The following is a 57671-nucleotide window of genomic DNA, read 5'->3' as shown; positions in this document are numbered from 1 at the left end:
ACACCTTTGAGCTCACCCTGATACCGGGCGGCCAGCACACACCGGAGATCCTCAGCGTGTACGACGACGTGGCGCTGTACATCGGCGAAGTCAGCAACGGCGGCATCACTAACGACCGCCAGCCGGAGCTGAGCGGCGTCGCTGAGGCTAATAGCGTGCTCAACGTCTACGACGGCAGCACGCTGATCGGCAGCGTGCAGGTCGGCGCAGACGGCAACTGGCGCTTTATCACGCCAGAGCTCAGCGACGACTCGCACAACCTCAGTGTGAGCTACGGTGCTTACGACGCTGGCCTGCCGGCGTACAGCATCGTCGTGGACGCCACGCCGCCGGGCGAGGTGGAAATCAACGCGCTCGCGCCGCTCGGCCTGACGCTCAGCGACGTGGTGGAAGCCGGTCAGCAGAGCCTGTTCATTGACGACGGCAAAACCCAGCTGCGCGTCAGCGGCCAGGCCGGCGACACCGTACAGCTCAGCGACATCCTGCCGGAAGGCGAAGCGGTCAGCGGCTGGACGCAGCAAACCGGCACCGTGACCATCGCCGGCAGCCAGTACCACGTGTTCAGCCACGGCGACGCCGAGTTGCTGGTGCAGGACGGCGTGAAAATCGAACTGGTGTAATCCTCCGATGCCGTGCGCGCAGCACGGCATTATCCTGCCTTTTTCACCTGCTTTTTCTCTGCTCGGACTTTTCTCCCTTCGGGACATGTCTCATACGGCGTGTTACGTCATCTATTACAAAATACGCGCTCTATAACAAGGCGCGGCGGCCCTCGCTGCAATAAACCGACGACCAACACAGGAATATTTTCCATGGAATTGTTCAATTACGAAGAGGTGAAATACCTCGAGCGCGACACCAACACCCCCATGTTTCATGGCTATGCAAATTCAGAAATTGGTAAGGGCGGTACCATGCTGATTACCGTCGGCAAAGAGACCTTTTCGGTTGATATCAACCCTGCCAACGGTTACTGGAGCTGGACACCTTCCACACCGCTGGAGGATGGTTACTACAACATGTCTTTCCAGTCGGTGGATAAGGCCGGCAACGTTAGTACACCCAGCCTGCGTACGCTGATTGTTGATACCACGCCACCGGCAGCACCGACGCTGCTGAACATGTATGACGATCAGGGCGACATCACCGGCAGTTTCGATTCAGGCAGAATCACCGACGACCGCCGTCCGACCCTGACCGGCATCGCGGAGAAAGGCGTGATTGTTTACCTGAAGGAAGGCGATACGGTTATCGGCAGCGCGAAGGCGGATGACAATACCGGGATGTGGAAGATCGAGCCGGAGATTGACCTTACGGACGGCCAGCATGATTTGACGCTGGTGGCGAGTGAAACCTTTGCGGATAAGGTGCGTGAGGGTGAGCCGTCGGATGAGTTCACAATTATTATTGGTAAAGACGGCGAAGTGCCGGTTGATCCAGGCGGCGTGGCGAAAATTATTGATGCCGTCGATAACGTCGGCAGCGTGACCGGATCATTGAAGAGCGATGGCATCACCGATGATACCACGCCAGAGCTGCGTGGTAGCGCGCCAGCAGGCAGTGTGGTGCGGATTCAGTACCGCAATGCTCAGGGTGAATGGGTTGATGGCGGTAATGCCGTAATGAACGGCACCAGCTGGAGCTGGACACCGAATCCGGCGCTGGGTGCCGGAAACTGGGAGTTCCGTGCCAACGCAGGCAGCGGCTGGACCGACGAATTCAAGCTGGATATCGATCTTGATCCCACCGCAAGAACCGAGATCACGCACGCTTATGATGACTTCGGCCCGTACACTGGTATGCTCGGTAACGGTGCCATCACCGACGACCGCACGCCAAACCTGCACGGCCACGCTGAATCTAACAGTGTTGTATATATTCATTATCGCAACGTGTTAGGTACATGGGATTTATTGGACAGCGTTACTGCTGGAGCAGATGGGCGGTGGCAGTACGAAACTGATCGTTTACCTGTTGGTATCTATGAGTTTCAGGCTGGCTCATCCGTGGGGAATGATATAAATGGCAAACCTTTTAAATTAAACATCATCTCAGAAAACAATACACTGCCAACCATTGACGAAGTCTATGATGATGTAGGCTTAAGCACCGGCATCTTAAAATCAGGTGATAAAACCGATGATACTAAACCACAAATTAAGGGGAGCGCTGAAGCGAATTCAGTCGTGAAACTTGAAATTAGTAACAAGGAGACTGAAGAAATCATTACAACAACTATTCTCGTGAATGATAAAGGACATTGGGATTTCACGCCTCCTAATGATTTAACAATAGGACAATGGGAAATCAAGGTAGGTTCAGATAATAGCGACAAGTGGAGCAGCAATTTTGATTTGAACATCTATGAAATATTTGAAAAGAAAACCATAACAGAAAATTTTTCAGGATTCAAAACTGGCATTTTTGACGGCCCACTCAAGATCAACGGTGCAAATATCTTATTTGATAAAAGCGTTTATACTCAAATATTAAATGATCATGGTTCCGTTCACTTAAAAGTAGGGCAAAATGGCTATAGCTATAGCGGAAAAATTACAATTGAATTTGATGGTTTGGCGAGTGACGCCTCTCTTCGCTTGCTTGGTTTGGATAACAAGACAAATATTTCCACCTATGATAATTTTGGAAACATTATTGAAACCATTCAAGTAATTCAGGCAGGATGGAAACTATTTTCGTTCAAAGCTGCCCAAAACTTCATAAGTAAAATTGTAATTGAAAGCAACAGTGATAGTTCCGGAATAAATATAGATGATATCAGTTACACCAAGGTTGATGAAAAGAACCTGATATCATCAGGTGATAACAACAGAGCTTTAATTCACGATGAGCCTGGCATTTTAATTTTAAACGAGGAGAGAACTGAGATAACAATTGAGGATATTTTAAAATATGGCATTGAAAGTTTCTTTGTTGATGATACAAAAATTCAATTGATGATTGAAGGTGTAAAAGATAAATCCGTTATGCTTAAAGATATTTTGCCGGAAAATGAACAAATAACCACCTGGACCGAGCAAACCGGCACCGTGACCATCGCCGGCAACCAGTACCACGTGTTCAGCCACGGCGATGCCGAACTGCTGGTGCAGGATGGCGTAACGGTGAATCTGGTTTAACTGCGGTTCGCCACCGCATCGTGACATGGCGGCCTGCTCCGGCCGCCACAATAAAAAAGGTCGTCATAAATGACGACCCTACAGATAAGCTGGCTGGGTTTACGCCGGTGAAACTATTTCTTCACCGTCTCCATGCCCATCAAACCAATCTTCAGATAACCCGCTTCACGCAGCTGATCCATCACCGACATCAGCGTTTCATAATCGACTGATTTGTCCGCCTGGAAGAAGATGGTGGTCTCTTTATTGCCTTCGGTTTGCGCGGTGAGCGCGTTCACCAGCGTCTCTTTGGTCACCGCATCGTTACCGATGTAAATCTGCTTATCCGCTTTGATCGACAGATAAACTGGCTTCTCCGGACGCGGCTGCGGCGCGCTGGTGGAAGCAGGCAGATTGACGCGCACATCCACCGTGGCGAGCGGCGCGGCGACCATAAAGATGATCAGCAGCACCAGCATGACGTCGATAAACGGCGTCACGTTGATTTCGTGCATTTCGCCATCGCCGACCGCATCATCGTTTAAACGCATCGCCATAATACTTATCCTACGCGCAGTTTCTGGGCCGCCGCCGGACGGTTAACTTCTTTTGCGGTATCGACGTTGCCGAGGTCCAGATCGCGGCTTTGCAGCAGCAGCACCTGCGCCGCTACGTCGCCCAGTGAGGCTTTGTAGCTGGCAATCATGCGGGCGAAGACGTTGTAGATCACCACCGCCGGAATTGCCGCCACCAGGCCAATCGCCGTCGCCAGCAGCGCTTCCGCGATGCCCGGTGCCACCACCGCGAGGTTGGTGGTCTGGGTTTTAGCGATACCGATAAAGCTGTTCATGATGCCCCACACGGTGCCGAACAGACCGATAAACGGGGCAACGGAACCGATGGTGGCGAGGAAGCCGTTACCGCGACCGGCATGGCGGCTGAAGCCCGCGACGCGACGTTCAAGGCGGAAGCTGGTGCGCTCTTTGATGCCGTCGAGGTCTTCGCTGCCGGCAGAGAGTTCCAGTTCGTTACGCGTGTCGGCGAGCAGCACAGCACTGTGGCTGTTGGCTTTGAAGTTTTCGGCAGCGCGATACGCGTCATTCAGTGAGCGCGCTTCGCCCAGCGCCAGCTGTTCACGCTTCAGGCGACGTTTCGCCCCGCTCAGCTCTGCGTATTTGCCAAAGAAAATCGCCCAGGTAACGACCGAGGCCAGCAACAGGCCGATCATCACAATTTTTACCACGATATCGGCATGCTGATACATGCCCCAAACGGAGAGGTCCGTTTGCATCAAGTCACTGGCTACCACGCTGCGTCTCCGACTTCTGTTGCACCGTTCACGATTGAAGCGCGGATCATAGCAAAAAAACCGACCGAAGTGATAGTGGTTCTCATTACTATTTACAAAGCTGTAACCCGCTGAATTGATGCGGCGCAATGTTTAGCGCGATAAATCGCGCCGCTACGGTTGGGTGCGCTTTGCGGAATGGAGCAACAGGCACGGTTGCGCGATAAATCGCGCCGCTACGGTTTAGTGCGGTTTGCGGACTGGTGCAACTGGCGCGGACGAACATCCCGCACGGGTCGTAGCGGCGCAATTTATTGCGCTTTGCTTTTCCGCCGCGTCTTTGCTTTTCCGCCGCGTCTTTGCTTTTCCGCCGCGTAATAAAAGCCGCAAACAGCCTCTTTCCGCGATTGTGCTGGCGTCACTCTGATATTCGGCAAACGGGCTCAACCCCGCGCCGCGATTCGTGGTAAGTTGGATGCTTTGTGAGACGTGTCAGGAAAGGCAGTGATGGCAACGAAAAAAATTGATACCCGGCTTGTCACCGCGGGACGCAGCAAACGTTACACTCAGGGCTCGGTTAACAGCGTCATTCAGCGCGCATCCTCACTGGTTTTTGACTCCGTCGCGGACAAACAACGCGCCACCGCCGGACGCGCCAGCGGTGAACTGTTTTATGGCCGGCGCGGCACCCTCACCCATTTTTCCTTCCAGGATGCGATGACCGAACTGGAAGGCGGCGCCGGCTGCGTGCTCTATCCGTGCGGTGCGGCCGCGGTCGCCAATGCCATCCTCGCATTTGTCACCAGCGGCGATCATATTCTGGTCAGCGGCGCGGTGTACGAACCCACCCAGGATTTCTGCACCAAAATTCTCGCGAAGCTTAACGTCACCACCACCTGGTTCGATCACTGCATCGGCAGTGAAATCGGCGAACTGGTGCAGCCGAACACCCGCGTGGTGTTCCTCGAATCACCGGCTTCCATCACCATGGAAGTGCAGGATATTCCGGCGATTGTCGCGGCGGTGCGCGCCAAAGCGCCAGATGCGGTGATCATGATTGATAATACCTGGGCGGCGGGCGTGCTGTTTAACGCGCTGGAGCATGGCATCGACATTTCGATTCAGGCCGGCACCAAATACATCATCGGCCACAGCGATGCGATGATCGGCACTGCGGTGGCCAACGAACGCTGCTGGGCGCAGCTGCGCGAAAACTCCTACCTGATGGGCCAGATGGTTGATGCGGACACCGCGTACATGGCCAGCCGCGGCCTGCGTACGCTGGCTACGCGTCTGCGTCAGCACGAAGAGAGCGGCCTGCGCGTGGCCGAGTGGCTGGCGGCGCAGCCGGAAGTGGCGCGCGTCAACCATCCGGCGCTGGCACAGTGCAAAGGCCACGAGTTCTGGCGGCGCGACTTCAGCGGCAGCAGCGGGCTGTTCTCATTCATCCTGCATGAAAAACTCACCCCGGCGCAGCTGGCAAATTATCTCGATCGCTTCCACCATTTCAGTATGGCTTACTCGTGGGGCGGCTTTGAATCGCTGATTCTGGCGAACCAGCCGGAAGAGCTGGCGGCAATTCGTCCGGCGGGCGGCGTGGATTTTGACGGCACGCTGGTGCGTCTGCATATCGGTCTCGAGCACGTTGACGATCTGCTGGATGACCTGAAAGCCGGTTTTGCCCGCCTGAAAGCGTAAAAAGATAAACCAAACTTAAACCATCCGGTGCGGCGTAGCGGAGATCAACGATTACGCCGTCCCGGACGGTTAAAATACAAGCCTTGTGACTCGATGGGATAGCTGATGGGTGTTTTACATGAGATTGTCCAGGCGCTGTGGCATCAGGATTTTGCCGCGCTGGCCAATCCGGATGTAGTGTGGATTGTCTACGGCGTGATGTTTCTGACGCTGTTCCTGGAAAACGGTTTGCTGCCTGCCTCGTTCCTGCCCGGCGACAGCCTGCTGCTGCTGGCAGGGGCGATGATCGCCAAAGGCGTGATGGATTTTGTGCCGACCATGGTGATTCTGACCACCGCCGCCAGCCTCGGCTGCTGGCTGAGCTATCTGCAGGGGCGCTGGCTTGGTAATACTAAAATCGTCAAAAGCTGGCTGATGCATTTGCCAGCACAGTACCATCAGCGCGCCTGGCACCTGTTCAACCGCCACGGCCTGATGGCACTGCTGGTTGGCCGCTTTCTGGCCTTCGTGCGCACGCTGCTGCCGACCATGGCGGGCATTTCGGGTTTGCAGAACGGGCGTTTTCAGTTCTTCAACTGGCTGAGCGGCGCGCTGTGGGTCGGGATTGTAGTGGCGATGGGCTACGGCATCAGCCAGGTGCCGTTTATCAAGCGCCACGAAGATCAGGTGATGGCGATCCTGATGGTGCTGCCTATTGTGCTGCTGTTTCTCGGCCTCGGCGGCAGCATTGTGGTGATCTGGAAAAAGCGGCGCCAGAAAGCCTGAGCCTCTGTAAAGCGCCGCCGCTTCAGGCGGCGTCAAACGGCTGCAGCGCCCCGGTCTGGCGCGCGCGGCTCGCCTCTTCTCCCGGCGTCACGCCAAAGTACCGTTTAAACTCCCGCGAAAACTGTGACGGGCTTTCATAGCCGACGCGCACGGCGGCGGCGCTGGCCTTCAGCCCATCCTGCAGCATCATTAACCGCGCCTGATGCAGCCGGTAACGCTTGAGATACTGCAGCGGCGAGGTCTGGGTCACCGCCTTAAAGTTATGGTGAAACGCCGAGACGCTCATGTTGACCTCCGCCGCCAGCATTTCCACGCTCAGGCTTTCGGCAAAGTGGTTCTCGATGCGGCGCAGCGCCCGGGCCACCTGGCTGAACTGCGTCTGGCGATTGACCAGCGACAGCAGCGCGCCGCCAATCGGCCCGGTCAGTACGTAATAGATGATTTCACGCACCAGCTGCGGGCCGAGCACGCGGGCATCACGCGGTTTATCCATCACATCCAGCAGCCGTTCCGCGGCGCACAGCATCTCCTCGCTAAGAAACGCAGAGTGAATGCCGGAGGTTTGCGGCTGCGGCTGAAACTGCTCGTCATCGCCAATGCTTAACAGCAGATCCTGCAAACTGGCCGGATCCACGGTGAGGCTCATGCCGGCCAGCGGCTGCTGCGGCGTGGCGTCAGTTTCGCACTCCACTGGCAGCGTAACCGTGAGCATCAGATATTTGGTGGCGTCGTAGCGAAACACCGTGCTGCCGAGGTAGCCGGTTTTGTGTCCCTGAAACAGGATCACGATGCCCGCCGGATACAACATCGGCGTGCGCGGCAGCGGTTCCTCAGCGTAGATCAACCGTACGTTTTCCACAGCACACAGCGGCTTTTGTGGCTCGCGCATCAGCGTGATCACGCGCTGCGCCAGCTGGCGGCAAAGGGCATCGTTCGGCATGGCACTCTCTCGGGCAGCAAAAAACGCAGTGTGCCGTATTGCTGCATAAAGCTCCAGACAGCTGGAGAATCAGGCAAGATTTTTGCAGGATTGCACCGGGCGAAAGTGCCGTTCGGTTGCCACAATGATCCTCAGGTCAGGTTTGTTGACTAGACTTAAGCAGATCGTTTCTACGGTAAGTCACTGCAACCGATAAGGAGTCACTATGGCAGAGCAACCCCGGATTAAACTGCACGACGGCAACATGATGCCGCAACTCGGCCTTGGCGTCTGGCAGGCCAGCATTGATGAAGCGCGCAACGCGGTGCTGGAAGCGCTGAAGGTCGGCTATCGCTCCATCGATACCGCCGCCGCGTATAAAAATGAAGAGGCGATTGGCCAGGCGCTGCAGGAAACCGACGTGGCGCGCGATGAGATCTTTATCACCACCAAATTGTGGAATGATGACCAGCAGAACGTTGAGCAGGCGATGGAGACCAGCCTGAAGAAGCTGCAGCTGGAGCAGGTGGATCTCTATCTGATGCACTGGCCGTGTCCGCAGAAAGACCACTACGTTGATGCGTGGAAGAAAATGGTGGAATTGCAACAGCAGGGCCTGGCGAAAAGCATCGGCGTGTGCAACTTCCATGAAGCGCACCTCAAGCGGCTGATTGATGAAACCGGCGTGTCGCCGGTGGTGAATCAGATTGAACTGCATCCGATGCTGCAACAGCGCACGCTGCATGCGTGGAATGCACTGCATCAGATTCAGACCGAGTCGTGGAGCCCGCTGGCGCAGGGCGGTGAAGGCGTGTTTGATCAGGAGATCATTCGCGAGCTGGCGAAGAAGTACAGCAAGACGCCGGCGCAGATTGTGATTCGCTGGCATCTGGACAGCGGCCTGGTGGTGATTCCGAAGTCGGTAACGCCGGCGCGCATTCAGGAGAACTTCCAGGTGTTTGATTTCCGGCTGGATAAGTCAGAAGTGAGCGAGATCGCGAAGCTGGATAAAGGCAAGCGGCTGGGACCGGATCCGGAAGAGTTTAATGGGTGACGTGGGGCTCGTAGATGAATGGTGCGGTTTGCCCCCTCACCCCGGCCCTCTCCCGCACGCGGGAGAGGGAGATGTCCGCGCGAATCTGAAGCGGTGTGCCTGTGGGTAATACGGCACAAAACGGTTCCCTCTCCCGCGCGCGGGAGAGGGTTAGGGTGAGGGAACAGCAACACTCCTCACCCGACCGGATTCACCACCATCTGCCCTGCGGTGCCGCGGTCGGCGAGCTCCAGCGTCTGGCTGTAATAGACAAACGGGAAATGTTCTGACGAACTCTGCGGGAAACTCACCAGCAGTTCGACATCGCCATCCACCCAGACCGTATCTTTCCAGCCGCGATCTTCTCCCATCGACTGCGCGCCGTTGACGCTCTTAATCAGGAACATCACGCCCTGAATATGCAGCGACTGCGGACGGTCGGCGTGAATGATCCAGCGCTCAAAGGTGCCCTGCTGAACCGTCGTATCGATGCGATTCATGTCCCACAGCACACCGTTAATGCCCGGCGTGCCATCGCCGAGGCGGAATTCGCGCGTGCGCACCGCCACGCCATCCAGAATCTGATCCGCCAGCAGGCGCATCGGCAGGTTGTCGGTCACCAGCGGCAGCAGGCCGGTCGGGCGCAGCGTCAGCACCAGCGTATTGGTCAGAATCGATGACGGCTCAAAAAGCCCGCGCAGACGATCCATAATACCTGCCGCCGTGCCTGCGGTGATCGACACTTCATCGCCCTGCGACATATCCACCAGCACTTCGCGGCGTTCGCCCGGTGCGAGCGACAGCGTTTGCACCGCTACCGGCGCGGGCAGGAAGCCCTGATCGCTGGCGATCACCGTAAACGGCCGGTTATCGCTAAAGCTGAGATCGAAACGGCGCGCATTGGCCGCATTCAGCAGGCGCAAACGTACCCAGCCGCGTGACACTTCGACATACGGGTTTTGCACGCCGTTAACCAGCAGCGTATCGCCGAGGAACCCGCCGTCCGACGGTGGGTTATAAACCGGCGTGGCAAAGTTATCGAGGCGCTTGTCCTGAATAATCAGCGGGAAATCATCGACGCCGTAATGCTTCGGCAGCGGCAGCGCTTTGCTGATGTCATCTTCGATCAGCCACATCCCCGCCAGGCCGTTATAGACGTGCGGCGCCATGCGATTCGGCGTGTTGGCGTGATACCACAGCGTGGCCGCGCCCTGACGAATCGGCAGCACCGGAGCCCAGTCTACGCCAGCGGACATCATGCGCGGCGCACCGCCCATCAGCGCGCCCGGCACCTGCAAACCGCTGACGGTCATCGCCACCGGTTCATTGAGGCGGTTGCTGTAGATCAGTTTGACATCATCGCCGCTGTAAACGCGCACCGTCGGGCCAAGGTACAGGCCGTTAATGCCCCATACCGGCACTTTGTTGCTGTTGCCGTTGAAGGACCAGTGGCTGCGCTGCAGCGTAAGGAACAGCGGCTGACCGCGGCGTGATTCAATCAGCGGCGGCACCGGCAAAGGTACATCGCCCAATGGCGCGGCGGCGCGGGCGGCGTAAGGCATAACGCTGGAAGCCAGCGCCATACCGGCAGAAAGCTGAATAAACTGACGTCTGCTGCAAGACATAAAACTTCAGACCTTTTGAGCGTGGCGTGAAGACGCCGTGTCCATGTTGTTATTTTTAATCGTGTTGTGAAGCGCCCGAAAGGCGCGGCTGTGTGTCCGGGTCAGGTCAGTGCGCATCCGGGACCCGGTGCGCATGAATGCGCATCCTGCAAACGGCGGAACCCGGTGCGCATGAATGCGCACCCTACAAACAGCGGGGCCCGTCACGCATCAAAGCGCACCCGACAGCTCGAGCCATAGCGCGCTGCGGGTGAGCCATTTTTTTGCCGGCTAGATTTTACCGTTTTTTTCGCGTTCGGCGACTTCAGCGTTCAACTCTTCCAGCTTAGCAGACATTAATTCACGGCAGTGGGTCGCCAGTTTACGTACCGACGTGGTTTCAAACTGCGTGGTATCCACTGGCGGCAGCATTTCCACGATCACTAAGCCATTGTTCCAGCGATTCAGTTTGATTTTGCCGTGGGTGTTAGAGACCACTACAGGGATGATCGGCACGCCCGCCGCCACCGCCGCATGGAAGGCGCCGGTCTTGAACGGCAGCAGACCGCGTCCGCGGCTACGCGTCCCTTCCGGGAACATCCAGAAGGAAATTTTCTTCTTTTTAAACTGCGCCACCAGCTCGCCGATGGTGCCGTGCGCTTTGGCGCGGTTATCGCGGTCAATCAGCAGGTTACCGGTCAGCCAGTAGAGCTGGCCGAAGAACGGGATCCACAGCAGGCTTTTCTTGCCCACTGTGACCGTGGTCGGCTGCACAATATTGGCGGCGGTGATCATGTCGTAGTTGTTCTGATGGTTAGCGATGTAAATCGCGTTACCGTAGCTTTCAGCGTCCACCGGTTTACGCAGTTCGACTTTGACGCCAAACACCGTCGACAGACGACCAAACATGTGACCAAAGGTCGCCACGTGGCGCGGATTACGCGGTGAAAACAGACACCAGATGCTGCCAAACACACAAACCAGAATCGAATAAATCACAACGATCAACGTGCGTAAAATTAGTAACATAGCTTCCTCAAATGTGGCAGTCCTTCGCCTTTTCAGTCTTACTCTTCGCTATTCGCGTCACTTTTTGGCCGCGCTGGCGCATTCACTTCCACGCTATCGATCCGCTGCAGTCCGCGCGATACGCTACCGCGACGGCCGCGCTCAGCACGCACTTTCTGCAGATCTTCATCACGCATGATCAGCTTACGCTTGCCGACATAGATAGTAATGGAACTGCCCGGCGGCAGAATCAGCAGCCACTGCAGCTTGTCCACGCCCGCGGCGGCATCCGCGGACGGAATCGAGATAATCTTGTTGCCCTTGCCTTTCGACATCTGCGGCAGATCGGCCACCGGGAACATCAGCATACGGCCGGCCTGAGTGATGGCCAGCAGCATGTCGTCGCCAGAGTGCACCGCCAGCGGCGTCATCACTTTGGCGTTTTCCGGCAGCGTCAGCAGCGCTTTACCGGCGCGGTTGCGCGACACCAGATCGGCAAAGGTACAGATGAAGCCGTAGCCGGCGTCGGAGGCCATCAGCAGCTTCTGATCGTCCGCTTCCATCAGCACCTGCTCAATCACCGCACCCGGCGGTGGCGTCAGCTTGCCGGTGAGCGGCTCTCCCTGCCCGCGCGCCGACGGCAGCGAGGTCGGATCCAGCGTATAGCTGCGGCCGGTGGAGTCAATAAACGCCACCGGCTGGTTGCTCTTGCCGCGCGCGGCGGCACGGTAGCTGTCGCCCGCTTTGTAGCTTAATCCTGCCGGATCGATATCGTGACCTTTGGCGCTGCGCACCCAGCCCATCTGCGACAGCACAATGGTGACCGGCTCAGCGCTCACCAGCTCGTTCTCGCTCAGCGCTTTCGCTTCTTCACGTTCGTGCAGCGGTGAACGGCGATCGTCGCCGTAGGTCTGGCTATCCGCCAGCAGTTCTTTCTTCAGCAGGTTACTCATTTTGCGATCGGAGGCGAGGATCGCCTGCAGCTGATCGCGCTCTTTTTCCAGCTCGGCCTGTTCACCGCGAATCTTCATCTCTTCCAGTTTGGCGAGATGGCGCAGTTTCAGTTCCAGAATCGCTTCGGCCTGGGTTTCGCTGATGTCAAAGCGCGACATCAGCACTGGCTTCGGCTCATCCTCGCTGCGGATGATGTGAATCACCTCATCAATATTAAGGAACGCCACCAGCAAACCTTCGAGGATATGCAGACGACGCAGCACGCGTTCCAGACGATGATTGAGACGGCGTGTCACGGTATCGCGGCGGTACACCAGCCATTCCGAGAGGATCTCCAGCAGGTTTTTCACCGCCGGACGGTTATCCAGCCCGATCATGTTGAGGTTAACGCGATAGCTCTTCTCCAGATCGGTGGTGGCAAACAGGTGGTTCATTACCTGATCGAGATCCACCCGGTTGGAGCGCGGCACAATCACCAGCCGCGTCGGGTTTTCGTGATCCGATTCATCGCGCAGATCCTCCACCATCGGCAGCTTTTTATTGCGCATCTGGCTGGCGATCTGCTCCAGCACGCGCGCGCCCGACACCTGGTGCGGCAGCGCGGTGATCACCACCTCGCCGTCCTCTTTTTTCCACACCGCACGCTGGCGGATCGAACCACGGCCGTTCTGGTAGATCTTGCGGATCTCGTCGCGCGGCGTGATGATCTCGGCTTCGGTCGGGAAGTCCGGCCCCTGCACGATCTCCAGCAGCTCATCCAGCGTGGTGTTGGGCTTGTCGATCAGGCGCACCGCGGCTTCGGCCACTTCGCGCAGGTTGTGCGGCGGAATATCGGTCGCCATACCCACGGCGATGCCGGTGGTGCCGTTGAGCAGGATGTTCGGCAGGCGCGCCGGCAGCATTTTCGGCTCCTGCAGCGTGCCGTCGAAGTTGGGGATGTAATCCACCGTGCCCTGCCCCAGTTCGCTGAGCAGCACTTCGGCATATTTCGACAGGCGCGATTCGGTGTAACGCATCGCCGCAAAGGATTTCGGATCGTCCGGCGCACCCCAGTTGCCCTGACCATCCACCAGCGGATAACGGTAGGAGAACGGCTGCGCCATCAGCACCATCGCTTCGTAGCAGGCGCTGTCGCCGTGCGGATGGTATTTACCCAGCACGTCACCCACGGTACGCGCCGATTTCTTGAATTTTGCGCTGGCGTTAAGCCCCAGCTCGGACATGGCATAAACAATGCGGCGCTGCACCGGCTTGAGACCGTCACCGATGTACGGCAGCGCACGGTCCATGATCACGTACATGGAGTAGTTCAGGTACGCGTTTTCAGTAAACTTGTGCAGGGCAAGACGCTCTGCGCCATCCTGTGTCATTTCACTCATTAAGCTGGCATCCTCACTTCGTGGCCCGCAACGGCGGGTCATCCGGCGGTCATTTGGCGAGGATAGTACCTTATTCGTGGGATTTAGTCACAGGGAAGCCGTTGAGGACGGAAAGAATCTCCCGGCTTTAAATAACGTGACGCCGGTTGGAAAAATAAAAAGGATTGGGAGCATCATCACACTTATTTAGCGCGTTATTGTGTGAGCAGACTCGCATTTAATTTCCCGTCAACGCGGTGTATTAATGCTGTCCGCCTGACGGGACAACATTTAGTATTGTTGCTGCCGCCATCCTTTCCTAAATTCATACTCCATAAGACACACCTTTTTCGCGACGGCTTGCTGGCACTGAAATAAATGCCACAAGGAAAAATCCCATTAGGTTTTACCAAAATAAAGGGTGACCGAATGCAAATACTGACTTCGCGACAACACCGGTTAGTGAAATTGCTGTTGCAACAGGCGGCGCCGCAGCCGATTGGTCAGCTGGCGTTACAGCTCGGCGTCTCCGGGAAGACCATTCAGCGCGACCTGCAGTGGCTGGAGAGCTGGCTCAGCAACTGGGCGCTGACACTGGAGAAAACCCCTGGCCGCGGCGTGCGGCTGCGGGTTGAGGATATGCAGCAGCGTTTGCAGCTGGAGCAGCAGCTGAACGGCGACGAGGCCGGCGACGCGCTCAGTCATAACAGCCGGCGGATAAAAATCGCCTCCCAGCTACTGAGCGATGCGCCGCGTGCTACGTCAATCAGCAAGCTGTCCGAGCGCTACTTTATCAGCCACGCCTCGATTGTGAACGACCTGAAAGTGATAGAAGAGTGGCTGCAGCCGCTGGGATTAACGCTGCAGCGCGGCCCGGGCGGCACGCACATAGAGGGCCATGAGCAGGCGCTGCGTCAGGCGATGGTGTCGCTGATCAACGATGTGATGCAGCAACAGGTCGCCGGTACGCCGCTGCTGCCGCGGCTCGATCCCGGCAGCCAGCAGGCGCTGGTGCACTATTTTGGCGAAGAGGATGTGGCCTTTGTGCAGACGCTGCTGCAACAGATGGAGCAGCAGCTGAGTTATCCGCTGGGCGATGCCTGGTATCTCAATCTGTGCACGCACATCCTGATCATGATGCACCGCATGGCGCAGGGCAACGCGCTGGCGCTGGACATTCTCACCACCGCGCACGATCTCGATCAATCGATTCTCACCATTGCCCGGCAGATGGTGGCGCGCATTGAGCAGCGCATCGGCTGTGCATTGCCGGCCGATGAAGTCGGTTTTATTTATCAATATATCGTCTCCTCCGGCATTGTGGTGGAAGAGCGTGGCGATCAGGTGACGCTGCATAATCAATTTTCCACTGCCGAGTCGGTTAAAATAACCTGCGAATTAATTGATCGTTTCTCGGCGTTTATTCAGCAGGACTTATCTCAGGACCGTTTATTATTTGACGGTTTACTGGTGCATATAAAGCCATTATTAAACCGGCTTAAATATCACATTCATATTCGCAATCCGCTGCTGGATGATATTAAACAGGAAATGAAAGAGATATTTTCTCTGACCCAGCAGGCAATGCAGCTGACCGCGCGCACCTTCGCCCTGTCGCCGGTGGCTGAGGATGAAATTGGTTATTTGTGCGTCCATTTCCAGGCGGCACTGGAGCGGCAGATCGCCCACAAACGCATCCTGGTGGTGTGCTCCAGCGGCGTGGGTACCTCACACCTGCTAAAGAGCCGCATATTACGCGCCTTTCCGGACTGGGAAATTGCCGGCGTGGTGTCAGCCAGCAATCAGGCGGCGTTTTGTCAGCACCACGCGGTGGATTTGGTGATTACCACCATCCATCTCGACGCCGGTGCCATTCCGGCCGTGTATGTCAGCGCCTTTTTTAATGATGACGATATCCGGCGGGTCACTGACGCCATGATTGGCAGCCAGCTGCCCAACGGCACGCCCTGCGCGTTGGCCGCACACTGATTGAATGAGGAGCAACCATGGACATTTCCCGCATTCTGACGCCGCGCCGCGTTAACCTGGCGCTCAGCGCCACCAGTAAAGAAGAGGCGATCAACGAACTCACCGATCTGCTGGTGAGCGACGGCGCCATCAGCGACCGCGCCGCGTTTATTGCCGATGTCTGGCTGCGTGAAGCGGAAGGCTCGACCGGCTTCGAAAACCATATCGCGATTCCGCACGGCAAATCGTCGGCGGTAAAACAAACCACGCTCGCCATTGGCCGCACCCAGCAGGACATTCCGTGGGAAACGCTGGATGGCAGCCAGGTGCGCTGCATCATCCTGTTCGCCGTGCGGCTGGAAGATCAGAACACCACCCATATTCGCCTGTTGTCGCAGGTGGCCAGCGCGCTGGCCGATGATGAGGTGATAGCCCGACTGCTGGCGGAGAATGACCCCGGCAATATCATTCGGCTGTTTAGTCAGTACGCCGAAACCGACCTCTGTTAACACCCAACACCTTGAGGTGCCACATGAATATCGTCTGTGTAGCGGCCTGCACCGCAGGCATCGCGCATACCTACATTGCGCGCGAAAAACTGATTAAGGGGGCTCACGCGCTGGGCCACACCATCCACGTTGAAACCCAGGGCACCATCGGCACTGAAACGCCGCTGACGCGTGAGCAGATTGACGCCGCTGACGTGGTGATCCTCGCGGTTGACGTCAAGATCAACGGCGAACAGCGCTTTCAGGGCAAACCCATCGTGCGAGTGAAAACCGAAGTGGTGATCAAGTCACCGGTGAAATTCCTCGAAAAAGTGGCGGATTCACTGGCGCGCGCCTGAGGAGATCGATCATGAGCGATCACAAACGTCAGTACGGCCAGGAGATCAAAGGCCACCTGCTCACCGGCATCTCATGGATGATCCCGCTGATCGTCGCCGCCGGCATCTGCATTGCGCTCGGCCAGGTGATTGGCGGGCCGGACGTCGGCAAGCAGACCGGCAGCATTGCGTGGATGCTGAACCAGATCGGCGGCTGGGGCATGGGGCTGATTGTGCCGCTGATCAGCGCCGCCATCGCCTACTCGATTGCCGATCGTCCCGGCTTTGCGCCCGGCCTGATCGTCGGCTTTATCTGCGGCCAGATCGGCACCGGCTTTATCGGCGGGATTCTGGGCGGTTTCCTCGTCGGCTATACCGTGCTGCTGCTGCGCCGGGTGATCAGGCTGCCGCAGTCGATGCAGGGGCTGATGCCGATCATGGTACTGCCGCTGCTCAGCACCATCATCGCCGGGCTGCTGATGATGACCTTTATCGGCCAGCCGATCGTCTGGCTGCAAAAGACGCTGATTCATCTGCTGGAGTCCATGCAGGGCGGCTCCAAATTCGTGATGGGCGCCATCCTCGGCGCGATGGCCACCTTCGACTTTGGCGGGCCGATCAATAAGACCATGTCGCTGTTCGCAGACGGCATGCTGGTCGACGGCATTTACGGTCCGGAAGCGGTGAAGTTTGTCGGCTCCATCATTCCGCCGTTCGGCATCACCCTCTCTTATCTGCTGACGCGCCACAAATACACCAAAGCAGAGAAAGAGGCGCTGAAAGCCGCGTTCCCGATGGGCATCTGCATGATTACCGAAGGCGTGATTCCGATTGCGGCACGCGACCTGCTGCGCGTAGTGGCCAGCTGCGTGGTGGCCTCAGCGCTGGCCGGCGGACTGATTATGGTGTGGGGCGTGGAAGCGCCGGTGCCACACGGTGGCATGTTCGTGGTGCCGCTGTTCACCAAACCGTGGCTGTTCTGCCTGGCGCTCGGCATCGGCACCGTGGTGTGCGGCGTGATGCTGTCGGTGATGAAAAAACCGGTCACACAGCAGGATGAAGAGTTCGATGACGTGGAAGCACCTGGCGTCCGCGATGAAGAGATCAAATTCACTCTGGAATAAGGAGCCCGCATGTTTGCCATGATGAATGACCTGATTCAGGCCGCCTTCCAGCACAAGTACGCGGTGCTGGCGATCAACTGCTTCAACCTCGAAACCGCCCGCGCGGCGATTCAGGCGGCGGAACAGCAGCGCGCGCCGCTGATTCTCAACGTGTATCAGGGACACAGCGCGCATTTTCCGCCGGCGGTGGCGGCGCCGCTGGTACAGGCGCTGGCCGCTCAGGCCGCAGTGCCGGTAGCGCTGGCGCTTGACCACGGCAAAGCCTTTCCGCTGATTGGTCAGGCGTTTCGCGCCGGCTTTACCGGGCTGATGATTGACGCATCGGCCGAACCGCTGGCGGACAATATTCGTCAGACCGCAGCGGTAGTGAAGATGGCGCATACCGCTGGCGTGTGCGTTGAAGGCGAGCTGGGGCATATCGCCGATGCGCCCACATATGAACTGGCCGATGCCGCCGTGAAGATGACGCGGGTAGAAGACGTGCTGCCGTTTATTGAGCAGACCGGCATCGATCTGCTGGCGATTTCGGTCGGTACCGCGCACGGGCTTTATCCGCCGGGCGTAAAGCCGAAGATCGACTTTGAACGGCTGCAGCAGCTGCACGCGGTGACGACGCGGCCGCTGGCGCTGCACGGCGGCTCGGGCACCCCGGCGGAGGATATACGCCGCGTCAGCGCCTGTGGCGTCGCCAAGATCAACGTCGGCGCTGCGGTGTTCGACGCCGGTAAGCACGCGGTGCAGCAGGCGCTGCGCCAGCATCCGCAGGCCGAGCTGGCCGATGTGCTGGCGCTGATGGAATCCGCCTGTCGCGAAGTGGTTATTGAATATCTGAGCTGGTCAGGGTCGGCAAACCGCTACTGACGGCGCGCACGCCCCGATCGCGGCGCAATTTCCAACTGTTTCTTTTTATCCCTCATCGGGTCGGCGCGTGCGCCGGCTCTGGTAAAACTCACGCTAAGGAAACATAAACATGTTGATTTCAATGAAAGAGATGCTGGCCCCGACCCGTGAACATCGCTTCGCCATCGGCGCATTTAACGTCGCTGACAGCTGCTTTATCCGGGCCGTGGTGGAAGAAGCCGAAGCCACCAACACGCCCGCCATTATTTCTATCCATCCGAGCGAACTGGAATTTGTCACCGATGAATTTTTTGGCTACGTGCGCGAACGCACCTTAAAAAGCCGCGTGCCGTTTACTATTCACCTCGATCACGGCGCTTCAATTGCGCAGGTGCTGCGCGCTATTCAGTGCGGCTTTACCTCGGTAATGATTGACGGCTCGCTGCTGCCGTACGAAGAGAACGTGGCGCTGACCAAAGAGGTGGTGAAGCTGGCGCACGCGGTGGGCGTGTCGGTGGAGGGCGAACTCGGCACCATCGGCGATACCGGCACCACAGTGGAAGGTGGCGTGAGCAAGGTGATCTACACCGAACCGGCGCAGGCGGAAGATTTTGTGCAGCGCACCGGCGTCGATACGCTGGCGGTGGCAATTGGCACCGCGCACGGTATCTATCCCAAAGATATGAAACCGGAGCTGCAGATGCACATTCTGAAGGATATCTCGCAGCGCGTAGATATTCCGCTGGTGCTGCACGGCGGTTCGGCCAATCCGGACGCGGAGATTGCCGAGGCGGTGACGCTGGGCGTAGGCAAGATCAATATCTCCAGCGACATGAAGTTCGCCTATTTCGCCAGACTGCGCGAGATCCTCGCGCGGGAGAGCTGGTGGGATCCGAATGTGATTTATCCGGATGCCATCGCCGCTGCGAAAGCGGTGATTCGCTACAAGATGAATCTGTTCGGCGGGTTAGGTAAAGCCGGGTTGTATCGTTGATGTTAAAACAATAAATATGGCCGCTACGGAAGTGCAGGATGTCAGTTGCCCATGCCGTAGCGGCGCGTTTTATCGCGCGTATTCACCCGCCGCACTGCTGCTGATTGCGCAATAAATTGCGCCGCTACAGGACGGTAACGCCTGTCGCAATACGATTTATCGCTAACGATTACTTCACCACGCCCAGCCACTGTCTGGCGATCTGCGCATATTCGCCGGTGGCAGTGCTGAGGTGCAGCCACTGATCGACATACAGCTTCCAGCTCATATCATCACGCGGAATCATGTAAGCCTTCTCGCCATATTGCATCGGCTGTTGCGGATTGATGGCACACAGCGACGGATAGTGCTGCTGCTGAAACAGCGCTTCGGAAGCATCGGTGATCATCACGTCGGCTTTGTTATCCACCAGCTGCTGGAAAATCCCGGTGTTCTCCGCCAGCTGCAGGCTGGCCCGCGGCAGATGACTGTGCACAAACGCTTCGTTGGTGCCACCAGCCGGCTCGATTACCCGCACCTGCGGCTGGTTGATCTGCTCAACCATCTGGTACTTCGCTTTATCCGCGCAGCGCACCAGCGGAATTTTGCCATCGACGCCCAGCGGCTGCGCGAACCAGGCAATCTGCTGACGTTTAAGCGTCACGGAGACACCGCCCAGCGCGATATCACACTGTTTCGCCACGAAATCCTCACTCAGGGTTTTCCACGTGGTTGGTACCCACTGCACCTTTGCGCCGAGGCTGGCGGCCAGCGACTGCGCCATGCTGATATCCAGCCCTTCATACTGGCCGTCGCTGCGCAGAAAGGTGTAAGGCTTGTAATCGCCAGTGGTGCAGACCTTCAGGGTTTTGCTCTGGCGAACGTTATCAAGGTGGGATTGCGCCTGAGTCGCGCCGGCCACCAGAAGTAAGGCACTCAGTATCACAGTTTTCATGGTGTGTTCTTTTTAAGTGGATGTTGGTTTGCGTGCGGATTGTTGCATAAGTAGCGGCATTATTGCTTTGAGAGCAAAAGTCTTGTGATCAATCACGCATTTTTTTGCCCCGCGCGCGCGCGTAGAGTGGGCGGCATCTATGAGAAACGGAGCGAATTATCCATGAGCAAGATTTTGATTATCGACGGCGGCAAGACCTTTGCCCATTCCAAAGGCGAGCTGAACCATACCCTGACCGAAGTGGCGGCCAGCCAGCTGCGCGATCTGGGCCATGAGGTTCAGGTAACCGTTGCCGATAGCGACTACAACGTGGCGGACGAAGTACAGAAATACCTCGACAGCGACGTGGTGATTTATCAGATGCCGGGCTGGTGGATGGGCGAGCCGTGGACGGTGAAAAAGTACATCGATGAGGTGTTTACTCTGGGCCACGGCGCGCTGTACGCCAGCGATGGCCGTTCGCGCAGCGATGCCAGCAAAAAATACGGTTCCGGCGGCCTGATTCAGGGCAAAAAATACATGCTGTCGCTGACCTGGAACGCGCCGCTGGAAGCCTTTACCGATCCCGACCAGTTCTTTGAAGGCGTCGGCGTGGACGGCCTGTACCTGCACTTCCATAAAGCCAATCAGTTCCTTGGTATGGAAAGTCTGCCGACCTTTATCTGTAACGACGTGATTAAACAGCCGGACGTGCCGCGCGATATCGCACGTTATCGGACTCATCTCAGCCAGATCTTTGCTTAACTGTAAGCACACCGGGAAAAAACAGAAGGAAGCGTTATGTTAACTGTGGTTGCAGAAATTTGCGTTAAGCCGGGCCGCCGTCAGGAGGTGCTGGAGGCGATTAATAAACTGATCCCTGTCGTGCTGGAAGAAGAGGGTTGCCATCAGTACGATGCGCTGGTCGATCACCAGGCGCAGGTGCCGTGGAAGCAGAACTCGCCAGACTCGATCTTTATGCTCGAGCAGTGGGAATCGCTGCGCCATCTGGAGCAGCATCAGCAGATGCCGCACATGGATGCGCACCGCGCCACCATCAAAGATGACGTGGTAGACGTGAAAATTCTGGTGCTGGAACCGACCGCCTGATTTTTCCGCTGCAGGCATAAAAAAAGCCCCGGTTTTGCGACCGGGGCTTTTGTTTAGCGACTAATCAATGATCAGTGCTGTTCGTTGTGCAGGTTCTGCACCAGCAGTTCCGCATCACCGTTGCTGTAGACGTTGTACTCGTTGCCACCGACGGTGACGGTACCGGCCGCCTGCTGCCAGGAGCTGGCATCTTCACCGGCTGGCAGGATGTCTTCCAGCGTCAGCGCCTCGCCCTGTTTAGCGTTCACCACCAGCTGCGACTTGCCGTTGTCGATGAACAGGGAGTCCTGGCCCTGCGCCATGATGTCGTTGAGCGACATGCTCATCAGCCCTTCTACATCCGTGGCACCGGCAGCGAAGATCGAGTTGATCTCTGGCGGCGGCGGCGGAGTGACGTCGACGTTGGTCGAAACGGTTTTGTCGATGACCAGTTCATTACCGGCCGCATCGCGGATCGTGACGTTAAAGGCATAATCGCCTTCTGCCAGTTTGTCAGACTCATAGCGCCACACGCCGTTTTGCACCACGGTAGAGCCGATCAGCTCAGTACGCGCTTCGTCGGCCCAAATCATCACGATAGAACCGTCTTCTGACCCCTTGCCTTTGAAGATCAGGGTGTCGTCGTTGGTGTCCGGCAGCACATGGGTTTCAGTGCCGGTTTTATCCGCAAACACGCCTTCGAAGTTAGCATCAGCGCCACCTTCAACCAGCTCCGGCTTAGTGGTATCCACGTTGAAGTTAATGGCGGCTTCTTTGTCGCCTTTTACACCGGACTGGCTCACCGGCTGTACTTCAACTTTATGGTTACCCTCGCCCAGTTCTGGCAGCTCATAGCTCCACTCACCATTCTCAACCTTGACGACGACAGGTTCCTGATCGTCGATGTAGATGATCACCTCTGACAAATCCGGTGACGTGCCCTTCAGGGTTGGCTGTTTGTCATCGGTGACCATGCCGTCTTTGATCTCACCGGTGATAGGTCCGATGTTATCCTCCAGTATGTACGAGCCTTCCATTGAGCCTGGCTTTTTGGTGTCGATGATCAGATCGATAGGATCGGATGGGTTGGACACGTTGCCAGCCGGATCGGTGATTTCGATAATCACTTCGTAGTTACCGTCATCGATTGGGTTCTCAGGTTTCACTTCCCACTTGCCATCTTCGCCCACGATACCGGTACCAATGACCACTGGATTACCTTTACCGTCATCAATGATGACTTCCACTTTGTCGCCCGGGGTGCCGCCGTCGCCGCCGAAGCCTGGACGGTTGTCATCAATAGGTTTACCTGGTTCAACCGGACCGGTGTTGTCACCTTCGTTATCGACAATCGTCGGTGGTTTTGGCTGATCCGGTGGCGTAACATCAATGATCACGTTAATAGGATCAGAGGTCGGTGACTCTTTGCCGGTGGCCGGATCTTTGGCGATCAGTTCAATATCGTGTGAACCCTCTGTCAGTTCTGGCAATTCAATTTCCCACTTGCCATCTCTAACAATTGCGCTTGCCACCGTCTCGCCATCAACGATCACGGAGATGATGTCGCCATTGTTGCCTTCACCGCGCAGCACTGGCGTGTTGTCGTTGGTGGAATCACCCGGCTGCAGTACGCGCTCTTCATCGCCGTTGTTGGCGACCATCTCATCCAGCACCGGTGCTGGCAGCGTGTTGCTGTCGACAACCAGTTTGAACGGATCGGTTTTCTCAGAAACGGTGCCGCCTTTGCTGATGGAATCCACAACCAGCGAGTGCTCACCTTCACCCAGCTCAACCTCCAGACTCCACTGACCACGGTTGTTCGCCACGGTAGAGCCAATCAGTTTGTCGCCGTCCCACACGCGCACGATCACACCGGCATCCGCCACACCCGACAGGGTTGGGGTTTTGTCATCGGTGATGTCACCTGACTTCAGCGGACCGGTAACGCGGCCTTCATCATCGTAAACCTGAGCCAGCTCTGGCGTACCCGGTACGGAGGTATCGAGCGTCAGCGTAAAGTTGTCAGAACGCGGGCTCTCGGCGCCGAAACGATCGGTGTAGCTGGCGCTGAACACGTGGGTGCCGTCGGTGGTCAGTTCCGGCGTAAAGCTCCAGCGGCCATCGGCACCGGCTTTTACGCTGCCAATCACGTTGGAGCGAATATCGTAGATTTTGACTACGCTGTCCGGCTGAGCAACACCGTACAGGGTTGGGGTTTTGTCATTGGTGTAGTTGCCTGGCGTCAGATAGGTATCTGCGCTGCCTTCATTATCGATCACGCGCATAATCTGCGGTGCTTCTGGCGCAGAAGTGTCGATATTGTAGATTAGCGGAGTTGATGGTCCCCAGTTGCCCGCGCGGTCCAGATAACGAATGCCGGCAACGTGTAAACCCTCTTTCAGCTCCGGCGAATCAAACTGCCATTTGCCGCTGGCATCAGCACGAGTGGTGTAAACTGTATCATCAATTACTATCTGTACTAATGCATTGGGTTCCGCGTTTGTACCGCCGATCGTAATTACTTTTGTGTTGATGGTTTTAACGGGTTTACCAGTTAACGCAGCCGCGTCCACAGAGGCTGATTCTGCTGGCGTTTCAGATACCGCTTCGTTCACTGCCTGAGTGACCACACCGTCGGCAATCGTCAGGTTGAAAGCATCAGAAATCGGGCTTTCATGGCCAACCTTATCTTTCGCCATCACGGTCAGTTTGTGCTCGCCGTCTGCCAGCTCCGGCGTGATGCTCCATGCACCCATTTTGTCTGCTACGACGGAACCGATCTCTTCACCGTTATCGTACAGGGTAACAATCGTGCCAGGCTCGGCCACACCGGACAGCGCCGGCGTTTTATCGCTGGTAGCGTCACCCGGCGTCAGATAGTGATCTTCCGCCGCATTATCAATTACACGCCAGATTTCCGGTTTCGCCGGAGGCGTCGTATCCATATCGAGAATGAAGATAGCCGGGTCACTCGGGTTGGTCGCTTTATCAATCGATACCAGCTGAATAACATGGGTGCCGTCTAACCAGCTGGTTTCTGGGTCGAATGACCATTTGCCGTCCTCGCTGATATCAACGATGTGCACTTTACCATCGATTGTAATCTCCAGCTTGCCGCCGTTGGCTTTTTTTACTTCCTTATCGATCCAATTATAAAATTGATTGTTGGTCGAGATAACGCGGGCGTTCTCTAATTTATCTTGAATATTAGCCATGATGTGTATTCCTTTTACGTTGAATAATGTTTCGGGATTTCCAGCCGAATACAGGTTTAATTTCGCTTTTTATGTCTGCAGACAATACGAGAAACGTCTTAATCGATTAAGTTATGTGAACCCTTAATAACTTTATCGAGGCACAGTGCCTCACACCTCATCAATATGAGATGTGAGAATGTGCTGCTAAAATAATTAAATCAGATCACTTGTTTTCAACACTGATAATAACCCGGCGCTCGCTGGCATAGCATGCTTTCTGCTCCTGCAGGCTGCCAGAACAGTTAGTATTAACCTGAGATTCCCCCATGCTCTGCGCGGTGATATTGGCCGCATTCATTCCCTGGGCGATCAGCAGTGCTTTCACCGCCTCAGCGCGACGCTGGCCGAGCGCCATATTGCTGCTGTCGCTGCCAATAGGATCGGTAAAGCCGGTGACGATGATGTGGCGTTGAGCGGCATTTTCCTTTTTCAGCATGCCGGCAAAGCTGCTGAGTGCTTCGCGCCCCTGTGCGGAGATGTCGTTGCTGTTGGCACTGCCAAAGCGGAACAGCAGGTCAGATGAAAACGCATAGTTATCATAAGCTTCAGCCGTTCCTTCCTGACAGCGCTGTACCGACGATGCGCGCGACAGCAAATGAGCCTGCCGTTTGGTGCTCAGTAACTCCTGCTGCGCCTGCTGCTGGCTGACCACCAGCGGACGGCCGCTGTCATCGAGGTTAGCGCGAATGTAGTAGGTTTTACCGGCAGCCAGTTTATCACTCCACGATTGCGCGCGTTTACCCTGATAATCTGGCGCATCGTTGACATAACTGCCCAGCGAATGGGTTCCCGGCGCAACACAAAACACCGTATAGCCACCGGCCAGTAACGACGTCTGAAATTCACCGTCGACATAAATATTCGCCGGTTTTTCTCCGGTTAATGAAGCCGGACGATAATAAACCACCCGCGCCTGCTCTGCCGATACCGGCGATAAACTGCGCCATGCGGCACCAAATGAATTTTGCGCCTGGGTTGAATAAGTCGTTAATACTGGCGCACACACCAGTGAAGCTAAAAGTAATTTTTTTGCAATTTTCATTTAAGATTCACAGGTGCAATAAATTGCACCTGTATGCTCCAGATAAATTAGAATTGTTCGATTTCGTTCTGTAAGAACAGCGCATCTGATTGGGAAGTATTTTCAGCCATTACACCACTCTGGCTTTCCTGATTATTCCAGTCATTAAACGCATCGTTATTAAGCTGCAGTAATTCCGCATTAATCGGCTGCGGCTGATCGTCGGCCTCATTGAACAGTTCATGATTGTCCAGCGAAAGCAGAGCAGAAAGATCGAGACCGGCCAGCTCAAGCGCATTAATTTCCGGCGGCGGCGGTGGAATGGTGTCGACTTCCACTTCATAAATGTCCGTTTTGCCGGTCACTTCGCCATCGCTGGAGAACACGCCGCGTAGCTGATAGATATCGTCTGCCAGATCCGTCGTCGTCAACTCCCATTTGCCGTCAGCCCCAATTGTGGTAGTGAAGCTGTAGCTGTTCTCGAGACCGACAATGTAGATGGTAACCAGCTCGCCTGGCACGCCTTTACCGGACACAATGATGCTCGGATCGTTCATCGCGCCGCCGTTTTCGATTGGCGTACGCACGCCGGCGTCGTTATTGTCTTTAAAGATATGCTCAATCACGCCGGAAACCGGAACGTCCGGATCGGGCAGGCCATCGACAGGTTCAGGATCGACCGGCACTTGCGTGTCGCCTTCAAACCCAATCGTGACCTTGTCAGAGGCCGGCGATTCGTTACCGGCCGGATCGCGCACCACGATTTCCAGCTCGTGCTCGCCCGGTTGCAGATTGTTTTCGGGCGTGAAGGTCCATTTGCCGTCTTCTACAATCACCGAACCAATGGGCTTGCCGTTGTCGATAATCACTACGATGTCGCCGTCGTTGCCGCTGCCTTCCAGCGTCGGACGCAGATCTTTTGTGGTGGAACCGTCTTCCAGCGGATTACCTTCGCTGTCTTTAATCACGCCGATGCCCGGATTTTCCGGCGCCACGGTGTCCACATCAACGATGAACGGATCGGATGGAAGTGATTTGTTCCCCACCTGATCGACCACTACGATGCTCAGCTCGTGTCGTCCATCCTGCAGCGCCGGAGCCGTAAAGGTCCAGTTGCCTTCGGCGTCCACCCTGGCGGTGCCCAGCTTCACGCCATCGTTCCAGATTTCTACCGTCGAGCCCGCTTCAGCTTTACCGGTCAGCGTCGGCGTATTGTCTTTCGTCACGCCACCTTTTTCGATCAGCACCGGCGGATCCTGCATATCGTCCATCACACTGCCAATGGTGCCTTTAGCTGGCGCCGTCAGATCGATGATGAATTCCCACGGATCGCTCTCTTCACCCACCACGCCTTCGGCGTTACGCTCGGCGGTAACGATGCTGTGATTGCCAGCCGCCAGCGGTTTTTCCGGCGTAAAGGTCCAGTTACCCTCGTCATCCACCAGCACTTCGCCCAGCAGCGTCTCACCATCCCATATTTCAATGGTGTTGCCCGGCGTGCCGGTGCCGTTGAAGGTGGGCATGGTGTCGTCGGTGCGGCCGCCGTTCGCTACCGAACCGGTTACGTCGCCGATATCATCAATCACATCGCTGATGGTGGGCTTGCTGATATCGCCGCCGCCGCTGCCACCGCCGCCTTCACCTTTGCCGCTGTGGCTGCCGTCGTTATTGTCGTAGTGGTGCTTCGCCGCGACATAGCCAAGACCCGCCGCCGCCGCGATAGCCGCCAGGCCACCGAGCGCAATCAGCGCCGGCGACCATTCAAAGCCGCTGGCCAGTGCGTAACCGGAATTATCATCAACGCTGCCTTCACCCAGCGCCAGCGCGGTGGTTTCGCCGTCGGCCAGCGCGGCCGCTTCGTGGTCGGCATTGCCGTCCGTCGCGACGTAAGCGTGCATTTCGCCGTCTTCCGCTTTACCCACTAAGGTGCCTGATTTAGCGAAGAAATCTTCGATAATCAGATCCGGTTTGCTGGCGTCTGAGCCTTCCAGCATCACCAGCAGGTTTTTCCCTGCGCGTTTAACGGTGATGTTTTCAGGCGCGGTGCCGTCCTGGTTCTGCGTCAGCAGATATTTACCGTTGGTAATTGCCTGAATCTTCACTGCTTTGCCATCTTTACCGGCGCGCAGCACTTCCGCTTTGGTTATGGTTTTCTTATCGATAACCGCCACACTTACGGGTGAAACGTTCATGATTCTTCCTTCCGTCGATTAATTTTGACTGCGCGTTTGCAGGCAAGCGCCGCAATCTCCCTGGCTCTGCCCTTGGGTGGGTTCAAAGTTGCGACATAATCCGGAAAGAGATAAATCCGAGACATAAGAAATGTCCCGTTAGGAAAAAATTCTTAAATGGGCGGCCGAAAGATAGCTAAATCATTAACCGATTGAATTAAAGCGTTTTTATCGATGAGGGCAGAACATAACAGGAAAGATTATTCAAACAGAACCGGACTATAACAGATGATTTTCCTGAATTTTTTCCCGTAAAAAATCCAGAAAACAGGTGATGCGGGAACTGAGCGACTGGTTGCGATAGTACACCGCGTGAATGGGCAGGCGCAGTTCGCGCGTGTCATTTTCCAGCACCTGTACCAGCCGGCCGCTGGCGCGATCCTCGCGGCTGACAAAATCCGATAGCCGCACAATGCCCTGGCCGGCCAGCGCCAGCTGGCGCAGGGTTTCGCCGCTCGACGCGCAAAGCGTAGGTTTGATGCGCAAAAACTCGCCTTCGCGCTGCCATACCGGCCAGACATTGTGCGCGTCCAGCTGGCTGAATCCCAGCAGCTGGTGCGTCAGCAGATCTTCCACGCTCTGCGGCGCGCCGGCTTTTTCCAGATAGGCCGGACTGGCCAGCAGGCGAATCGCGCTGCTGCCCAGCACGCGGGCGCGCAGCGTGGAGTCGCGCAGTTCGCCAATGCGAATAGCGATATCGGTTTGCTGCTCAAGCAGGTCGATGACAATGTCATCGGTGTTCAGCTCCAGCTGAATTTGCGGATAGCGCGCGCAAAATTCGGCAACCAGCGGCACGATAACATGCAGGGTAAACGGCGTATTGGCGTTGACGCGCAGCCGTCCGGAGGGAATGTCGCGCCGCTGCGCGATATGCTCTTCGGCCTGCTCCACCGACGCGAGGATTTGCCGCGCGTGATCGAGAAAAATCAGCCCCTCTTCGGTCAGCGCCAGGCGACGCGTAGTGCGGTGCAGCAGTGTGGTTTGCAGTTTGCTTTCGAGGCGGCTCAGCGCCCGGCTGATGCCGGAGCTGGTTTGATCCAGCTGTTCCGCTGCGGCGGTAATCGAACCGGTGTCCACCACCGCGACCCAGGCGCGTAACTCTTCCAGTGTGATTTTCACTCTTCCTACCTCAGCGCATTGCTACTTCGAGACCGGTCTTAGCCTCGTTCTCACGGCTGCTGAGGTAGATTGCTCCACGTTCAGCAGCGGCAGGATACCACAATGCAGCAAAACGCAGGGATTAGCGCTGACCCGGGTCAGCAGGCGGCCTGGTTGTGCCGCGCCCAGCGCGGTTTATATTAACGGGCATGCGGCGATGGGACAGATCGGGACGGGCAGCGATGGCACGCGTTGCCGGCATAAAAAAGGGACGCCGCAGCGTCCCGTTTGCATCACACTTCGAGGTCGGCGAGGTCGCCTTTTTCCTGCAGCCAGTTGCGGCGGTCTTCCGAGCGTTTCTTCGCCAGCAGCATGTCCATCATCCGTAACGTCTGCTCGACGTCTTCTTCGTCGACCGTCAGTTGCACCAGACGACGGGTGTTGGGATCGAGCGTGGTTTCGCGCAGCTGCAGCGGGTTCATCTCACCCAGACCTTTAAAGCGCTGCACGTTCGGCTTGCCTTTTTTCCGCTTCAGCTGCTCCAGCACGCCCTCTTTTTCGTCTTCATCGAGCGCGTAATACACCTCTTTACCGAGGTCGATGCGGTATAGCGGCGGCATCGCCACATAGACGTGGCCCTGCTGCACCAGCGAGCGGAAGTGCCTCACAAACAGCGCGCACAGCAGCGTGGCAATGTGCAGGCCGTCGGAGTCCGCATCCGCGAGGATACAGATTTTGCCGTAGCGCAGCTGGCTGAGATCTTCACTGTCCGGATCGATACCGATCGCCACCGAAATGTCATGCACTTCCTGCGACGCCAGCACTTCGTCCGACGACACTTCCCAGGTGTTGAGAATCTTGCCTTTCAGCGGCATGATCGCCTGATATTCGCGGTCGCGCGCCTGTTTGGCGGAGCCGCCCGCAGAATCCCCTTCCACCAGGAACAGCTCGGTTTTATTCAGATCCTGCGCGGTACAGTCGGCCAGCTTGCCCGGCAGCGCCGGTCCGCTGGTCAGCTTTTTACGCACCACCTTTTTCGCCGCGCGCATACGACGCTGTGCGCTGGAGATCGCCAGCTCGGCCAGCATTTCGGCGGCCTGCACGTTCTGGTTGAGCCACAGGCTGAAGGCATCTTTCACTACCGCTGAGACAAACGCCGCGCACTGGCGTGAGGAGAGACGCTCTTTGGTCTGTCCGGCAAACTGCGGATCCTGCATTTTGACCGACAGCACATAGGCGCAGCGATCCCAGATATCCTCCGCCGACAGCTTCACGCCGCGCGGCAGAATATTGCGGTATTCACAGAATTCGCGCATCGCGTCGAGCAAGCCCTGACGCAGGCCGTTAACGTGCGTTCCGCCCTGCATGGTCGGGATCAGGTTGACGTAGCTTTCGGTCAGCAGCTCGCCGCCCTCCGGCAGCCACAGCAGCGCCCAGTCGACCGCCTCCACATCACCGGCAAAGCTGCCGACAAACGGTTTTTCCGGCAGCGTTGGCAGGCCGTTCACCGCTTCGCTCAGGTAATCCGTCAGGCCATCCTGATACAGCCAGGTTTGCTCGGTATCGTTCACCTTGTCTTTAAAGACAATTTCAACGCCCGGGCACAGCACCGCTTTGGCTTTCAGCAGATGCTTGAGGCGGGAGACCGAGAAGCGCGGGCTGTCGAAGAAGCTTTCGTCTGGCCAGAAGTGAACGCTGGTGCCGGTGTTACGTTTGCCTACCGTACCAATCACCGCCAGATCCTGCACTTTATCGCCGTTTTCGAAGGCGATCTGGTAAATCTCACCATTGCGGCGCACCGTGACTTCCACGCGCTTCGACAGGGCGTTCACCACCGAAATCCCTACGCCGTGCAGGCCGCCGGAGAACTGGTAGTTTTTGTTGGAGAATTTACCGCCGGCGTGCAGGCGACAGAGAATCAGTTCGACCGCTGGCACGCCCTCTTCCGGGTGGATATCGACGGGCATACCACGGCCATCATCGATCACTTCCAGCGACTGATCGGCGTGCAGGATGACTTCCACACGTTTGGCGTGACCGGCCAGCGCCTCATCGACGCTGTTGTCGATCACTTCCTGGCCCAGATGGTTAGGGCGTGTGGTATCGGTGTACATGCCCGGACGGCGACGTACCGGTTCGAGGCCGGTTAAAACCTCAATGGCGTCAGCATTATAGCTAGATTGGCTCATCGTAACAGTCTGATTAGCAATAGGAAAATGGGCCCATCCCGCAGCATCAGGGAGTATTCAGTCCCAGAAAATCAATCATCTGCGCAAAATGGCGTTCGAATCCGATATAGGCATGATTGCCGCCCTCTTCTACCGTCTGACGGCACGCGCTGTAGTAATCCAGCGCCTGGCGATAGTCGAGCACTTCATCGCCGGTTTGTTGCAGCAGCCAGAGTAGATCGGGCGCTTCCAGAGGGTCAATCTGCATCACTTTCAGATCGTAAATGTGGCGAGACTCTAACACATATTGCTGGCCGGTGTAGGGATTCCGGTTTTCACCCAGATAATCCACCAGCAGTTCAAACGGCCGCACCGCCGGATTCACTACCACCGCCGGCAGCATGAAACACTGCGACAGCCAGGTGGCAAAATAGCCACCGAGCGATGACCCCACCAGCCCGAGCGTTTCACCGGCATACTGCATCACCAACTCTTCCAGCAGCGCGGCAGCCTCAGCGGGAAAAGTCGGCAGCTGCGGCACCAGCACCTCAATGTGCGGATGCTGCGCCTGACACCACTGCTGTAACTGCGTCGCTTTAGCCGACTGCGGTGAGCTGTTGAATCCGTGCAGATAAATCAGCGCCGCCATGGTTTAGTAGCCCTCGGAATCCAGATCCGGACGGAACAGATCGCTCTGCAGACGATTCACTTCGGTGTGCAGCGTGCCATCCGCCTGCAGCGTCAGCCAGCGCCAGCCGGGCGCTACGGTATCAATGGTGAAGTTGGTGCAGTGCGGTTTGAACTGGACGCAGGTCGAAGGCGACGCCAGTACGCGGCGGCCGTGCCAGTCGAGATCCAGCTCCTGATGAATGTGGCCGCACACCAGGTGGCGCGCCAGCGGGAAGTTTTGCAGCACCGCATCCAGCTGATGCGGATTGCGCAGGCTGTGCTGATCAAGCCAGGTACAGCCGGAGGCCAGCGGATGATGGTGCAGCAGCACCAGCGTGTAGCGATCGGGGAACTGACGCAGCGTGCGGTCCAGCCACTCCAGCTGATAGTCGCTCAGCATGCCGTGCGGCACGCCAAAAACCTGGCTGTCCAGCAGCACCAGCTGCCAGTGCTCGCCAAGCAGCACATGCTTGTCCGCGGCGATGCCGGCCTGCGCCAGCGTATCCACCATCGCCGGCTGAAAATCGTGATTGCCCGGCAGCCAGACGCACGGCTTCGGCAGACGTGCAATGCCCGCAACAAAATGCTGATAAGCTTCGACGGTGTGATCCTGGGCGAGATCGCCGGTGGCGATAATCAAATCGTAATCGCGCTGTTGCGCCGCGATGGCGTCCAGCACCGCATCAAAACTCGACCAGGTATTCACTCCAAGCAGCGATTGATGTTTTCCCGCGAAAAGATGGGTATCCGTAATTTGTAAAATCCTGATATCGGACCCATTTGCCGCAGGAAGAGTTAGCAGGCTATCCAAAGCGTTTCCTTTCTCTCCACGCTATCGTTGCGTTATATACCCGTGCGGATTCAGGGTATCGCTATCAGCACACCGGTACAGCCATCGCGCCGTGCGCCAGGCAGTACCGCAACCAGTCGGCAAGGAACTGGTTAATCTGATGTTTTTCATCGCGCTGATGCAATTTTTTATTAGGATAATCATAGCGCGCTTTGAAGCGATAGATCTGCTGAGTGGAACACACTTCAGCCACCATCGCATCATGGTAGAGCCGCACCGACATGGACGGCAGGCTCCAGTAGCTCACTGCGGGTGCCACCTGGCGGATCTCCACCAGCGTGGTATAGCGCGTCGACTCTTCAATAGTCAGCTGATAACTGGCGCCGTTCACCTGATACATCACCGACGCACCTGCCTCGTCACTGCGCGGCAGCAGGCGGCGCAGCTGAGCGAAATTGGTTTCGCACAGACGCATCATTTCGGGGAAATCAGGGGTATAGCGCTGTTTCATGTTGGCTTCCACTCTTCTCGTAGTTTCTCATGGTGCAACGCCAGCCATTGCAGAGCGATGACAGATGCCGCGTTATCAATAATCCCCTCTTCCACCCAGCGATAAGCCTGTTCGCGGCTTACCACATGCACAAGAATATCCTCATTCTCTTCCTCCAGCCCGTGATTTCCCTCTGCCTGGCTGGCATCCACTTCGCCCACCAGCACCGACAAACGCTCAGAGGTTCCGCCGGGGCTGGCTAAGTAATTCACTATCGGTTTGACCCGGCCAACCTTGAGGCCAGCCTCTTCGACCGCTTCACGACGCACCACATCTTCAGGCGTTTCACCCGGTTCAATAATGCCGGCCACCATCTCCAGCAGCCAGGGCGTGGCGCTGGAATCATAGGCCGGAATGCGGATCTGTTCGATCAGCACTACTTCGTCGCGCAGGGGATCATAGGGTAGCAGCACGGCAGCGTGTCCGCGCTCAAAAACTTCGCGCACCACTTCACCGCTCATGTCGCCATTGAAACGGCGGTGGCGGAAGCGGTAACTGACGATGGAAAAAAAACCATCGTAGCGAGTATCGCGTGCAATAATTTCTACATCGTTTTTTGTGAAAGTCACAGGGGATTTTTTTTCACCCGCCATCATCTGGTTCCTTATGCAGATTGGGATGGAGCGAAGAAAAGCCAACCCTTGTGCTCCGTCCGAGTGGTTCTTTCTGAATTATTTACGTAAATTAGGGGGAGAAGGCACGTTCAGCCAACTTATCTCTGACGCCGCCTCTGTAGAATCGGCGATTATTTTTTGGCTTACCTGCAGCACACTCTCTGTGCATTTGCTGCAACACAAGGAATGCAAATGAAAAAACTGCTCCCACTTTTTATTGGACTGAGCCTGGGCGGTTTCAGCCTTGCCAGCCAGGCAGAAAACCTGTTGCAGGTCTACCAGCAGGCGCGCCTCAGCAACCCGGATCTGCGTGCTTCAGCCGCCGATCGCGACGCTGCTTTTGAGAAAATTAACGAAGCGCGTAGCCCGTTGCTGCCGCAGCTGGGTCTGGGTGCAGATTATACCTATAACAGCGGCTATCGCGACAACAGCGGTCTCCATTCCAACACGACCAGCGCCTCGCTGCAATTAACGCAGACGATTTTCGACATGTCGAAATGGCGTGCGCTGACGCTGCAGGAAAAAACGGCCGGCATTCAGGACGTTACTTATCAGGTAGCGCAGCAGGATCTGATCCTGAACACCGCAACCGCCTATTTCAACGTGCTGAAGGCCATTGATACGCTTTCTTACACTGAAGCGCAGAAACAGTCGATCTACCGCGAACTGGATCAGACCACTCAGCGTTTTAACGTCGGTCTGGTGGCCATCACCGATGTGCAGAACGCCCGTGCTCAATACGACAGCGTGCTGGCCAATGAAGTAACCGCGCGCAACGACCTGGATAACGCGGTGGAATCGCTGCGTCAGATCACCGGCATGGATTATCTGTCGCTGGCGTCACTGAATATCGATCGTTTCAAAACGGCGCGTCCGGAAGCGGTGTCCAATTTGCTGAAACAGGCTGAGAGCCGTAACCTCAATCTGCTGTCTGCCCGCCTGAGCCAGGATCTGGCGCGTGAGCAGATTCGCTCCGCCGAGTCCGGCCACATGCCGACGCTGGATCTGACCGCTTCTACCGGTCTGTCGAACAGCAAATATGGCGGCAGCCGCGCTAATCAGAGCGCCGGTACCACTGATTCAATCACCGGCTCCAACCAGGTTGGCCTGAGCTTCTCACTGCCTCTGTACAGCGGCGGTTCAGTGACCTCGCAGGTGAAACAGGCGCAGTACAACTTTGTCGCCGCCAGCGAGCAGCTGGAAGGCGCGCACCGTAGCGCGATTCAGACCGTCCGTTCTTCGTTCAATAACGTGAACGCTTCGATCAGCAGCATCGACGCTTACAAACAGTCGGTAATCTCAGCGCAGAGCTCATTAGATGCTTCGGAAGCCGGTTATCAGGTGGGTACGCGTACCATCGTTGATGTGTTAGACGCGACTACCACGCTGTTTAACGCTAAACAGCAGCTGTCGAATGCGCGTTACAGCTACCTGATTAACCAGCTGAACATCAAATATGCGCTGGGCACGCTGAACGAGCAGGATCTGCAGCAGCTGAACAGCACGCTGGGCAAAGAAGTGACGACCTCGCCAGAAGTGGTCGCGCCGGAAAACAGCCAGCAGGCTGCGCGCGTGGATAACGGCCCGAAAGCGACCTCCGCTTCCGCCGCCGCTCAGGCCCGTCCGGCCGCGGCACGTAACAGTGCCAATCCTTTCGCTAATTAAGCCTTCAAGGGGCCGCTTGCGGCCCCTTTCGCATTCAAACGTATAACAACGTAAAGATCCCCTTGCCACCCGGCTTCCCGCTTCATTTTCCACCACTCATCACCTATCCTAAGCCCCACCTTTGGGCACAGGATGAAGATAATGAAACGGACAAAAAATATTCGTCATGCCGCTTTCCGTAAAAGCTGGCAGGCACGCCATTTAACGCCGGTCGCACTGGCGGTCACCGCCGTGTTTATGCTGGCAGGCTGCGAACAGAGCGATGAAACGGTTTCGATGTACCAGAACGCCGATGATTGTGCGAAAGCCAATCCGGGCCAGAGCGCCCAGTGCACCACCGCTTACAACAACGCGCTGAAAGAGGCTGAGCGCACCGCGCCAAAATACGCCACGCGTGAAGATTGCGTCGCGGAATTCGGCGAAAACCAGTGTCAGCAAACTCCGGCACAGGCGGGCGTCGGTACCACGGCGAACAACGCTGAAGCGCAGCAGAGCGGCAGCTTCTGGATGCCTCTGATGGCCGGCTACATGATGGGTCGTCTGATGGGCGGCGGCGCTGGCTTTGCGCAGCAGCCGCTGTTCTCGCCAAAAACCCCTAACAGCCCGGCTAACGGTCAGTTTGTTGATGCTTCCGGTAAAAACTACGGTGCGGCCACCTCCGGCCGGACGGTCAACGTGCCGAAAACCGCGCTGGCGCCAAAACCGGCCACTACGTCTACCATCACCCGTGGCGGCTTTGGTGAGACGGTAGCCAAACAGAACACCATGCAGCGCAGCAGTGCCACCAGCACCGGCAGCCGCTCGCTGGGAGGCTAAGCCCGCGCATGCAACGTATTGCTATCAGCGAACGTCCGAACTGGCGCGAAAAGGCGACCGAGTACGGCTTTCAGTTTCACACCATGTATGGCGAACCCTACTGGTGCGAAGACGCTTATTACCAGTTTACGCTGGCGCAAATTGAACAGCTTGAAGCGGCCACCGCTGAACTGCACCAGATGTGCCTGCAGGCGGTAGAAAAAGTGGTGAACAGCGAAGCGCTGCTCACCCGTTTCTGCATTCCGAAACACACCTGGGATTTTGTGCGCGAATCCTGGCAGCAGCGTCAGCCGTCGCTCTATTCACGCCTCGATCTGGCGTGGGATGGCACAGGCGAGATCAAGCTGCTGGAGAACAACGCCGATACGCCAACCTCGCTGTACGAAGCGGCGTTTTTCCAGTGGATCTGGCTGGAGGATCAGCTCAACGCCGGCAACCTGCCGCAGGGCAGCGATCAATTCAACAGCCTGCAGGAGCAGCTGATTGCGCGCTTCGCCACGCTGCACCAGCAGCACGGTTTTAACTGGCTGCACTTTGCCTGCTGCCGCGATACAGAAGAGGATCGCGCCACGGTACAGTATCTGCAGGATTGCGCCACTGAAGCCGGTCTGCCGAGTGAATTTCTCTACATTGATGAGATCGGGCTGGGCGAAAAAGGTCAGTTTACCGATCAGCACGATCAGGTGATCAGCAACCTGTTCAAGCTCTATCCGTGGGAATTCATGCTGCGCGAGATGTTCTCGACCAAGCTGGCCGATGCTGGCGTGCGCTGGCTGGAGCCGGCGTGGAAAAGCATTCTCTCTAACAAAGCGCTGCTACCGCTGCTGTGGGAGATGTTCCCCAACCATCCTAACCTGCTGCCCGCCTGGTTTGCCGACGATGCCAGCGCGCCGCAGATGGAAAAATATGTGGTGAAACCGCTGTTTTCCCGCGAAGGTGCCAACATTACCATCGTGGAAAACGGTCAGGAAATCGCGCGCGCCGACGGTCCTTATGGCGAAGAGGGCATGATCGTCCAGCAGTTCTGGCCGCTGCCGAAGTTTGGCGACAGCTATACGCTGATTGGCAGCTGGCTGATTGACGATCAGCCTGCCGGTATCGGTCTGCGGGAAGATCGTGCGCTGATCACGCAGGATCTGTCACGTTTCTATCCGCACACCTTCATTGAGTAACATATGCCGCCCGGTCTGCGGGCGGCACAGGTGTCAGCCAACCTGCACTGACAGCATACTGATCGAACCCATCTCCATGCCTTCCACCGGGATGCTCACCGCCTCACCTTCAGCTCGCGCGCCGAGAATATACAGCAGCGGCAGATAGTGCTCCGGCGTCGGGTTAGCCAGCTGCGCGCCTTCATGCTGCTGATAATTCACCAGCGGATGCTGTGCCGCCTCGCCTTCGTAGTCCAGATTATCGCGCACGAACTGGTTAAAGCTCTCCGCCCACGGATAAGCACTTTCCGCGCCCTGCCAGCGAATCATGCGCAGGTTATGCACCACGTTGCCGCTGGCTACCAGCATCACGCCTTCGTCACGCAGCGCCGCCAGTTTACGTCCCAGCGCAAAATGCCACGCCGCCGGCTGGGTGCCATCAATACTGAGCTGAATCAACGGAATGTCCGCTTGTGGATACATCTTCGCCAGCACGCCCCACGAGCCGTGATCAAAGCCCCACTGCTGATCGGCCTGCACCGCCACCGGCGCCAGCAGATCGATAACGCGCTGTGCCAGCGCAGGCGAACCTGGCGCCGGATAGCGCACGTCGAACAGCGCCTGCGGGAAGCCTCCAAAATCATGGATGGTGCGCGGATTGCTCATCGCCGTCACCGCCGTGCCGCGCGTGTACCAGTGCGCCGAGATGGCGAGAATAGCGCGCGGACGCGGCAGGGTTTCGCCCAGCTGCTGCCATACGCGGGTATAACGGTTGTCTTCTAATACGTTCATCGGGCTGCCGTGGCCGAGAAACAGAGCGGGCATGCGGGTCATTATTCATCCTCTGGCGTCGGGATCGCGTTAATGACTGTCACGATACGCGCTTTCGCCAGGGGAAAAACGCTGATAAGCGTGATGATGTTTATCAGCAAATTTGAACAAGATTTTGCCGACATAACTTTACGCTAAATAACTCGATATTTTATGGGGTTAACTATATTGTAACTGGTAATCATTATCATTAAGGAGCCCATCATGTCAGTACCTTTGCTGCTAACCATCCTGGCTGGCGGTGCCACTTTCGTCGGCGCGATTTTTGGCGTGCTCGGTCAAAAGCCGTCGAACCGCGTACTGGCCTTTGCGCTCGGCTTTGCCGCCGGCATCATGTTGCTGATTTCCCTGATGGAGATGCTGCCCGCCGCGCTGCATGCGGAAGGCATGTCGCCGGTGCTCGGCTACGGCATGTTCATGCTCGGTTTGCTGGGTTATTTCGCCATGGATCGCCTGCTGCCGCACCAGCATCCGCAGGATCTGATGGCGGTTAATCGCCGTCCCACTAACCTGAAACGCACCGCGATCCTGCTGACGCTCGGCATCAGCCTGCATAACTTTCCCGAAGGCATTGCCACGTTTGTCACCGCCAGCAGCGATATGGAGCTGGGGCTGGGCATCGCGCTGGCCGTCGCGATCCATAATATTCCGGAAGGGCTGGCGGTGGCCGGACCGATGTACGCCGCCACCGGCTCAAAAGCCAAAGCGCTGTTCTGGGCCTGCCTGTCCGGCATGGCGGAGATTCTTGGTGGCATCATCGCCTTTCTGCTGCTGGGGCCGGCGGTCTCACCGGTGATGATTGCGGCGATTATGGCGGCGGTGGCGGGCATTATGGTGGCGCTGTCCGTGGATGAACTGATGCCGCTGGCGCGCGAAATCGACCCGCATAACAACCCCAGCTACGGCGTACTGTGCGGCATGACGGTGATGGGCCTGAGCCTGACGTTGCTGCAAACCAGCGGGGTAGGCTGACGCGAGATTCGTCTTATTCACCACCACTTTGGCCTTAACTCTCAACGACTTAGTCTTGTTAAGGCGTAGTCGAGACGGGTCTTGTTAACACCCGACGGCGGGCTCATTACACTCCACGCGACTCTTAGAAAGCAGTGGAGTGTTATGTTAATTCAGGGAGCCATTTTATGCCTGGCGATGAATATCTATCATGAAGCGCGCGGCGAACCGGTGAAGGGACAGATTGCCGTCGGCACTGTCACCATGAACCGGGCTAACTGGGACGTCAAAGAGATCTGTCCGGTGGTGTACGCACCCAAACAGTTCTCCTGGACGTCTCTGCACAAACATCCCCATCGCCATCCGCCGCAGCATGACAAAAGCTGGCAGCGCGCGCAGCGCCTGGCCCAGCGGATTGTCGAGGGTAAGCTGGCGGATGTGACAAAAGGCGCGACCTTCTTTCATGCGCACAGCGCCAGACCGGCGTGGCGCCACGCCTTCCAGCGTACCGTGGTGATAGGCAATCACGTTTTTTACGCCAGCCGTTAATCATAAAAAAAGGCCGGATGCATCACATCCGGCCTTATTTATTTCACGTCGGCTTAGCTGGCCTGACGGGTTTCATGCTGGCGGCGCCAGGCCACCAGGTCTTCAATGGTCACCACCGGCATGGCGTGCTGCTTCGCAAACGCAATCACTTCCGGCGCATGCGCCATGCTGCCGTCATCATTGGTCAGTTCGCACAGCACACCCGCAGGTTTGAAGCCCGCCAGCGTCACCAGATCGAGGGTCGCTTCGGTATGGCCGCCGCGCGCCAGTACGCCGCCGTCGCGCGCGCGCAGCGGGAATACGTGGCCGGGACGATGCAGATCGGACGGTTTAGCGTCATCGGCAATCGCCGCGCGGATGGTGGTAATACGGTCGGAGGCCGATACGCCGGTCGTCACGCCGCTGGCCGCTTCAATAGTCACGGTAAAACCGGTGCCGTAAGAGCTGGTGTTATTCTCTACCATCATCGGCAGATCCAGCTGCTGACGGCGCGCTTCGTTAATGCACAGGCAGACAATGCCGCTGCCGTGACGAATGCTCAGCGCCATCTGTTCCACGGTCATGGTTTCGGCGGCGAAGATCATATCGCCTTCGTTTTCGCGATTTTCATCGTCCAGCACCATCACGCCGCGCCCGTTGCGCAGCGCATCGATGGCGCGTTCTACACGCTGTTCCGGCGTGCCAAATTCAGAAAGAAGCGTCTGATTCATGGTAAAAAAACCTTATTAATAAAATATGAGTTACCAGAACCAGGGCGAGCTTAGGAGTGCGTAGAAAACACATGGCAATAACGTGACGCGGGCGCAGCCCGGCTGATGTCGTTACCCTCTCCCATCCGGACTTTAACCGTCGGCCCCGGAATTACACCGGATCTGCTGACCTTTCACTGTACAGCGAAAGCGCTCGCGGGCTTTCAGCCGAAGCTGATTTACCGCCGGTGGGGAATTTCGCCCCGCCCTGAGAATAAGCGAAATTACTATAGCGCCAATCACCTGGTCGGGCAATCAACAAAAGTGCAAATGCTTTTGCACTTCATGCGTTGCGGATTTCGGGTTTAACCTTTTCGTTTCTGGCATTACACTTAATGTTTGATGAGTCGGAACACGCGCTGTTATCAGCCACCGTAACCAGGAAACAACCATGATCGACACGAAAAAAATTGAACAACTGGCGCGCCAGGTGCACGAAGCGATGCCAAAAGGTATTCGCGACTTTGGCGACGATGTGGAAAAGAAAATTCGTCAGGTATTGCAGGCGCAGTTAACCCGCATGGATCTGGTTAATCGTGAAGAGTTTGACGTGCAGACCCAGGTGCTGCTGCGCACGCGTGAAAAACTGGCGGCGCTGGAGCAGCGTCTGGCGAAGCTGGAAAGTGAAAGTCCGGCGGCCCCGGCTCCGGCGGTGATCACGCCAGATCCGGCAGGCAAAATCGATACGCCCCAGTAAAGTTTACGCGGCGGGAGTTCGCTCCCGCCGGCTACGTGTTTACTGATTGCGAATGGTTTTGATGATGTTAGTGGTGGAGATACCGTCTTCAAAGTTGAGCACACGCACGTCACCGCCGTTGGCCCACACCTCTTTACTGCCCGCGATATCTTCCGGCTTATAATCACCGCCTTTCACCAGCAGATCCGGCAGCACTTCGGCAATCAGCCGCTGTGGCGTATCCTCTTCAAACAGCACCACCCAGTCTACGGCTTCCAGCGCACCCAGCACGATCATGCGGTTTTCCTGCGGGTTCACCGGGCGGGTTTCGCCCTTAAGACGTTTGGTGGAAGCATCGCTGTTGACCGCCACGATCAGGCGATCGCCCAGTTTGCGCGCGTTGGCCAGATAAGAGACATGGCCGGCGTGCAGAATGTCGAACACGCCGTTGGTCATCACCACTTTCTCACCGCGCTGGCGCGCCTGCGCCACCGCCACTTTCAGCTCGGCTTCGGTCATCACGCCAAAGCCGCTGTCCGGCCGCGCGTGAATCGCATTCTCCAGCTCCACGGTACTGACGGTTGAAGTCCCGAGCTTGCCGACCACCACGCCAGCCGCAGCGTTGGCGAGGAAGCAGGCATCTTCCAGACTTTCACCGGCAGCCAGCACTGCGGCCAGCACGCCGATCACCGTATCGCCGGCACCGGTGACGTCATACACTTCCTGCGCCTGAGTGGGCAGATGCAGCGGCGCTTTGCCCGGCTGCAGCAGCGTCATACCGTTTTCCGAACGCGTCACCAGCAGCGCGGAGAGATCGTAATCGGCGATCAGCTGCATACCGCGGCTGACAATCTCCTCTTCGCTTTTGCATTTACCCACCACCGCTTCGAACTCGGACAGGTTGGGCGTCAGCAGCGTCGCGCCGCGATAGCGTTCAAAATCGGTGCCTTTCGGGTCGATCAGTACCGGCACCTGCGCCGCACGCGCCAGCTGAATCATGGTCTGCACGCTGCTCAGCGCGCCTTTGGCATAATCAGACAGCACCAGCGCGCCCGCCTGTGCCAGCGACTGACGCAGGCGATCGTGAATCGGCTGCGGATCGACCTGCTCAAAGCCCTCTTCAAAGTCGAGGCGAATCAGCTGCTGGTTGCGCGACAGCACGCGCAGTTTGGTGATGGTCGGATGACTATCAAGGGCGACGAAATCGCATTCAACCTTCACCTGCGCCAGCGTTTCGCGCAGCACGCGCGCAGCGTCATCTGCACCGGTCAGGCCGATCAGGCGCGAGTCCGCACCGAGTGCAGCGATGTTCATCGCCACGTTGGCCGCGCCGCCCGGACGCTCTTCAATGGTATCCACTTTAACCACCGGCACCGGGGCTTCCGGTGAGATCCGGCTGGTCGGGCCGTACCAGTAGCGGTCTAACATCACATCGCCGACAACCAGCACAGCGGCCTTGCCAAACGCGGGCAGTGTTACTTTCATGCAGAGACTCCAGACTTCAACGTTCAGTCAAAATAATGCGCGGATAATAGCATAGAAGCCGCCAGGCTCACTGCTCCGTGTCATCCGCGTCGCTCGCGGCCAGCCAGCGCTGCCAGCTGGCGTGCACCACGGCGCGTTCGTCAGCGAACGATGCCGGATCGACATGACCCGGCAGTTCCTGCAGCGCCAGATGGTGCAGCGCATCGCGCAGCGTGACGTAAGCGTGCGTCAGCGCCTGCGCTTCCTCATCAGCCATGATGCCGTGGCGCGCCATCAGTTCGAAAATGCGCACGTTATCCGACCAGCGCGTCAGCGCCGGCTGGCTGGCGGCGTAACCTAAGACCAGATACTGCGCGATGAATTCAATATCGGTGATACCGCCCTCATCGGTTTTAATCTCCCAGCGGCCTTTGTGCTTGTTACTGAGGTGCGCGCGCATTTTCTCACGCATCTCACGCACTTCGATTTGCAGCTTCGCGCCTTCACGCGGCAGGCAGAGAATACCGCGCCGGATCGCATCGAAGCGCTCACACAGCGCCGGTTCGCCAAACACGATGCGCGCGCGCACCAGCGCCTGATGTTCCCACGTCCAGGCTTCATGGCGCTGATAGTCGTCAAAGGCAGCAAAGGTGCTGACCAGCATGCCGGCCGCGCCAGAGGGGCGCAGGCGCGCGTCCACCTCATACAAAATGCCGGACGAAGTGCGGGTGCTGAACAGGTGCATGACGCGCTGGGCGAGACGCAGGTAAAACTGACGCCCGTCAATGACGCGTTCACCGTCGGTTTCAGCATCGTCCGGACAGTCATGCAGAAACACCAGATCGAGATCTGAACTGTAACCCAGTTCCCAGCCGCCCAGTTTGCCGTAGCCGACCACGGCAAAGCCGCGCTCGCTGTCGCTGGTGAGGTGCGAAGGGCGGCCATAGCGCTGCACCATCATCTGCCACGCCTGCTGCACCACCGATTCAATGATCGCTTCCGCCAGCCAGGTTAAGTGATCGCTCACTTTCATCACCGGCAGGGTTCCGGCGATGTCGGCGGCGGCGATACGCAGATGCTGTGCCTGCTTGAACTGGCGCAGCGCTTCCAGCTGCTGCTCTTCATCATCGGTGGGAATGCGCAGCAGATACTGGCGCAGTTCATCACGATAGGCATCGGTGGCAGTGGGCTGATACAGCGTGGCCGGATCGAGCAGTTCATCCAGCAGCAGCGGATAGCGCGCCAGCTGGCTGGCAATCATCGGCGAAGCGCCACACAGGCGAATCAGATGGCGCAGCGCGCCGTGATATTCGGTCAGCAACTCGAGATAGGTGCTGCGCGTTAATACACCGAGCAGCAGCGGCGTCAGGCGTGCCAGCACCACATCGGCGTCGTCACGCGCGCACACTTCGCTTAGCAGGCGCGGCATTAATTGATCGAGCGCCAGCCGGCCGCGCGGACCGATAGTGCGGCGACTGACATCCTGACGAAAATCATTCAGCGCCCGATACAGCGCATGGCGCTGTTCCGCCTGCAGCTGCGGTACCACCGGCAGCAAATCGCTCTCTTCCAGCGCGTCCTGCCACAGGCTGGCAAACTCCGCCAGTTGCGGCTGATCGTCGACATCCGGCGCATCATCGCCTATCAGCTCGTCGAAAATGTGGCGCACGCCGGCCATGTGCTGTTCCAGCTGTGCCAGCAGCGTCGCCCAGTCCGCCATGCCCATCGCCCAGGCCAGGCGCTGGCGGTCGAGCGGATTTTCCGGCAGCGTCTGCGTCTGCTCATCGTTGATGCTCTGCAGCAGATTCTCCAGCCGGCGTAAAAACAGGTAGGCGGCGCGCAGATGATCAACCTGCTCCGGTGTTAACAGCGCCAGCTCACCGATGGCCTGCAGCGTGGGCAGCAGCGAACGCAGCTGAAGTGAGCGCTCACGTCCACCTCGAATCAGCTGGAACACCTGAACGATGAATTCGGTTTCGCGAATGCCGCCGGCGCCGAGTTTGATGTTGTCCTTCAGGCCGCGCCGCCGTACTTCGCGGGCAATCATGCCTTTCATGTTACGCAGCGACTGGATCACGCTGAAATCGATGTAGCGGCGATAGACGAACGGGCGCAGCATCTGCTGCAGCTCCTGGCTCCAGTGGCCGCCGTCGTCGCCCATCAGGCGCGCTTTCACCATCGCGTAGCGCTCCCAGTCACGGCCCTGCTCCTGGTAATAATCCTCCAGCGCGGCAAAGCTTAGCACCAGCGGTCCGCTGTCGCCGAACGGGCGCAGGCGCATATCCACGCGATAAACAAAGCCATCGACGGTAGGTTGATCCAGCACCTTGATCAGGCGCTGCCCCATGCGGGTAAAGAACTGCGCGTTGTCGAGCTCGCGCCGGCCGCCGTGAGTAACGCCGTTTTCCGGCCAGGCAAAGATTAGGTCAATATCGGAAGAGAAGTTGAGTTCACCACCGCCCAGCTTGCCCATACCCAGAATCAGCATCGGCTGCGCTTCACCGGCGGCGTTGCACGGCGTGCCGAAATCGCGGCAGCAATCCTGCCACACCCAGTCGCGCGCGGCGGTAATCAGCACTTCCGCCAGCGTGCTGAGCTGCGTCAGGCTCTGCCCGGTGCTGGCCTGCTCCAGTGCCTGCATCCACGCGATACGCACCAGCATATGGCGGCGGAACAGGCGCAGTTCGCGCATCAGGGAGGCTTCGTTATCTACCGGCTGCAGCGCCGCTGCCAGCCAGGCCGCATAGTGCTGCCACTCTTCGGGCTGCGGCGGTTGCTGCTGCAGCTGTTGCCACCACGCCGGATGCTGCTGCAGGTTGTCCACGATAAAGTCACTAAAGGTCAGCGCGCCAGCCTGCTGCGGCGTGATCGCCGTCAGCGGCAGGCCCAGACGTTCTGCCACGCTGGCGAGCTGCGCCTGCATCAGCGTCGGTAACGGTAACGACATCTTCCCTCCCTGATGATTGATGGTGCCGTAGCCTTAGCGTTTCGCACCGTTATTCAGCCAGAACGGCGGTTGACGGATCGCCAGATTGACCAGCTGAATCAAACCGCGCTCCTGTTTTTCACGAATAGCGTGCTGCAACTCCTGCCAGCCCGCCAGCCACTGGCTGACCTCTTCAGCCGGATACGCCCCTGCCAGCAGGTGCACCGCCAGCAACTGGCGGTTCAGGCGCGTGGCTTTGTCCTGAAATTCATTGAACAGCTGCACGTCAACGAAGGTTTCACGCAGATCCGCACCGATGCGCCCCAGCATGATGTCGCTGAAGCGTTTAAACGAGCCCTGCAGCTTAGTTTTGTTCTTCTCGTCCAGCCACGGCTGCCACTGCGACTCCACCAGCCAGTGAGTAAGTGCTAACTGGGCTTCGACCGAGGTCGGTGAGAAGCAGACGGTTTCCGCGCTGGCCTCGCTGTCCGCCAGCAGCTCTTCCAGACGGGTCAGCTTCTGACGCAGTTCGCTGTTGGCCTTGCGTGGCACCAGCGTGCCAAACAGGGAAAACGCCTGACGCAGCGTTTCCAGCGCTTCAATTACCCGTGTCCGGGCGTCTTCGTTACCGCGCAGCCAGACCTCTTCGTGGTACTGCCAGTGGCCGAGCGCCGCGCTCATGGCATGAACCATGCCCTGCTCCACCGTGGCTTTAGGGGCAATTTTCTGCAGCGGCAGCGCGCGCAGCGGTCGCGGCGCGTTGCCCTGCGCCAGCTGATAACCGCGTGCCGCTTTGCTCAGGCTGCCAAGGCGCAGGCCGCCCGTGGCGATCAGCGCGCTGGCGAAGGTCAGCATATCGCTGCGCGCTCCGCGCTTAAGCTCCAGCTCCACTTCATACAGCGGCTCGCTCAGCTCCCCTGCGGCAACGCTGCCGCAATCGAAAGCCACTTCAATTTCGCTGTCGCCAACGCTCACCAGCCAGGTTTCACGCTGGAAATGGGTGCTGAACAGCGGCTGCAAACGCGACTGAAGCGCGGCAATATCGGTCCCCTGCGGCCAGATCTCTGCCGGCAGGCGGGCAATGTCCAGCTGCGGCTCGCTGAGGTCGACGTTGTATTCCGGACGCTGATGCAGGCCGCCCAGCGTTTTGCCGGCGGTTTTTAGCGTCATTTCATAGCGCTGATCCACGCCGCGAATCCGCAGGCCCATATCCCAGCGGCGTAGCTGGTTGTCATCGGTTTCGTAATAGATGTTGGTCAGCTCACGCGCGGCGTGGTGCTGATGTGGCCAGGCGGCAAGCGTCTGCGCCAGTTTTTCGGCGGCTTGCGGGGTGGCAATGAACTTTAATTCGATTTCGATGGTCATAATTTTTTATTCAATACGCTGCTGGCACTTACGAGTTTAATCTGGCGAAGAGTAATGCACCGCAAGCCTGCTGTCTCTGCTTTCTTGTGCTTTTACGACCCTTTTCGCACCGCATTGAGACCAGGATAGTTCTCATTCAGATTTATGCGAAGCGACTCCAGACTGTGCCGGTAAATTTACGCCCATCATGAAAAAACGATATCGAATGAAAAAAATCACACTTGCCGCTCTCTCTTTGCTGGCTTTCAGCGCCATCGCACCGGCCCACGCGGCCGATGAAAAACGTTACATCTCCGACGAATTATCTACCTGGGTACGCAGCGGCCCTGGCGATCAGTATCGCCTGGTTGGCAAGCTGAATGCCGGGGAGGAAGTCACGCTGCTGCAAACCAATAATGACTCGCAGTACGCGCAAATCCGCGATGCAGAAGGCAAAACTAACTGGATCCCGCTGTCGCAGCTCAGCGCCTCTCCCAGCCTGCGCACCCGCGTGCCGCAGCTGGAGCAGCAGGTCAAAGAGCTGACCGACAAACTGGCGAACATTGATAACAGCTGGAATCAGCGTACGTCAGAGATGCAGAACAAGGTGGCCAACAGCGACGGCACCATCAACGGCCTGAAAGAAGAGAATCAGAAGCTGCGCAACGAGCTGATTGTGGCGCAGAAGAAGGTCAGCGCCGCTAACGTTCAGCTGGATGACAAACAGCGCACCATCATCATGCAGTGGTTTATGTATGGCGGCGGCGTGCTCGGCGTGGGTCTGCTGCTCGGTCTGCTGCTGCCGCACATGGTGCCGCGCCGCAAGAAAAACGATCGCTGGATGAATTAAAGCCGCCACGCCATTTGTGGTTTGCCTGGAGGGGATCGTAAGATGCCCCTTTTGGCATGCCCGCTTTTTCGCCAAAGTGTGCAACAATAACGTAACAAGCGTGCGCGGCACGCAAAAGTGGATTGCCTCTGGAGTGGTTGAGTGAAGACGTTTCTGGTCGGTGGCGCAGTGCGTGACGCCTTACTGCGTTTGCCGGTAAAAGATAGAGATTGGGTGGTGGTGGGCGCAACGCCCGACAGCATGCTGGCGCAGGGCTATCAGCAGGTGGGCCGGGATTTTCCGGTTTTTTTACATCCTGAAAGCCGTGAAGAGTATGCGCTGGCGCGCACCGAGCGCAAAAGCGGCAACGGTTATACCGGCTTCGTGACCCAGTTCGCGCCGGACGTGACGCTGGAGCAGGATTTACAGCGTCGCGATCTGACCATCAATGCCATCGCGCAGGCCGCTGACGGCACGCTGATCGACCCTTATCACGGCCAGCAGGATTTGCAGCAGCGCACCCTGCGTCACGTGTCGGCAGCTTTTAATGAAGATCCGCTGCGCGTGCTGCGCGTGGCGCGTTTTGCTGCCCGTTTCGCCCACCTCAATTTCCGCGTGGCACCCGAAACCCAGGCGCTAATGCGCGAGATGGCGCACAGCGGTGAACTGGCGCACCTCACCGCAGAGCGGGTGTGGAAAGAGACGGAAAAAGCGCTGCTGACGCGCAATCCTCAGGTCTATTTCCAGCTGCTGCGCGACTGCGATGCATTGCAGGTGCTGTTCCCGGAAATCGACAACCTGTACGGCATTCCGGCCCCCGTTAAGTGGCATCCGGAGATCGATACCGGCGTCCACGCGCTGATGACGCTAACCATGGCCGCAGCGCTCTCCGACCAGCTTGATGTGCGCTTCGCCACGCTGTTCCACGACGTGGGTAAAGCGCTGACGCCGCCAGAGAAGTGGCCGAGCCATCATGGTCACGGCCCGGCCGGTGTACCGATTGTTGAAGCGCTGTGCCAGCGGCTGCGCGTGCCGAACCAGGTGCGCGATCTGGCCCTGGTGGTGACGGAGTTTCACGATGTGGTGCACACCATTGAACGCCAGCCGGCTGACGCACTGGTGGCGCTGTTTGACCGCATCGACGCCTGGCGCAAACCCGATCGCGTGGAAAAGATGGCACTGACCAGCGAAGCCGACGCTCGCGGGCGCACGACACTGGAGAGCATGGCTTATCCGCAGGGCGATTATCTGCGGCGCGCGTTTGCGCTGGCGCAGGCGGTGCCCACCAAAGCGGTGGTCGAGGCCGGTTTCACAGGCGCGGCGGTGCGGGAAGAGCTGACGCGTCGGCGCGTGCTGGCGTTGCAGGAAGGGTTAATCGACGCGCGGCCAGCGTAACCGGCCGCGCCTCGCGCATTACATAAAGATGGCGTAAACCGCTGCCGCGACGATAAAGCGGTAGATGGCAAACGACACAAACGAGATACGTTTGATCAGCTCAAGGAACACTTTGATCGCCAGCAGCGCGACAATAAAGGCGGTCACGAAGCCTACGGCAAACATCGGGAAATCCTGCATCGTCAGGAAGCCCATGCTCTTGTAGAGATCGAGTCCGGTAGCACCGATCATCATCGGTACCGCGAGGATGAAGGAAAACTCGGACGCCGCATAGCGGCTGACGCCCATCAGCATACCGCCGGAAATGGTGGCACCGGAACGCGAGAAGCCCGGCCACAGCGCCAGACACTGGAAGCAACCAATCATAAACGCCTGGCGATAGGTGATGTCATCAATGCCCACCGCTTTCGGCTGCTTAGGCTTGAGATATTCCGCCGCCAGCAGCAGCACGCCGCCCACCACCAGCGCGTACATCACGTTGATCGGGTTAAACAGGGTTTTAATCTGGTCATGCAGCACCAGGCCAATCACCACCGCCGGCACCATACCCAGCAGAATGTGAATCAGCGTCAGTTTTCCGCTGCCGACGCCTTCGTGGCGCTCCTGGCCGAAGTGAATGCCGATCAGGCCAAACAGCCGGCGCCAGAACATCACGACTACGGCGAGGATTGAGCCCAGCTGGATCACCACTTCAAAGGTTTCCGCCTTCTCACCCTCGAACCCCAGCAAATGGCCAACAATAATCATGTGGCCTGTGGATGAGACCGGCAGGAACTCCGTAAGGCCTTCCACAACCCCCAGGATTGCAGCTACCCATAGCTGATGAATGTCTGCCATCAAATTTTACCCTCTATCCGTTTTAAACAGTAAAAAGGCGGTCGCGCACCGCTACCGCCTGAAATTATGCCTGCACCTTGCTGAAGGAAACCTTAAGGATTTCGGTCACTTCCCCTTCATCAGCGCAGCGGCCTCCACTGAGACACACCATAATTTGGTTTGGTTTCATTGTGATGGCAATCACGCAGGATTTATTTAGGAATAGTCCCGCGCTCAATTCTCACGCCCACGCTCGCCGCCTGGGCGACAGCCCCCGGTTTACCTACCTTCACGCGTACGCCAGGCGTTTTGAAACGATTCATCAACAGATCGGCGATTTCTTCTGCCACCCGTTCGACCAGCGCAAAACGCTGCCCCTGCAGATGACTGAGGATCGCTTCGGTGACATCGGCGTAGCTCAGACAGTGGTTCACATCGTCGCTCAACGCCGCCTGACGGTTGTCCCACGCCATTTCGACATCGAGCACCAGCTTCTGCTGCATGCCCTGTTCCCAGTCGTAAACGCCAATGGTGGTGAACACGGTGAGTTGTTCTATAAATACGATATCCATGATGTCACTCTCGGTTTTTGGCTTAGCCGGATACCACTTCCGGCGGATTATGCGTATTATCCACGCTTATCGAGAACAAAACGACCCAAAAGGAACGGTACGAAGCTATGAGTGCTATCGCGCTTGGTATGATTATTTTCGCGTATCTTTGCGGCTCGATTTCCAGTGCGATCCTGGTTTGTAAACTCGCTGGTTTACCCGATCCCCGCAGCGCAGGCTCTGGCAATCCAGGCGCCACCAACGTGTTACGTATTGGCGGTAAAGCCGCCGCTGCCGCGGTACTGATTTTCGACGTAGCGAAGGGAATGGTGCCGGTGTGGATCGCCTGGTGGCTGCACGTCACGCCGATGTATCTTGGTCTCACGGCCATCGCCGCCTGCCTCGGCCATATCTATCCGGTGTTTTTCCGCTTTCGCGGCGGCAAAGGTGTGGCCACCGCGTTTGGGGCCATCGCGCCGATTGGCTGGGACCTGACCGGCCTGATGACCGGCACCTGGCTACTGACGGTGCTGCTCAGCGGCTACTCATCGCTGGGCGCGATCGTCAGCGCGTTAATTGCCCCGTTTTATGTCTGGTGGTTTAAGCCGCAGTTCACCTTTCCGGTGTCGATGCTGTCATGCCTGATTTTGCTGCGCCATCACGACAATATTCAGCGCCTGTGGCGCGGTCAGGAAAACCGCGTGTGGAAGCGTAAAAAGAAGAAATAAAAAAACCGGCGCGCAGCCGGTTTTTTATCATCAGATGGCCGGTAATTCCGCCAGTGGCCAGCGTGGCCGCACGCTGACACCCAGCTCACCGCGCGTGCCGCCTTTCAGCCGCACCATGCCGGCATAGGCAATCATCGCGCCGTTGTCGGTGCAGAACTCCGGACGGGCATAAAATACCTCGCCGCCGCGCGCGCTCATCATGGTTGCCATGCGTTCACGCAGCGTGCGGTTGGCGCTCACGCCGCCGGCAATCACCAGGCGTTTGAAGCCGGTCTGCTCCAGCGCACGCTTGCATTTGATCATCAGCGTGTCCACTACCGCATCTTCAAAGGCGCGGGCGATATCGGCACGCGCCTGTTCGTCACCGTCGTGTTCGCGAATGGTATTCGCTGCGAAGGTTTTCAGGCCGGAGAAGCTGAAGTCCAGCCCCGGACGATCGGTCATCGGACGCGGGAACTTAAAGCGATCCGGCGTGCCCTGCTGCGCCATGCGCGACAGCATCGGGCCGCCCGGATAATCCAGTCCCAGCAGCTTGGCGGTTTTATCGAACGCTTCCCCGGCGGCATCGTCAATCGATTCACCCAGCAGCGTATATTCACCAATGCCGGTGACGCTGATCAGCTGCGTGTGGCCGCCGGAGACCAGCAGTGCCACGAACGGGAATGCCGGTGGGTTGTCTTCCAGCATCGGCGCCAGCAGATGGCCTTCCATGTGATGCACCGGCACCGCCGGCACGTTCCAGGCGAACGCCAGCGCGCGACCAATGGTGGCGCCAACCAGCAGCGCACCGACCAGGCCGGGACCGGCGGTGTACGCCACGGCGTCAATCTCTCCGGCCTGTAAGCCCGCCTGTTTCAGCGCGGCCTGGATCAGCGGCACGGTTTTACGCACGTGATCGCGCGAGGCCAGTTCCGGCACCACGCCACCGTAATCGGCATGTAATTTCACCTGGCTATATAATTGATTCGCCAGCAGACCGGACGCATCGTCATAAATCGCGATGCCGGTTTCATCGCAGGACGTTTCAATACCCAGAACTCGCATAGCTTTATCACCCTCTTCTTGCGGCGCGCAGTGTAGCACAGGCCGGCTGACGCCTGCCCCCTTCCGCACGCGAAAAAGTGTTTTTCTGTCGCGCAAAGAGTGCGCTATACTCCACGGCCTGAAAAAACCGGCAGCCGCACAGGCAAACGCTCCTGTTGGTTCTAAATTGTCCATGGTGCTTTACAAGCCAGCCGCGCCTGGAGTAAAATGCTGCACCATTTTGAAAAGTGCTGGCGCCGCAGTCAGCAGCAAAAACCGAATTTTATCGAGGTGAGAGTTACATGCCGGTAATTAAAGTACGTGAAAACGAGCCATTCGACGTAGCACTGCGTCGCTTCAAGCGTTCCTGCGAGAAAGCAGGCGTTCTGGCTGAAGTTCGTCGTCGTGAGTTCTATGAAAAACCAACGACTGAACGTAAGCGCGCTAAAGCGTCTGCTGTTAAGCGTCACGCCAAGAAACTGGCTCGCGAAAACGCACGCCGCACTCGTCTGTACTAATTTCTTTTCGGAAGTTCGCTTCCGCCGCGTGTTAAACGCAGACAGAGTCAAGTAAGAGGCCGTGCTTTCCGAAAGGAAGCGCGGCTTGTTGCCGTTTATGAGCTGAAAAACCGGGGCTTATGGCTGGACGAATTCCACGCGTATTTATCAATGATTTACTTGCCCGCACGGACATCGTGGATCTTATCGATGCCCGCGTTAAGCTGAAAAAGCAGGGTAAGAACTATCACGCGTGCTGTCCTTTCCATAACGAAAAAACCCCCTCTTTCACCGTAAGCGGTGAGAAGCAGTTCTACTACTGCTTTGGCTGTGGTGCCAAAGGCAACGCCATCGACTTCCTGATGAATCACGATCGTCTGGATTTCGTCGAAAGCGTAGAGGAACTTGCCACGCAGCACGGCTTAGAAGTGCCGTACGAAGCGGGCAACGGTCCGAGCCCGATGGAGCGCCACCAACGCCAGAGCCTGTATCAGCTGCTGGAAGGTTTAGACAGCTTTTATCAGCAGAGCCTGCGCAATCCGCAGGCAACATCAGCACAACAGTATCTTGCCACACGCGGGCTGAGCCAGCAGGTGATCGATCACTTTGCTATTGGCTATGCGCCAGCCGGCTGGGACAACGTGCTGAAGCGTTTCGGTCAGCAGAAAGAAGATCGTGAATCGCTGATGGAAGCGGGCATGCTGGTCAGCAATGACAGCGGTCGCACCTACGATCGTTTCCGCGATCGCGTGATGTTTCCGATTCGCGACAAGCGCGGACGCGTGATTGGTTTTGGTGGCCGCGTGCTGGGCAACGATACGCCCAAGTACCTGAACTCACCGGAAACGCCGATTTTCCATAAAGGCCGCCAGCTGTACGGCCTGTATGAAGCGCAAAAAAATCATCCGCAACCGGCGCGTCTGCTGGTGGTGGAAGGCTATATGGACGTGGTTGCGCTGGCGCAGTTCGGCATTGATTATGCTGTCGCCTCGCTGGGCACCTCGACCACAGCGGAACATATCCAGCTTTTGTTCCGCTCGACCGATAACGTGATCTGCTGCTACGACGGCGACCGCGCCGGTCGTGAAGCTGCATGGCGTGCACTGGAAACCGCATTGCCTTACATGAATGACGGTCGTCAGCTACGCTTTATGTTTTTGCCCGACGGCGAAGACCCGGATACCCTGGTGCGTAAAGAGGGCAAAGCAGCGTTCGAAGCGCGGATGGAGCAGGCTATGCCGCTCTCTACGTTTCTGTTCGACAGCCTGATGCCGCAGGTGGATCTGAGTACGCGCGACGGCCGTACCAAGCTGGCGACGCTGGCGCTGCCGCTGATTAGCCAGATTCCGGGCGAAACGCTGCGGATTTATATGCGTCAGACGCTGGGTAATAAACTCGGCATTCTGGACGATAACCAGTTAGACAAGCTGATGCCGAAGCAGGCGGAAAGCGGTACCGCGCCGGTGGCGCCGCCGATGAAACGCACCACCATGCGCGTGCTGATTGCGTTGCTGGTGCAGAATCCGCAATTTGCCGCCATCGTGCCTGCGCTGGACGGGCTGGAGCAGTCTAAATTAGCGGGATTGCCACTGTTTGTGGAGTTAGTCCGCCGTTGTACTGAGAATCCTGGCCTGACCACCGGACAGCTACTAGAGTTATATCGCGGGACAGAATTTAGCCAGCCCCTTGAAACACTGGCCACCTGGAACCACATGATCGTAGATGACGAAGCGGAAGAAGTGTTCCAGGACTCGCTGGCAAGCATCTATGATGCTGCGCTGGAGCAGCGCCTCGAAGCACTGATTGCGCGCGACCGGACGGAAGGCCTGAGCGCCGCCGAACGCCGTGAATTCTGGGCATTAAGCCAGGCATTAGCCAAAAAATAAGATTTTACCGGGTCAGAATGATGAAGGCTGATAACGCCGCCGTTCTTGCCTGATGTTTCTGGTTTATGGACGCTGTAAGCGAAGCCGGAAGCAATGCATACGTACCAGAGGCGTTAACGTCGCTGTCAGTTTCAAGGCTGCCAGCGCGCAGCAACCGGAGCGTACTGGCGTACGTGAGGATTGTGGGCACTGCCAGAATTGAAAATGGCAAGTGAGTTAGCGCCGGACAGCATATTAAGCGGCTTAAGTGCCGATTTACGATGGGCCAAAGCCCTGGCCGCGTTGAAGGCAGCGGCAAAAATACAACGCCTTCACTGTTATAGTTGGCTCGCTGCCGACCGACACCAATCTAATTAACAGAAGTGTGGATACCGTCTTATGGAGCAAAACCCGCAGTCACAGCTTAAGCTGCTTGTCACCCGTGGTAAGGAGCAGGGCTATCTGACCTATGCTGAGGTCAATGACCATCTGCCGGAAGATATCGTCGACTCCGATCAGATCGAAGACATCATCCAAATGATCAACGATATGGGTATTCAGGTGGTGGAAGAAGCCCCGGATGCCGATGATCTGATGCTGAATGAAAACAGCACCGATACTGACGAAGATGCCGCGGAAGCTGCCGCTCAGGTATTATCCAGCGTTGAATCTGAAATTGGCCGTACCACCGACCCGGTGCGCATGTACATGCGTGAAATGGGTACCGTTGAACTGCTGACGCGCGAAGGCGAAATCGACATCGCCAAGCGTATCGAAGACGGTATCAACCAGGTGCAATGCTCTGTCGCCGAATACCCGGAAGCAATCACCTACCTGCTCGATCAGTACGATCGCGTTGAAGCGGGCGAGTCACGCCTGTCTGACCTGATCACCGGTTTCGTCGATCCGAATGCCGAGGAAGATCTGGCACCGACCGCGACCCACGTTGGTTCTGAGCTGTCAGAAGAAGACCGCGACGACGACGAAGAGGAAGACGAAGAGAGCGACGATGACAGCTCCGACGACGATAACTCTATCGATCCGGAACTGGCGCGCGAGAAGTTTAACGACCTGCGTACGCAGTACGAAACTACGCGCAACGTGATCAAAGCCAAAGGCCGCAGCCATGCGGACGCCGTGGCCGAGATCAACAATCTCTCTGAAGTGTTTAAACAGTTCCGCCTGGTACCGAAGCAGTTCGATTACCTGGTGAACAACATGCGTGAAATGATGGAGCGCGTGCGCACGCAAGAGCGCCTGATCATGAAGCTGTGTGTTGAACTGTGCAAAATGCCGAAGAAAAACTTCATCACCCTGTTTACCGGTAATGAAACCAGTGAGAGCTGGTTCAAAGCGGCACTGGCCATGAACAAGCCGTGGTCAGAAAAACTGCAGGAAGTGGAAGAAGACGTCATGCGTTCGCTGCAGAAACTGCTGCAGATCGAAGAAGAGACCGGCCTGACCATTGAGCAGGTGAAAGACATCAACCGTCGTATGTCGATCGGCGAAGCCAAAGCGCGTCGTGCGAAGAAAGAGATGGTTGAGGCTAACCTGCGTCTGGTGATCTCCATCGCCAAGAAGTATACCAACCGTGGCCTGCAGTTCCTCGACCTGATTCAGGAAGGCAACATCGGTCTGATGAAAGCGGTGGATAAGTTTGAATATCGCCGTGGCTATAAGTTCTCAACTTACGCCACCTGGTGGATCCGTCAGGCTATTACCCGTTCCATCGCCGACCAGGCGCGTACCATCCGTATTCCGGTGCATATGATTGAGACCATTAACAAACTCAACCGTATTTCGCGCCAGATGCTGCAGGAGATGGGCCGCGAGCCAACGCCGGAAGAGCTGGCTGAGCGCATGCTGATGCCGGAAGATAAAATCCGTAAGGTGCTGAAAATCGCTAAAGAGCCGATCTCCATGGAGACGCCGATTGGTGATGATGAAGATTCGCATCTGGGCGACTTTATCGAAGACACCACGCTGGAGCTGCCGCTGGATTCCGCGACCTCGGAAAGCCTGCGTTCTGCCACCCACGATGTGCTGGCTGGCCTGACCGCGCGTGAAGCCAAAGTCCTGCGTATGCGTTTCGGTATCGATATGAATACCGACCACACGCTGGAAGAGGTGGGCAAACAGTTTGACGTAACGCGTGAGCGTATCCGTCAGATTGAAGCCAAAGCGCTGCGTAAACTGCGCCATCCGAGCCGCTCGGAAGTGCTGCGTAGCTTCCTCGACGATTAATCGTCCTGGTCAGTAAAAACCCCGGCTAGCCGGGGTTTTTTATTGTCTTCAGTATGGCGTCAGCCCTTTCTCCTGCATCACGCTGCGCGCCTTGTCGCTCTGCAGGTATTTCACGAACTTCGCCGCGGCCTGCTGCTGCTGGCTGCTGCGCGTGATCACCGCACCGTACAGCGTATCCTGCTGTGCCGCCGGCGGAATCAATCCCACAATGGTGATGCCTTTCACCGCCTTCAGCTCGCTGTTCTGCTGGAAGCCCAGCTCAGCTTTGCCCTGCGCGACCGCCTCACCCACCGGCGTGGCCGGAATCACGGTAATTTTCGCCGCCGTTTTCGGGCCCAGCTGCAGCTTATCCAGCATCTTGCTCTGAATATATTTGCCGCTGGCGCTGTCAGACACGGCGATGCTTGAGGCGGAGGTCAGCACCTGTTTGAACTTCGCGACGGTACTGATATCCGGCGGCGTGGTGCCCTGCTTCACCGCCATGGCAATGTACGAGTGCGCCAGCACCTGATGGCTGGCGCTATCCACCCATTTGGCCTGCTCCAGCGGCTTGATGGCGTAATCCACCATCACCAGCACATCGGCGCTTTCATGGCGTTTAAGGCGATTAGGAATCGCCTGCGGCGTGTCACCCATCGACGGCGCCGCTTCCAGCTCAATGCTGTCACCGCTCTGCTGCTGATAATCCTGCTTCAGGCTTTCA

The 57671-nt window shown here is 57.4% G+C and carries 50 protein-coding genes and 1 riboswitch (2 of these 51 running past the window's edge); of the genes, 25 read left to right on the top strand and 25 right to left on the bottom strand.

The genetic code is table 11. From position 1 onward, the window contains the following. On the top strand, positions 1–620 hold the 3' end of the coding sequence (locus tag F3J36_RS18055; RefSeq protein ID WP_166720187.1) for an Ig-like domain-containing protein. The gene continues 1186 nt to the left of window position 1, outside the view; only the last 620 of its 1806 coding nucleotides appear in the window; the start codon falls outside the window, past its left edge; it ends in the stop codon at positions 618–620. A 192-nt stretch (positions 621–812) separates the two neighbouring features. Next, positions 813–3140 carry an Ig-like domain-containing protein gene (locus tag F3J36_RS18050; RefSeq protein WP_166720186.1) on the top strand — a complete coding sequence of 776 codons (2328 nt, stop codon included), beginning with the start codon at positions 813–815 and terminating at the stop codon, positions 3138–3140. Positions 3141–3253: 113 nt separating this feature from the next. Here F3J36_RS18050 and exbD read toward each other — a convergent pair whose 3' ends face one another. Together exbD and exbB are read right to left on the bottom strand one after the other, a co-directional pair. After that, the gene (gene exbD / locus F3J36_RS18045; RefSeq protein ID WP_021509588.1) at positions 3254–3676 is read right to left on the bottom strand and encodes a TonB system transport protein ExbD; all 423 of its coding nucleotides are present in this window, start codon (positions 3674–3676) and stop codon (positions 3254–3256) included. 5 nt (positions 3677–3681) lie between these two features. Further along, positions 3682–4410 (bottom strand): tol-pal system-associated acyl-CoA thioesterase, encoded by a 729-nt coding sequence (gene exbB / locus F3J36_RS18040; RefSeq protein WP_031280126.1) that lies wholly within the window; start codon positions 4408–4410, stop codon positions 3682–3684. 504 nt (positions 4411–4914) lie between these two features. On the opposite strand from exbB, the gene metC reads away from it, so the two are divergent. Both metC and F3J36_RS18030 read left to right on the top strand, forming a co-directional pair. Beyond that, positions 4915–6105, top strand: coding sequence for a cystathionine beta-lyase (gene metC, locus F3J36_RS18035; RefSeq protein ID WP_021509590.1), 1191 nt, complete (start codon positions 4915–4917; stop codon positions 6103–6105). A 105-nt stretch (positions 6106–6210) separates the two neighbouring features. After that, entirely contained in the window at positions 6211–6870 is a 660-nt protein-coding gene (locus tag F3J36_RS18030; RefSeq protein ID WP_021509591.1) for a DedA family protein, read from the top strand. A 22-nt stretch (positions 6871–6892) separates the two neighbouring features. Here F3J36_RS18030 and F3J36_RS18025 read toward each other — a convergent pair whose 3' ends face one another. Next, positions 6893–7810, bottom strand: a complete 918-nt coding sequence (locus tag F3J36_RS18025) for an AraC family transcriptional regulator (RefSeq protein ID WP_058771382.1) — start codon at positions 7808–7810, stop codon at positions 6893–6895. A 205-nt stretch (positions 7811–8015) separates the two neighbouring features. Between F3J36_RS18025 and dkgA the strand changes: the two genes are divergently transcribed. Continuing rightward, positions 8016–8843, top strand: a complete 828-nt coding sequence (gene dkgA, locus F3J36_RS18020; protein WP_021509593.1) for a 2,5-didehydrogluconate reductase DkgA — start codon at positions 8016–8018, stop codon at positions 8841–8843. 176 nt (positions 8844–9019) lie between these two features. Here dkgA and ftsP read toward each other — a convergent pair whose 3' ends face one another. From ftsP to parC, 3 genes are all read right to left on the bottom strand, one after another. Further along, positions 9020–10447, bottom strand: coding sequence for a cell division protein FtsP (gene ftsP / locus F3J36_RS18015; RefSeq protein WP_031280127.1), 1428 nt, complete (start codon positions 10445–10447; stop codon positions 9020–9022). A 270-nt stretch (positions 10448–10717) separates the two neighbouring features. After that, positions 10718–11455: a 1-acylglycerol-3-phosphate O-acyltransferase gene (locus F3J36_RS18010; protein WP_166720185.1), complete on the bottom strand. Its 738-nt coding sequence runs from the start codon at positions 11453–11455 to the stop codon at positions 10718–10720. Positions 11456–11493: 38 nt separating this feature from the next. After that, positions 11494–13767, bottom strand: coding sequence for a DNA topoisomerase IV subunit A (gene parC, locus F3J36_RS18005; protein WP_021509596.1), 2274 nt, complete (start codon positions 13765–13767; stop codon positions 11494–11496). 408 nt (positions 13768–14175) lie between these two features. Between parC and F3J36_RS18000 the strand changes: the two genes are divergently transcribed. From F3J36_RS18000 to F3J36_RS17975, 6 genes are all read left to right on the top strand, one after another. Beyond that, on the top strand, positions 14176–15735 hold the full coding sequence (locus F3J36_RS18000) for a transcription antiterminator (RefSeq protein ID WP_058776535.1): 1560 nt from the start codon (positions 14176–14178) through the stop codon (positions 15733–15735). A 17-nt stretch (positions 15736–15752) separates the two neighbouring features. After that, positions 15753–16223 (top strand): PTS sugar transporter subunit IIA, encoded by a 471-nt coding sequence (locus tag F3J36_RS17995; protein ID WP_010618474.1) that lies wholly within the window; start codon positions 15753–15755, stop codon positions 16221–16223. Positions 16224–16246: 23 nt separating this feature from the next. Beyond that, on the top strand, positions 16247–16561 hold the full coding sequence (locus tag F3J36_RS17990) for a PTS fructose transporter subunit IIB (protein ID WP_166720184.1): 315 nt from the start codon (positions 16247–16249) through the stop codon (positions 16559–16561). Positions 16562–16572: 11 nt separating this feature from the next. Further along, entirely contained in the window at positions 16573–17664 is a 1092-nt protein-coding gene (locus tag F3J36_RS17985; RefSeq protein WP_058759786.1) for a PTS fructose transporter subunit IIC, read from the top strand. Between the two features lie 9 nt (positions 17665–17673). Beyond that, entirely contained in the window at positions 17674–18525 is an 852-nt protein-coding gene (locus F3J36_RS17980; RefSeq protein ID WP_058776532.1) for a class II fructose-bisphosphate aldolase, read from the top strand. A gap of 109 nt (positions 18526–18634) precedes the next feature. Continuing rightward, positions 18635–19498 (top strand): ketose-bisphosphate aldolase, encoded by an 864-nt coding sequence (locus F3J36_RS17975; RefSeq protein WP_021509600.1) that lies wholly within the window; start codon positions 18635–18637, stop codon positions 19496–19498. Positions 19499–19667: 169 nt separating this feature from the next. Here F3J36_RS17975 and F3J36_RS17970 read toward each other — a convergent pair whose 3' ends face one another. After that, a complete protein-coding gene (locus tag F3J36_RS17970; RefSeq protein WP_166720183.1) occupies positions 19668–20432 on the bottom strand; it encodes a transporter substrate-binding domain-containing protein in 765 nt (254 codons plus the stop codon). A 162-nt stretch (positions 20433–20594) separates the two neighbouring features. Here F3J36_RS17970 and F3J36_RS17965 point away from each other — a divergent pair, with 162 nt between their 5' ends. Further along, on the top strand, positions 20595–21176 hold the full coding sequence (locus F3J36_RS17965; RefSeq protein ID WP_010618479.1) for an NAD(P)H-dependent oxidoreductase: 582 nt from the start codon (positions 20595–20597) through the stop codon (positions 21174–21176). A gap of 36 nt (positions 21177–21212) precedes the next feature. Continuing rightward, the gene (locus F3J36_RS17960) at positions 21213–21521 is read left to right on the top strand and encodes a putative quinol monooxygenase (RefSeq protein ID WP_058759782.1); all 309 of its coding nucleotides are present in this window, start codon (positions 21213–21215) and stop codon (positions 21519–21521) included. A gap of 71 nt (positions 21522–21592) precedes the next feature. Here F3J36_RS17960 and F3J36_RS17955 read toward each other — a convergent pair whose 3' ends face one another. From F3J36_RS17955 to nudF, 9 genes are all read right to left on the bottom strand, one after another. Next, positions 21593–24715, bottom strand: coding sequence for an Ig-like domain-containing protein (locus F3J36_RS17955; protein WP_166720182.1), 3123 nt, complete (start codon positions 24713–24715; stop codon positions 21593–21595). A gap of 205 nt (positions 24716–24920) precedes the next feature. Next, positions 24921–25799, bottom strand: a complete 879-nt coding sequence (locus tag F3J36_RS17950) for an OmpA family protein (protein WP_166720181.1) — start codon at positions 25797–25799, stop codon at positions 24921–24923. 47 nt (positions 25800–25846) lie between these two features. Then, positions 25847–27970 (bottom strand): Ig-like domain-containing protein, encoded by a 2124-nt coding sequence (locus tag F3J36_RS17945; protein WP_166720180.1) that lies wholly within the window; start codon positions 27968–27970, stop codon positions 25847–25849. A 258-nt stretch (positions 27971–28228) separates the two neighbouring features. Continuing rightward, positions 28229–29128: a LysR substrate-binding domain-containing protein gene (locus F3J36_RS17940; RefSeq protein ID WP_058776526.1), complete on the bottom strand. Its 900-nt coding sequence runs from the start codon at positions 29126–29128 to the stop codon at positions 28229–28231. A 272-nt stretch (positions 29129–29400) separates the two neighbouring features. Continuing rightward, the gene (gene parE, locus F3J36_RS17935; RefSeq protein ID WP_021509608.1) at positions 29401–31296 is read right to left on the bottom strand and encodes a DNA topoisomerase IV subunit B; all 1896 of its coding nucleotides are present in this window, start codon (positions 31294–31296) and stop codon (positions 29401–29403) included. 46 nt (positions 31297–31342) lie between these two features. Continuing rightward, positions 31343–31924 carry an esterase YqiA gene (yqiA, locus tag F3J36_RS17930; RefSeq protein WP_166720179.1) on the bottom strand — a complete coding sequence of 194 codons (582 nt, stop codon included), beginning with the start codon at positions 31922–31924 and terminating at the stop codon, positions 31343–31345. Between the two features lie 3 nt (positions 31925–31927). After that, complete coding sequence (gene cpdA / locus F3J36_RS17925; RefSeq protein ID WP_031280131.1) at positions 31928–32755, bottom strand: 3',5'-cyclic-AMP phosphodiesterase; 828 nt, start codon at positions 32753–32755, stop codon at positions 31928–31930. Positions 32756–32819: 64 nt separating this feature from the next. Then, entirely contained in the window at positions 32820–33245 is a 426-nt protein-coding gene (locus tag F3J36_RS17920) for a DUF1249 family protein (RefSeq protein ID WP_021509611.1), read from the bottom strand. Further along, entirely contained in the window at positions 33242–33877 is a 636-nt protein-coding gene (gene nudF, locus F3J36_RS17915) for an ADP-ribose diphosphatase (protein ID WP_021509612.1), read from the bottom strand. The genes F3J36_RS17920 and nudF overlap by 4 nt, the downstream gene beginning before the upstream one ends. Before the next feature lie 213 nt (positions 33878–34090). Between nudF and tolC the strand changes: the two genes are divergently transcribed. The 3 genes from tolC to F3J36_RS17895 all read left to right on the top strand — a co-directional run bounded on the left by tolC (position 34091) and on the right by F3J36_RS17895 (position 37551). Continuing rightward, entirely contained in the window at positions 34091–35563 is a 1473-nt protein-coding gene (gene tolC / locus F3J36_RS17905) for an outer membrane channel protein TolC (protein WP_021509613.1), read from the top strand. Positions 35564–35704: 141 nt separating this feature from the next. Beyond that, positions 35705–36379 carry a DUF1190 family protein gene (locus tag F3J36_RS17900; RefSeq protein ID WP_021509614.1) on the top strand — a complete coding sequence of 225 codons (675 nt, stop codon included), beginning with the start codon at positions 35705–35707 and terminating at the stop codon, positions 36377–36379. Positions 36380–36387: 8 nt separating this feature from the next. Beyond that, positions 36388–37551: a glutathionylspermidine synthase family protein gene (locus F3J36_RS17895; RefSeq protein WP_132464273.1), complete on the top strand. Its 1164-nt coding sequence runs from the start codon at positions 36388–36390 to the stop codon at positions 37549–37551. A 33-nt stretch (positions 37552–37584) separates the two neighbouring features. Here F3J36_RS17895 and ygiD read toward each other — a convergent pair whose 3' ends face one another. Next, entirely contained in the window at positions 37585–38355 is a 771-nt protein-coding gene (ygiD, locus tag F3J36_RS17890) for a 4,5-DOPA dioxygenase extradiol (RefSeq protein ID WP_370445707.1), read from the bottom strand. A 210-nt stretch (positions 38356–38565) separates the two neighbouring features. On the opposite strand from ygiD, the gene zupT reads away from it, so the two are divergent. Beyond that, entirely contained in the window at positions 38566–39333 is a 768-nt protein-coding gene (gene zupT / locus F3J36_RS17885; protein ID WP_021509618.1) for a zinc transporter ZupT, read from the top strand. Between the two features lie 144 nt (positions 39334–39477). Further along, positions 39478–39861: a cell wall hydrolase gene (locus F3J36_RS17880; RefSeq protein WP_021509619.1), complete on the top strand. Its 384-nt coding sequence runs from the start codon at positions 39478–39480 to the stop codon at positions 39859–39861. 53 nt (positions 39862–39914) lie between these two features. On the opposite strand, the gene ribB is transcribed toward F3J36_RS17880, so the two are convergent. After that, entirely contained in the window at positions 39915–40571 is a 657-nt protein-coding gene (ribB, locus tag F3J36_RS17875; RefSeq protein ID WP_166720178.1) for a 3,4-dihydroxy-2-butanone-4-phosphate synthase, read from the bottom strand. Positions 40572–40680: 109 nt separating this feature from the next. Beyond that, positions 40681–40830: riboswitch (FMN riboswitch) on the bottom strand. A 171-nt stretch (positions 40831–41001) separates the two neighbouring features. On the opposite strand from ribB, the gene F3J36_RS17870 reads away from it, so the two are divergent. Next, positions 41002–41307: an accessory factor UbiK family protein gene (locus tag F3J36_RS17870; RefSeq protein WP_010618705.1), complete on the top strand. Its 306-nt coding sequence runs from the start codon at positions 41002–41004 to the stop codon at positions 41305–41307. A gap of 39 nt (positions 41308–41346) precedes the next feature. Here F3J36_RS17870 and hldE read toward each other — a convergent pair whose 3' ends face one another. The 3 genes from hldE to F3J36_RS17855 all read right to left on the bottom strand — a co-directional run bounded on the left by hldE (position 41347) and on the right by F3J36_RS17855 (position 47041). Continuing rightward, a complete protein-coding gene (hldE, locus tag F3J36_RS17865) occupies positions 41347–42771 on the bottom strand; it encodes a bifunctional D-glycero-beta-D-manno-heptose-7-phosphate kinase/D-glycero-beta-D-manno-heptose 1-phosphate adenylyltransferase HldE (RefSeq protein ID WP_021509620.1) in 1425 nt (474 codons plus the stop codon). A gap of 67 nt (positions 42772–42838) precedes the next feature. After that, entirely contained in the window at positions 42839–45697 is a 2859-nt protein-coding gene (gene glnE, locus F3J36_RS17860; RefSeq protein WP_166720177.1) for a bifunctional [glutamate--ammonia ligase]-adenylyl-L-tyrosine phosphorylase/[glutamate--ammonia-ligase] adenylyltransferase, read from the bottom strand. Positions 45698–45730: 33 nt separating this feature from the next. Then, positions 45731–47041, bottom strand: coding sequence for an inorganic triphosphatase (locus F3J36_RS17855; RefSeq protein WP_166720176.1), 1311 nt, complete (start codon positions 47039–47041; stop codon positions 45731–45733). Between the two features lie 205 nt (positions 47042–47246). Between F3J36_RS17855 and F3J36_RS17850 the strand changes: the two genes are divergently transcribed. Together F3J36_RS17850 and F3J36_RS17845 are read left to right on the top strand one after the other, a co-directional pair. After that, entirely contained in the window at positions 47247–47870 is a 624-nt protein-coding gene (locus F3J36_RS17850; RefSeq protein ID WP_010618709.1) for a TIGR04211 family SH3 domain-containing protein, read from the top strand. 141 nt (positions 47871–48011) lie between these two features. After that, the gene (locus tag F3J36_RS17845) at positions 48012–49244 is read left to right on the top strand and encodes a multifunctional CCA addition/repair protein (protein WP_021509623.1); all 1233 of its coding nucleotides are present in this window, start codon (positions 48012–48014) and stop codon (positions 49242–49244) included. Positions 49245–49262: 18 nt separating this feature from the next. On the opposite strand, the gene bacA is transcribed toward F3J36_RS17845, so the two are convergent. Together bacA and folB are read right to left on the bottom strand one after the other, a co-directional pair. Further along, positions 49263–50081: an undecaprenyl-diphosphate phosphatase gene (bacA, locus tag F3J36_RS17840; RefSeq protein WP_031280132.1), complete on the bottom strand. Its 819-nt coding sequence runs from the start codon at positions 50079–50081 to the stop codon at positions 49263–49265. A gap of 191 nt (positions 50082–50272) precedes the next feature. Next, entirely contained in the window at positions 50273–50632 is a 360-nt protein-coding gene (gene folB, locus F3J36_RS17835) for a bifunctional dihydroneopterin aldolase/7,8-dihydroneopterin epimerase (protein ID WP_166720175.1), read from the bottom strand. A gap of 107 nt (positions 50633–50739) precedes the next feature. On the opposite strand from folB, the gene plsY reads away from it, so the two are divergent. Next, on the top strand, positions 50740–51339 hold the full coding sequence (gene plsY / locus F3J36_RS17830; protein WP_021509626.1) for a glycerol-3-phosphate 1-O-acyltransferase PlsY: 600 nt from the start codon (positions 50740–50742) through the stop codon (positions 51337–51339). Between the two features lie 30 nt (positions 51340–51369). On the opposite strand, the gene tsaD is transcribed toward plsY, so the two are convergent. Continuing rightward, positions 51370–52383, bottom strand: coding sequence for a tRNA (adenosine(37)-N6)-threonylcarbamoyltransferase complex transferase subunit TsaD (gene tsaD / locus F3J36_RS17825; protein ID WP_031280133.1), 1014 nt, complete (start codon positions 52381–52383; stop codon positions 51370–51372). 281 nt (positions 52384–52664) lie between these two features. On the opposite strand from tsaD, the gene rpsU reads away from it, so the two are divergent. The 3 genes from rpsU to rpoD all read left to right on the top strand — a co-directional run bounded on the left by rpsU (position 52665) and on the right by rpoD (position 56968). Continuing rightward, the gene (rpsU, locus tag F3J36_RS17820) at positions 52665–52880 is read left to right on the top strand and encodes a 30S ribosomal protein S21 (RefSeq protein ID WP_001144069.1); all 216 of its coding nucleotides are present in this window, start codon (positions 52665–52667) and stop codon (positions 52878–52880) included. A 119-nt stretch (positions 52881–52999) separates the two neighbouring features. Further along, complete coding sequence (gene dnaG, locus F3J36_RS17815; protein ID WP_166720174.1) at positions 53000–54745, top strand: DNA primase; 1746 nt, start codon at positions 53000–53002, stop codon at positions 54743–54745. Positions 54746–55123: 378 nt separating this feature from the next. Beyond that, complete coding sequence (gene rpoD, locus F3J36_RS17810; protein ID WP_058759769.1) at positions 55124–56968, top strand: RNA polymerase sigma factor RpoD; 1845 nt, start codon at positions 55124–55126, stop codon at positions 56966–56968. A gap of 48 nt (positions 56969–57016) precedes the next feature. Here the strand turns inward: rpoD and F3J36_RS17805 are convergent, their stop codons facing one another. Further along, a protein-coding gene (locus F3J36_RS17805; protein WP_058759768.1) for a substrate-binding domain-containing protein crosses the window boundary here: on the bottom strand, positions 57017–57671 show its 3' portion. 107 nt of this gene lie beyond the right edge of the window; only the last 655 of its 762 coding nucleotides appear in the window; its start codon lies beyond the right edge, outside the window; it ends in the stop codon at positions 57017–57019.

Origin of the sequence: Pantoea sp. Cy-640, assembly GCF_011752635.1 — a bacterium.
Taxonomy (GTDB): domain Bacteria; phylum Pseudomonadota; class Gammaproteobacteria; order Enterobacterales; family Enterobacteriaceae; genus Pantoea; species Pantoea dispersa.
This window is presented reverse-complemented; position numbering and strand designations above follow the sequence as displayed.

Excerpts from the sequence above, each read along its gene's own strand:
- F3J36_RS18050 (WP_166720186.1), top strand. The coding sequence starts at position 813 with ATGGAATTGTTCAATTACGAAGAGGTGAAATACCTCGAGCGCGACACC.
- exbD (WP_021509588.1), bottom strand. The coding sequence starts at position 3,676 with ATGGCGATGCGTTTAAACGATGATGCGGTCGGCGATGGCGAAATGCAC.
- exbB (WP_031280126.1), bottom strand. The coding sequence starts at position 4,410 with ATGCAAACGGACCTCTCCGTTTGGGGCATGTATCAGCATGCCGATATC.
- metC (WP_021509590.1), top strand. The coding sequence starts at position 4,915 with ATGGCAACGAAAAAAATTGATACCCGGCTTGTCACCGCGGGACGCAGC.
- F3J36_RS18030 (WP_021509591.1), top strand. The coding sequence starts at position 6,211 with ATGGGTGTTTTACATGAGATTGTCCAGGCGCTGTGGCATCAGGATTTT.
- F3J36_RS18025 (WP_058771382.1), bottom strand. The coding sequence starts at position 7,810 with ATGCCGAACGATGCCCTTTGCCGCCAGCTGGCGCAGCGCGTGATCACG.
- dkgA (WP_021509593.1), top strand. The coding sequence starts at position 8,016 with ATGGCAGAGCAACCCCGGATTAAACTGCACGACGGCAACATGATGCCG.
- ftsP (WP_031280127.1), bottom strand. The coding sequence starts at position 10,447 with ATGTCTTGCAGCAGACGTCAGTTTATTCAGCTTTCTGCCGGTATGGCG.
- F3J36_RS18010 (WP_166720185.1), bottom strand. The coding sequence starts at position 11,455 with ATGTTACTAATTTTACGCACGTTGATCGTTGTGATTTATTCGATTCTG.
- parC (WP_021509596.1), bottom strand. The coding sequence starts at position 13,767 with ATGAGTGAAATGACACAGGATGGCGCAGAGCGTCTTGCCCTGCACAAG.
- F3J36_RS18000 (WP_058776535.1), top strand. The coding sequence starts at position 14,176 with ATGCAAATACTGACTTCGCGACAACACCGGTTAGTGAAATTGCTGTTG.
- F3J36_RS17995 (WP_010618474.1), top strand. The coding sequence starts at position 15,753 with ATGGACATTTCCCGCATTCTGACGCCGCGCCGCGTTAACCTGGCGCTC.
- F3J36_RS17990 (WP_166720184.1), top strand. The coding sequence starts at position 16,247 with ATGAATATCGTCTGTGTAGCGGCCTGCACCGCAGGCATCGCGCATACC.
- F3J36_RS17985 (WP_058759786.1), top strand. The coding sequence starts at position 16,573 with ATGAGCGATCACAAACGTCAGTACGGCCAGGAGATCAAAGGCCACCTG.
- F3J36_RS17980 (WP_058776532.1), top strand. The coding sequence starts at position 17,674 with ATGTTTGCCATGATGAATGACCTGATTCAGGCCGCCTTCCAGCACAAG.
- F3J36_RS17975 (WP_021509600.1), top strand. The coding sequence starts at position 18,635 with ATGTTGATTTCAATGAAAGAGATGCTGGCCCCGACCCGTGAACATCGC.
- F3J36_RS17970 (WP_166720183.1), bottom strand. The coding sequence starts at position 20,432 with ATGAAAACTGTGATACTGAGTGCCTTACTTCTGGTGGCCGGCGCGACT.
- F3J36_RS17965 (WP_010618479.1), top strand. The coding sequence starts at position 20,595 with ATGAGCAAGATTTTGATTATCGACGGCGGCAAGACCTTTGCCCATTCC.
- F3J36_RS17960 (WP_058759782.1), top strand. The coding sequence starts at position 21,213 with ATGTTAACTGTGGTTGCAGAAATTTGCGTTAAGCCGGGCCGCCGTCAG.
- F3J36_RS17955 (WP_166720182.1), bottom strand. The coding sequence starts at position 24,715 with ATGGCTAATATTCAAGATAAATTAGAGAACGCCCGCGTTATCTCGACC.
- F3J36_RS17950 (WP_166720181.1), bottom strand. The coding sequence starts at position 25,799 with ATGAAAATTGCAAAAAAATTACTTTTAGCTTCACTGGTGTGTGCGCCA.
- F3J36_RS17945 (WP_166720180.1), bottom strand. The coding sequence starts at position 27,970 with ATGAACGTTTCACCCGTAAGTGTGGCGGTTATCGATAAGAAAACCATA.
- parE (WP_021509608.1), bottom strand. The coding sequence starts at position 31,296 with ATGAGCCAATCTAGCTATAATGCTGACGCCATTGAGGTTTTAACCGGC.
- yqiA (WP_166720179.1), bottom strand. The coding sequence starts at position 31,924 with ATGGCGGCGCTGATTTATCTGCACGGATTCAACAGCTCACCGCAGTCG.
- F3J36_RS17920 (WP_021509611.1), bottom strand. The coding sequence starts at position 33,245 with ATGAAACAGCGCTATACCCCTGATTTCCCCGAAATGATGCGTCTGTGC.
- nudF (WP_021509612.1), bottom strand. The coding sequence starts at position 33,877 with ATGGCGGGTGAAAAAAAATCCCCTGTGACTTTCACAAAAAACGATGTA.
- tolC (WP_021509613.1), top strand. The coding sequence starts at position 34,091 with ATGAAAAAACTGCTCCCACTTTTTATTGGACTGAGCCTGGGCGGTTTC.
- F3J36_RS17900 (WP_021509614.1), top strand. The coding sequence starts at position 35,705 with ATGAAACGGACAAAAAATATTCGTCATGCCGCTTTCCGTAAAAGCTGG.
- F3J36_RS17895 (WP_132464273.1), top strand. The coding sequence starts at position 36,388 with ATGCAACGTATTGCTATCAGCGAACGTCCGAACTGGCGCGAAAAGGCG.
- ygiD (WP_370445707.1), bottom strand. The coding sequence starts at position 38,355 with ATGCCCGCTCTGTTTCTCGGCCACGGCAGCCCGATGAACGTATTAGAA.
- zupT (WP_021509618.1), top strand. The coding sequence starts at position 38,566 with ATGTCAGTACCTTTGCTGCTAACCATCCTGGCTGGCGGTGCCACTTTC.
- F3J36_RS17880 (WP_021509619.1), top strand. The coding sequence starts at position 39,478 with ATGTTAATTCAGGGAGCCATTTTATGCCTGGCGATGAATATCTATCAT.
- ribB (WP_166720178.1), bottom strand. The coding sequence starts at position 40,571 with ATGAATCAGACGCTTCTTTCTGAATTTGGCACGCCGGAACAGCGTGTA.
- F3J36_RS17870 (WP_010618705.1), top strand. The coding sequence starts at position 41,002 with ATGATCGACACGAAAAAAATTGAACAACTGGCGCGCCAGGTGCACGAA.
- hldE (WP_021509620.1), bottom strand. The coding sequence starts at position 42,771 with ATGAAAGTAACACTGCCCGCGTTTGGCAAGGCCGCTGTGCTGGTTGTC.
- glnE (WP_166720177.1), bottom strand. The coding sequence starts at position 45,697 with ATGTCGTTACCGTTACCGACGCTGATGCAGGCGCAGCTCGCCAGCGTG.
- F3J36_RS17855 (WP_166720176.1), bottom strand. The coding sequence starts at position 47,041 with ATGACCATCGAAATCGAATTAAAGTTCATTGCCACCCCGCAAGCCGCC.
- F3J36_RS17850 (WP_010618709.1), top strand. The coding sequence starts at position 47,247 with ATGAAAAAAATCACACTTGCCGCTCTCTCTTTGCTGGCTTTCAGCGCC.
- bacA (WP_031280132.1), bottom strand. The coding sequence starts at position 50,081 with ATGGCAGACATTCATCAGCTATGGGTAGCTGCAATCCTGGGGGTTGTG.
- folB (WP_166720175.1), bottom strand. The coding sequence starts at position 50,632 with ATGGATATCGTATTTATAGAACAACTCACCGTGTTCACCACCATTGGC.
- plsY (WP_021509626.1), top strand. The coding sequence starts at position 50,740 with ATGAGTGCTATCGCGCTTGGTATGATTATTTTCGCGTATCTTTGCGGC.
- tsaD (WP_031280133.1), bottom strand. The coding sequence starts at position 52,383 with ATGCGAGTTCTGGGTATTGAAACGTCCTGCGATGAAACCGGCATCGCG.
- rpsU (WP_001144069.1), top strand. The coding sequence starts at position 52,665 with ATGCCGGTAATTAAAGTACGTGAAAACGAGCCATTCGACGTAGCACTG.
- dnaG (WP_166720174.1), top strand. The coding sequence starts at position 53,000 with ATGGCTGGACGAATTCCACGCGTATTTATCAATGATTTACTTGCCCGC.
- rpoD (WP_058759769.1), top strand. The coding sequence starts at position 55,124 with ATGGAGCAAAACCCGCAGTCACAGCTTAAGCTGCTTGTCACCCGTGGT.